A 57,671-nucleotide genomic window follows, 5' to 3' on the forward strand; every position below is an offset into this window, starting at 1 on the left:
ATAAAGCGGTTAATCAAAGCCTGACTAAAAGAGCAACACGCTCTACATTCTATTAAGAAATCATTAAATACTCCAGTGAAAAAGTAATTCAATATATAAACGTTTATTTTTAAGAAAATAACCAACCCATTTAAGTATGTACTTGCAAACCTCCATGCGGGTCTTATTTACTTTTTTTCTGGTAAGCTGTCTTTCTATAGCTCAATCACAGCAAGTTCATAAAGAAAACCCTCAATGGATAATCAAGTTCAGGGGCAAGAAATCGTTTGATTTAGTATTAAAAGAACTATCTGTAAAAGGCAGGAAACACACAACCTCGACAATGCATAATATATCACGTCATAGGATGAGCGACCACCCTGCCAATTATACTTACCTGTTGAAATCAAATAATGAATACAAAGAAGCCATTGGTTCACCTGAAGTTTTTTTTAAAACCCCCGGATTGCAACAACATATTGAATACATAGAAAAAGACCACAGAGGTCATGCATCAGGAACAGTCCAGATGAAGAATATTCCCAATGATCCTATTTTTGAAAAACAGTGGTACCTTGAAAATACGGGTGAACTTTCTTTTTTTTCCATCCAATCAATGAAAGATGCTGACATTAACATTATAGATGCATGGAATATTACTACGGGGAGCCCCGAAATCACTGTGGCTATTCTGGATACAGGAATTAATCCTGACTTAATCGAGTTTGATGGTCGTCTATGGAATAATAAAGGTGAAATACCTGGTAATGGCCTGGATGACGACAACAATGGGTTCATAGATGACATTTATGGATGGGATTTCGTTAATGAAGATGCTCATCCTGTAGATGATCGCGGACATGGCAACGCTATAGCGGGAGTAATTGGCGCCAATGCAAACAATACTTATGCTATAGCAGGTATAGATCAGCAATGTAAGCTTATGATATGCAAGGTGCTGGACCAGGATCAAACTGGTTTTTTCAGTGACTGGGCAGCAGGCATCTACTATGCCGTGGACAACGGGGCCAACATCATAAATATGTCCATGACCGGTGATAAAGATTTGAATGTACTGTCTGATGCTATCCGATATGCTGCACAAAGAAATGTACTTGTCGTATGTAGTATGGGAAATCTGAATGTCGATGATCTTTTTTATCCGGCGGCCTACCCTTCTACAATGGCAGTGGGGTCTACTGACCCGGATGATAAACGTAGCATAGCTTTTAGCGGCTCTTCCACAGCTGGAAGTAATTTCGGAGACCATATTAATTTAGCAGCTCCCGGTAACGCTATTTACAGTCTTGGCCTATCAAACAGTACTACTATTTGGAGTGGCACCTCAATGTCAACGGCAGTAGTTAGTGGAGTAGCCGCACTCCTGCTTTCCACAAACCACAGGCTTAATGCTGACCAGGTCAAAACAATACTGTACAAAACTGCAGCGGATAATATTGGCGATGATGAAGACACAAAAGGATGGGACAGATTTTATGGATTCGGACGCATTGACGCATTCAAAGCAATTTCATACACTGTAGAAAATCCGGTCATCCAAAACCCATTTAACCTCTCTTTATTCCCTAACCCGGTCGGTTCATATCAACTAAACGCCTCTATTTTACTAACCTCCCTGGCACCAGTAAGAGTACAAATGATCAACATGCAGGGTGTAATCAGTTATGATCAGTCTTTTCTACCTACATCTCAGTCTACTACGTTGGAGTTCGACCTTGAAGGACATGGCATAGGGTTATATCTGTTGATTATGGAACAAGAAGGAAATAAATCCAGTCGCCGCTTCATGATAACAAAGCCTTGAAAAGATTTTATGCTTTCAAGCACGAATAGCAATCACCGGATCCAACCTGGCTGCCAAGGCTGCCGGAATAATTCCTGATAAGGTGCCAATAATAGAAGAAACCCCCAGACCGATGGCAACATTTTTAACTGTAAGAGTAACCACCAGAGACCCTAACGGGAGGTATGTAATAAAATAGACCAGCACCAATCCTGCCAGTCCGCCAATTACACTCAGGAAAATAGCTTCAAAAAGGAACTGAAAAAGTATAAAGTAATTTTTTGCTCCGAGTGACTTTTGAATGCCTATAATATTGGTTCGCTCTTTTACTGAAACAAACATAATGTTAGCAATACCAAAGCCCCCTATCAAAATAGAAAAACCACCAATGATAGTTCCTGCTATACTTAAAATATCGAACACCTGACCAATCTCATTGGCGATGGCTTCAGGCCGGTTGATGGAAAAAGTATCTTCTTCTTTTGGTTTCAGTCCGCGTCTGGTCCTTAATATCCCTGTAATCTCACCTTCTAATTCCAACAAACCCAGATCTTCTTCCCCACCTTTGACAATAATGGTGGCTCCTACTTCATTGGACCTTCCTGTACCTGTGGTGAAAAACTTGCGATAACTACCAAAAGGCATAATGGCGTTACCATCTTTGCTGCTAAAGCCCAGAAAGCTCTCTCCTTCTCTCTTCAATACTCCGATAACCAGGAATTTACTGTTACGTATTTTTATCTCTTTACCTATCGCGCTTTCGTTGTTCGGGAAAAGAGCCTTTTTCACCTCATCACCAATAATCACTACATTCCTGCTGGAAAAAATATCGCTTCTGGAGAAATACCTGCCTTTAATAATATCAAGTTCGCTTACATCTTTGTATCCGAAACTTACGCCAATTAACTGGGTTTCATTAAAACTATTATTCTCCCTGGTGGCTATTCCATTTGCACTGGATGATATACAAAGGCCCGTATTTTGGGTTAGTCTCTTTTGTAGCGTCTCAAATTCTGAAAAACTTGGATTGGGCCTGTTGCGATAGGACAACCATTCTTCCCTGGATTTAATGATGAATGGCATTTTGGAGATATAAAGAATATCAGACCCTAAAAAATTAAAACTGTCCTTAATATTTTTTTCCAATGAATCTACCAGCGTGAAAACCGAAATAATGGCAAAGATACCTATCGTTACTCCGAGCAGTGAAAGTACTGTTCGGAGTAAATTCATCTTTAAAGCGTTCCAGGCAAACCCGAAACTTTCTAAAATCAATTTAAATACTAACAAGACTATACATCAAGGATAAACTAAATGATTAAATAATCAGGGAATGTAAGTTAAATAGCTATCTTTGCAAGCTTATTCAATAACGCACTTCGTAGTTATTTAATACCGTAATATTAAATATGAAATTATCAGAATTCAAGTTTGATCTACCAACCGGATTGGTAGCCTTATATCCGGCTGAAAATAGGGATGAATCACGACTAATGGTATTACACCGTGACAGTGGTGAAATAGAACACAAGGTTTTCAAAGATATTGTTAATTATTTCGACGAGGGAGATGTGATGGTTTCTAACGACACCATGGTATTTCCGGCAAGGCTGTATGGTAACAAAGAAAAAACAGGAGCCAAAATCGAAGTTTTCTTGTTGAGGGAGTTAAATGAGGAAATGCATCTTTGGGATGTACTAGTAGACCCCGCCCGAAAAATAAGGGTTGGAAATAAGTTGTATTTCGGAGATGGCGACCTGGTAGCAGAGGTAATTGACAATACCACGTCAAGAGGTCGAACCATTCGTTTTTTGTTTGATGGGACAGACGAAGAGTTTTATAAGACAATCGAAAATCTAGGGGAAACACCTCTCCCGAAATATATTAAAAGAGATACTGAACCGGAAGATAAAGATAGATTCCAAACAATTTATGCCAAAAATAAAGGTGCAGTAGCAGCTCCAACGGCAGGTTTACACTTTACCAGACAACTCTTAAAAAGATTAGAGATAAAAGGTGTGGAAATGGATCATATCACCTTACACATAGGTTTAGGTACTTTCCGACCTGTTGATGTGGAGGATTTAACCAAACATAAAATGGACTCCGAGAATTTTAATGTAGGAGATCATACTGTTGAAAAAGTAAATCTGGCATTAGATAGTAAGAAGAAAGTTTGTGCTGTAGGCACCACTACTATGAGGGCGCTTGAGTCTTCCGTTTCTGCAAATAACAGATTGAAACCCAGAACAGGCTGGACAGATAAATTTATTTTCCCTCAATATGATTTCAAGATCTGCAGCGCCATGGTTACAAACTTTCATATGCCAGAGTCAACATTACTCATGATGGCAGCAGCCTTTGGAGGTTATGAGTTGGTGATGGAGGCTTACCAGGTGGCCATGAAAGAAAAGTATAGATTCTTGACTTATGGTGATGCCATGCTCATCGTATAATGTGATCTGACCTTACGAATAATAGTAACAAATAGTACTAAGAGCTGTCACAATATGACGGCTCTTTTTTATTCCTTTCAAGCCAGCTCGATATGAAGAAAAACGAATACGCAATCATAGTGGCCGGAGGTAAGGGAACCCGCATGAAAAGCACCGTCCCAAAACAGTTCATGCTATTAAATGGGTTACCCGTTCTCATACGCACACTTAATACCTTTTTCTCCTACTCGAAGGATCTCAATGTGATATTAGTTCTACCTGACAACGATCTGATTACCTGGCAAAACCAATGTGAGCAATATGGTTTTGACAAGCCGGTAATATTAGCGCCAGGTGGTGATACAAGGTTTCAATCTGTGAAAAATGGCCTGGATAAGATCAAAGACCCGGAAGGCATTGTAGCCATACATGATGGGGTAAGACCATTGGTAAGCCAGGATATCATAGGAGCGTCTTTCCATCTGGCAGCAGTACATGGTAGTGCCGTTGCTGCCGTTCGCTTAAAAGAGTCTATACGCAAAACAGACCAACATAAGACTAAAGCTGTGGATAGATCAGAATATCGCCTGATACAGACACCTCAGACATTCGACTTGAAAATCATCAAGCCTGCCTATCAAATAAAAGAAGAACCTAGCTTAACGGACGATGCCAGTGTAGTTGAAAAATCAGGACATGAGATCTCTTTGTTCGAAGGCAGCTACAATAATTTAAAGATCACTACACCGGAAGATATAGTAATTGCCGAAGCACTTTTGAAAAGTTGAAGGCAATGGGTCTTGATTAGCACATAAAACAAAAGCCGATAATGATCATTATCGGCTTTCCATATTCACTTATTTATTGTAAATATTTTATTGTCAATATTCATCTTCATTAAAGAAGAAATCTTCTTTTGTCGGATAGTCTGGCCATATTTCCTCAATATTTTCATAAGGTTGACCATCATCTTCCAATTCCTGAAGATTTTCTACCACCTCCAAAGGGGCTCCAGTACGAATGGAATAATCTATCAATTCATCCTTAGTAGCAGGCCAGGGAGCGTCTTCAAGATATGACGCGAGTTCTAATGTCCAATACATAGCTTAAGTACCTCCTATGTTTAAAAACCGTAATTTTGGTGCAAAAATAAAATTAATTAAATGAAATCAAACTTTAGCATGATTTATTTACCAACAACTTATTGATGCTTTTATCAATCTATTAGGGCTCAAACGCGCTAAGTTTTATAAAAGTTTAAAATGAGTTGATTTTTTAACAAAAAAAGAGGTGTTACAATACACTTTGAAAGTAGAAAAGATAAATTTGTTTGCATATAACTATCCCTGAATTCATGAGCGACGAAAAGATTATTTTCTCTATGGCAGGCGTAAACAAAGTTTACCCGCCTAATAAACATGTATTAAAAGATATTTACTTGTCTTTTTTCTACGGAGCCAAAATTGGCGTGCTTGGTTTAAATGGTTCAGGAAAATCTTCGCTTTTAAGGATCATAGCCGGAGTAGATAAGGAATATAGAGGGGAAGTAGTATTTGATGGGACATATACCATTGGACTGTTGGAGCAGGAACCGCAACTCGACAAATCAAAGACTGTAAAAGAAGTAGTTGAAGAAGGCGCACATGACACAATAGCTTTACTTAAAGAGTTTGAGGATATCAATCTCAAATTTGCCGACCCCGAAGTATTAGATAATCCGGATGCCATGGACAAGCTTATCCAGCGGCAAGGTGAAGTACAGGAAAAGTTAGACCAACTGAATGCATGGGAATTAGACAGTAAGCTCGAAAGAGCAATGGATGCCTTGAGAACACCCCCCGGAGATGCCGTGATAGAGAATCTTTCCGGTGGTGAAAAAAGACGAGTGGCGCTTTGCCGGCTACTCCTTAGAGAGCCGGATATTCTTTTATTAGATGAACCTACCAACCACCTCGACGCCGAATCTGTACACTGGCTGGAACAACATTTAAAGCAATATCAAGGTACGGTAATAGCTGTTACTCATGACAGATATTTCCTGGATAACATTGCCGGATGGATATTAGAACTTGACCGTGGTGAAGGTATACCCTGGAAGGGAAATTATTCGTCCTGGCTTGAACAAAAGCAAAAAAGACTGGCCCAGGAAGAAAAAACGGAATCCAAAAGACAAAAAACATTATCTCGTGAATTGGAATGGGCCAAAATGACGCCGACAGGCCGGCATGCCAAAGCCAAGGCCCGTCTAAATGCCTATGACAAATTGTTAAACCAAGAGACCAATGAACGAGAACAAAAACTAGAATTGTTCATTCCCCCAGGACCAAGACTTGGCGATAAGGTGATAGAGGCACAAGGTGTATCAAAAGCATTTGGCCACAAATTACTTTATGAAAATCTAGAATTCTCCCTCCCTAAGGCTGGCATAGTGGGTATTATAGGGCCTAATGGTGCTGGTAAAACAACATTGTTCAAACTGATCACAGGGCAATCAGAGCCTGATGCCGGTACTTTTGAAGTGGGGCCTACGGTAGAAATAGCCTATGTAGATCAAGAACATGATGACCTGAATCCGGAACATTCTGTATGGGAAGCCATAACTGAAGGAAATGAACTTATAACATTAGGTGGTCAACAGATCAATAGTCGTGCTTATGTAAGTAAATTTAACTTCAGCGGCTCAGATCAGCAGAAGAAAGTGAAAGAACTGTCCGGAGGCATGCGCAACAGAGTACACCTGGCGATAGCGCTAAAACAGGGAGCCAATTTATTATTACTCGATGAGCCTACGAATGATCTGGATGTCAATACCCTTAGAGCATTAGAAGAAGCATTGGAAAATTTCGGTGGTTGCGCAGTAATTATTTCTCACGATCGCTGGTTTCTGGATAGAGTGTGCACTCACATATTAGCGTTTGAAGGAGATTCTCAAGTAACCTGGTTTGATGGAAACTTCACCGAGTATGAAGAGAACCGCAAGCAACGTCTGGGAGATGCTGCTCCAAAAAGAATCCGGTACAAAAAACTGGTATAACAGCTTTTGTCTAGTCTTTTTCAGGGTAAGTATATGTTTGTTTGGCAGGATTGAATTTGATGTTTATGCCAATTTTATGCATCGCATGGAAATAATTATACACCTGTCTTTTCGATATACCCAGGGCTTTCGCTAAATCATCAGCATTGCCTGATTCCTGATTGGTAATTAACTGGTCTAATTCAATGTAACGTTGTATTATTTTATCTAAAGCCACTTTTATAAACGTTTTAATACTTAATAGGAGTTACAACGCCCAACTATACGATTTGGGAGTATTAATTCTTATATTTTCAAACCAAAATCTGGCTAAAATTCTATGTGTTTTGCTCTTTATCAGTATTGTATTTGATGAGACAAAAATGTTTAAGCACTTTTTCCCATTCTGTTCGTTATAGTGCTCTTCAATAAGCTCATAGGCCATCCAGCACAATTGGCAATTTTTAATAAGGTCATAGAGGATATGAATGTCATCGTCATATTCTGACGAATGCAAAATTTCAAGAAACGGATAATCCATAGACATAGTTTTCCCTCAAAATTTTGAATCTTCTGAGCTTATTTGTTATTTCGATGAACTGGGAGTGCAATCTGCATCTCGATTTCTAACAAGACAAATAAAGTCAAGTGATTTGAAATAGTCAAGAAATTTGACTAAAAATAATGCTTTTATGGATTTTGCCAAAAGACTTAAGGAACTAAGAAATAAAAGGGAACTCAGTCAGGAAGACCTTGCCTCCATGATCAAGAAAAGGATCACCGGAGATATCAGAAGAAACACGATATCTAACTACGAAAATAAAAAGTCGACTCCGGATTTAGAGACGCTGGAAGCCTTAGGGCATATCCTGGGAACTGACATGAATGATCTCCTTGGTTTTCAACCTGAAAATTCAGACGTTATTAAATCTTTAGCCCTTGAAGCTGATCCTCCTTACAAAGCCAAAGAATTCCTTAAGCCTTTTGAAAATAAAGTAGAGGAAATAAAAAAGGTACTGGTAAGTATGGATGATATCAGTAAAAAAGAATTACTGAAGTATTTAAGAAGTGCCGTCAAAATGATTGAAGACCTGATCAGAAAGGCGTATGAACTTTATGAAAAGAATGATAAAGCCAACAGTTTTATAAGAAGAGAGTTAGACCCTAGCTAAAATCCAATTTAGTTGCCGAGAAGTTTATTCTAATTTTCACTTTACATTAAAACATGAAAACGCTCTACCTGGTAAGGCATGCTAAGTCAAGTTGGAACTTCCCTGAGCTTCCGGATGATAAAAGGCCTCTAAACAAACGTGGGAAGCGTAGTGCTCCTGTTATGGGCGAACGATTATTAAAGCGACAGGTTTTGCCAGACCTCTTACTCTCCAGCCCGGCAAAAAGAGCATTGGATACCTCCATCATTATAGCCGATGTAATAGGTTACCCCGAAAAAAGAATTCAAACAGATTCCGGTATTTACCACGCTGCTTCTCACCTGTTACTCAACATAGTTCGTAAAACAAATGACTCAATCAATAGTTTGATGATGTTTGGTCATAACCCTGGCTTTACCGATTTCGCAAATCGCCTGGCAAACACTGACATATGGAATATCCCGACGTGTGGTGTTTTTGCTTGTGTTTTCCATACAGAACATTGGAGCAATGTTGATTTTGGCAAAGGTGAAGTACTCTTCTATGATTACCCCAAGCGTAAAAGTGATACTCCTTAGCAATAACATTCTGGATCTAAGGCCGAATCACACATAAAAAAATACAGTATTCCAACTACAGGCATTTATTGTAGAAAGTATAAAATAGCTGAAAAATTAATCTTTGGTGATTACATTCACTGATAGTTATAACTTTTGGTGAATACAATCACCAAAAAACATTACTTTTGGTGATTGTATTCACCAAAAAACATTACTTTTGGTGATTATGATTAAAAGGCAACTTTACAATACCCTTAAAGAAAGACTGAATGGGGACAAAGCCATTATACTGATCGGCCCAAGGCAAACCGGAAAAACAACATTAATAAAAGCCTTATTAAAAGAGGAAAAAGAACATCTGTTCCTAAATGGCGATGACCCTGTTGTACGAGATGAATTAGCTGCTGCAAATACAGAAAAACTCAAGCAAATTATTGGTAATCATAGCATTATATTTATTGACGAAGCGCAACGTGTTAAAAATATCGGTCTCACCTTAAAAATGATCACAGATCAATTCTCCTCTGTTCGATTGCTCGTAAGTGGTTCTTCGGCGCTTGAAATAAACCAGGAGATCACTGAACCGCTTACCGGTAGAAAGTGGGAATATCAACTCTACCCTGTTTCATGGTCCGAACTATTAACGCATTTAGGCTACATTGTCACTCAGCAGCAGTTGGAAATCAGGCTAGTCTATGGTATGTACCCGGAGGTGATCACCGCTCATGCCCGTGGCGAAGGAAAAGAAGTGCTGCAACAACTCACCTCCAGCTATTTGTATCAGGATGTACTGTCTGTCGCAGGTATAAGAAAACCGGAAATCATTGAAAAGCTTTTGCAAGCATTGGCTTACCAGGTAGGTAGCGAAGTTTCATACAATGAACTGGCAAATACGCTTGGTATAGACAAGAACACTGTAAGTCATTACCTGAATATTCTGGAGAAAACTTTCGTGATTTTCAGATTACAGCCTTACAGTCGTAATCTGCGCAATGAAATAAGTAGTACAAGAAAAATCTATTTTTATGATAATGGCATTCGCAATAGTCTTATCTCAAATTACGCCCCCTTAGAATTCAGACAAGACAAGGGAGCTTTATGGGAGAATTTTATCATAGCAGAACGTATAAAACAAAACCATTATCAAAAAAGATTTACGAATACCTATTTCTGGCGTACCCGGCAACAACAAGAAGTAGATTACCTGGAAGAAAAAGACGGTGATTTATACGCCTTTGAGTTTAAATTATCCAATCAGAAAAAGGCTAAATTCCCACTTACCTTCACAAGAGCTTACCCGGACGCCAAGCAACAATCCATCACTCCGGAAAATTTTCTGGAATTTGTTATGTAGGTCACAAAATGCTTTTGGTAAGTATTCCCTTTTCTAAAAATCTGTAGCCTATAAAGAACTTAATATTACCTGATGAACCTATAACATTAAGGTTGTCAATAGCATAATTAACACTCTGGCTGACTAAACTAATTCCTCCAAAGAATGTATCACTGTTATAACCTGCTGCGGCTCTGACATTGAAAATAGCCCGGATAGCAATATCATCTTGTTCAAGATTTTCCGTGGTATACCGCGTCCACAAATGTGCCGGTCCCAGAGATAGTGAAAGGTTGAGGTATAACTGTTCATGGATAAAGTTATGCGTATATCCAGGCAATAGACCTAGCACCGTGGCCCGCCCTGCTCTGAGCGTGGCATTTTCTTCTAACATCGAACGGCTTTCGAATGGCATTAATGACGAATCCGCTGAAAAGCGAAAGCTGGAAGCACTTATACCCAGTAGAAAAGAGCCTGCCTTCTTTAGCTGCATATCTGCCTGATTAAAAGCAGATCGGTAAGAAAATTTCTCATGATTAAAAATATAAAAAGTGTTGAATTGAAGGTTCCTCATTTCTAAGTCTGAACGTTGCGGAAAGGGGTCTCCACTTTGCCATTGACTAAAATGACTTTCAGGGTCCTCAAAATAAAACCCGCTATAATTCTGGACAGCAACATCAGCTCCCCATTTGTTGAGATAAATATTGGCCTGTACATCAAACGCTTTGGTACGTCCATAGGTCAATTCATCCTGACTATCGTTAGGCACCTGAAAGGATAATTCAAACCCAACGTCAAACAGATAAAAGCCAAAACCAAGGTATGTATTTATAGAGGGGGTATACTCGATGTCCCTAAATCTGTTATTTTCTTCTTCAAAGGTAAGGCTCAGGCTACGAGCTGTAAGCAACGGTTTAATGTAGAACTTATCTTCGAAACTACGAATGTAAGTGGCTCGTTTTGGCTTTATATACGATGAGTCCTGCGTCTGACCTAAAACAGCAACATGTAATGGTGAGATGAATAAGAGTAGTATTAGCGCGTATCGTTTTTGCAAAATTGGTCTATAAAATAAACTCGCTCAAGTCTTTATTCTTGACCAACCCTGACAGTTTTTCTCTGACCAGATCTGAAGTTATTATGATCTTCGCATTTGGTCCAATTTTATCCGGTACGTCAAACATAAATTCGTTGAACAGCCGGCTCATGACAGTATGCAACCTACGCGCACCGATATTCTCCACTTCCAAATTAATTCGAAAGGCCGTTTCCGCAATCTCTTCTAGTGCTCCTTCTTCGAAAGTAAGCATCACCTCTTCTGCATTCAGGAGAGCTTCATATTGCTTGGTAAGTGCATTTTTTGGCTCTTTTAAAATATGAAAGAAGTCATCTTTGGTGAGATTATCTAACTCCACTCGAATTGGAAACCTTCCTTGCAATTCCGGAATTAAATCAGATGGCTTAGAAACGTGAAAAGCACCAGCAGCTACAAACAATATATGATCGGTTTTGATATGTCCGTATTTAGTGTTGACAGTGCTTCCTTCCACTATAGGTAAAAGGTCTCGCTGCACCCCTTCTCTACTGACATCAGGACCACCTTTTTTAGAAGCTCCAGTGGCAATTTTATCGATCTCATCAATAAAGATCACACCGGTATTTTCAGCTTTTTGTATGGCAAGTTCCTTAACTTCATCCATATCAATAAGTTTTGTGGTTTCTTCTTCTATTAACAGCCTTCGAGCTTCTGCAATCGTTACTTTTCGCTTTTTATTCTTTTTCGGCATCATCCCACTGATCATTTCCTGAAGGTTGATCATGGATGACTCATCCATCATACCTCCGCCTATCATGCCTACTCCACCATTCCCTGGCTGCTTTATAGTAATATCTATTTTTCGATCTTCCAGTTCTCCGTTTCTGATCTTTTCTCTGAATCGTTGCCTGGTTTTCTCATTAAGTTCTTGCTCAGATGAAGGTAATTCGTCATCAAAAGACTGCAGATCAATACTCTTTTCAGTAGGTGAAACATTCTTTAACGGGGGTATCAAAGCATCAAGTATAATATCTTCCACGAGCGTTTCTGCCTTCTTTTTGACTTCTTCTTTCTTTTCAGATTTCACCAGATTCACCGAATGTTCAACCAGATCCCTTACCATACTTTCAACGTCTCTTCCCACATATCCGACTTCTGTAAATTTGGAAGCCTCCACTTTTGTAAAAGGGGCATTGGCTATTTTTGCCAACCTACGTGCTATTTCTGTCTTTCCTACTCCTGTAGCACCGATCATAAGGATGTTATTGGGAATGATCTCACCCTGCATTTCAGATTTTACATTCATTCTTCTCCACCTATTCCTGAGTGCGATAGCCACGTTGCGCTTAGCATCCTTCTGACCAATTATGTATTTATCCAGCTCCTCTACAATCTGCTTAGGGGTTAGATATTTTTTATCATTTAACATATTAAAAGTTTCTTCTTTTTAAAAATAAGTTGGTGTTAGCCGTTACTGAAAAGCTGTTAGACCCTCCCGCCGCATGATATCCTCCCCTGCTGTAAGCAAATTCAAAGGCTTTTATCCTGAACATCAATCCAAAAGACAATCCGGCTCCAGCAGCTTTATCTTCTAATTTTAACTCCTGCCGTATTAAATGGTTATACCCCAATCTGAAGTTAACGTTTTTAGAGAGTAAAAGCTCAGTGGCCACAACAAAGTGCCTCATCACTTTATCAAAGGTACCAGGCTCCTCTTCCTGATCTGCGCTATTGGGGTCAAAAAAAGCGATATCTCCTTTGTATAAATTATAAGCAGTAAATGTAAATCTAAAAGGCATGTGTTTTGGCTTCAAACTTGCCCCCAATTGAACATCAAATGGTAATTGACTGTTTTGACTTTCGCTGTAATCAGATAAAACGAATCCGATGTTCTTGAATACCAACCCTGCCGTAAAATTACCCTTTGGGTGTATAAAAGCCCCACCTAAGTCCATAGCCAGAGCAGTACTGTTAAAACCTGCAATGCTTGAATTTATCAACTTCAAACTTGCTCCCAGGGAGAAATTATCCAATTGATGACCTCGCCCCACTGTAACAAAGGTTTCTCCCGCATCAAATTCACCCAGCGAAATACCCGTATCATCAAAGCTCTCAAAATTTCCATAAGACACATGATTGACCCCCATAAACCAATGTCCCGATTTGCCAAGATCATGCTGATATACGGTAGAGAGTACATTTATATCAGCAAGGTATGACAGGTAATTAAAAGAGACCATCCCTGACAGCGAATCGGAGGACAGTGCCGGATTGGATATCACAAGATTAACATCTTCATAGGGTGTTGAAACATTCAGCCCTCCCATTCCTACAACACGTGGGTTGTAGGGAATATTCATAAACTCATACGACCGTTGCCCTCCAACCTGACCAAAAGTCACGCTAACATGAAATATACATAGAATGATCAGGCTGACCCTTTGCATAAAGATGTTTATAAGATTAACTCTTCTCCGCCTGATCTACAAATTCAAATGACATCGGGACTTTCACTTTTTGTGAAAGTAATGCCAATTCAATTACCTCATCTACATTATCTACATAATGTATATTTATGTCTTTGAGATATTGAGTGTCGATCTCTTCGATATCCCGTTGATTTCTTTGGCTTAAAATTATGTCCTTCACACCCGCACGTCTGGCAGCCAATATTTTTTCTTTAATACCGCCTACTGGCAGTACTTTCCCTCTGAGTGTTATCTCTCCAGTCATGGCCAACTTACCCCGAACTTTCCTTTGAGTATAAATAGAGGCTATTGAAGTGAGCATGGTAATACCGGCAGACGGGCCATCTTTAGGAACGGCACCTGCCGGAACATGAATATGCAAATCATAGGTATCAAAAAGGCGATAATCCACATCCAGTTTATCCGCATTGGCCTTTAAGTAAGAAATGGCTGCCATAGCCGATTCCTTCATCACATCACCAAGCTGACCGGAAAGCACTAATTTACCTTTGCCCTTACTCAGGCTGGATTCAATAAAAAGTATTTCCCCTCCTACCTGGGTCCAGGCAAGGCCGGTAACAACACCTGCCATGTCATTTCCCTGATACAGCTCTTTATCAAATATTTTAGCCCCAAGCACATCTTTCACTTCCTTTTCCGTAATGGTTTTACTGAACTCCTCTTCCGTAGCTATGGATTTAGCCACATTACGTACCACGGAGCCAATTCGTCGCTCTAAATTTCTGACACCGGATTCTCTTGTATATCCATCAATTATATTGGATAATGCTTTTTTATGAAAAGTCACATCACCCGGCTTCAATCCGTGCTCTTCCTTCTGCTTAGGCACCAAATGTTTTCTGGCTATTTCTATTTTTTCTTCATGTGTATACCCATTGATCTCTATGATCTCCATACGATCTCTTAAGGCCGGGTGTATGGTATCCAAGGAATTCGCTGTGGCAATAAAAAGTATCTTTGATAAGTCATATTCGAGCTCCAGGTAGTTATCCATAAAAGTACTGTTCTGCTCCGGGTCAAGTACTTCAAGCAAGGCCGAAGAGGGATCACCTCTGAAATCCGAGCTGACTTTATCTATTTCATCAAGGATGAAAACCGGATTAGATGATTTAGCCTTCTTAATGTTTTGAATGATCTTACCAGGCATAGCACCGATGTAAGTTTTTCGATGGCCTCTTATTTCAGCTTCATCATGGACACCTCCTAATGACATTCTGACATATTGTCGTTTCAAGGCTTTGGCAATGGACCTTCCAAGTGATGTCTTGCCCACTCCGGGAGGGCCATACAAGCATAGAATGGGGCCTTTCAGGTCACCTTTTAGTTTTAATACGGCCAGATATTCCAGGATACGGTCCTTAACTTTTTCCATGCCAAAGTGATCCTTATCCAATACCTTTCTTGCCCTTTTCAAGTCGAAATTATCTTGAGAGTAATTCTCCCATGGTAAGTCCAGAAGCAACTCAATATAGTTCATAGCTACCGGATATTCCGCTGCCGCAGGATTCATACGACTTACCTTATCCAGTTCCTTAAGAAAGTGCTTTTTCACTTCCTCTGACCACTTCATCTTATCACCTTTAGACCTCAACACTTCGATCTCCTGGTCTGGTCCGTCAAAACCCAATTCATCTTGCATTACCCTGATCTGTTGCCTGAGGTAATAATCACGCTGCTGTTGATCAATATCCGTATGCACCTTTTTCTGAATATCATGCTTCAGTTCCAGAAGTTGTACCTCTTTAAGCATCATTTCGAGTAACAGGGTGGCACGATCAAGCCCCTTATTCGTCTCAAGAAGTTTCTGCTTTTGTCCTACCTCCGTATTCAGATTGGACGACAAAAAGTGTGTAAGGAAACCCAGATCATGTATATTATCCAACGCCATTTGAGCTTCTTGCGGTATTTCCGGATTCAGTTGCAGGATCTTACCTGCTGCATCCTTTAATGATTGCATCAAAGCCTTTACTTCCTTAGTGCTTCGTTTGGGGAAAGAGTGATCTAAAAGCTCAAAATTAGCCGTAATGAATGGATCTTCGCCCAGGATATGTCCTATCTTAAACCTGTTTTTGCCTTGAATAATAATAGTAGTATTTCCATCCGGCAATACCAGCATCTTAATAATCTTCGCTACAGTACCGACACTGTAGATGTCCTCCACTCCGGGATCTTCAGTATTGATGTTCTTTTGGGCAACCACTCCAATAAGCCGGTCGCCTTTATAGGCTTTTTTGACCAGCCTGATAGATTTCTTGCGTCCAACAGTAATTGGGATCACCACTCCGGGAAACAAGACCGTATTTCTAATGGGTAAAATACCTATTTCTGCCGGGAGGTCTTCCGAATTCAGGTCTGAATGGTCTTCAGGATTTATCAACTGGATCAACTCTTCCGTATCTTCCTGTACCAAATCAGAGAAAAAAGTTTCATTAAACATGTAGTTCCTTATTTTTTATGCCAATATGGCACGCTATTTACCTTCTCTAAGCATTATTATTTGAGGACTTATAGTCTTTCAAGAGCTGTGCCAAAAAAACTCTATATTTGATCTTCTTGATAAAAAAACATTTTTGTAACAACTTTAACACCAGCACAGCAGAGGAGGACTTTGAAAAAAACACTAAAAATTGGGCTTATATGCTGTTTGTTAGTAACAGTTGTTTATGACTCCGCCAGAAGCCAAAGAAAGAAAAAAGCAAACAAGTCCGGGGGGAAAATTACCCTTCAAGACAGTGTTTCTACCTTCAGTCACTCTGATCTATTTAATTTTCCTAATGTAAATAAAATCCCTATCTATAGTGATCCTAAAACACTAAAAAAAATCAGGCAACTCGATGAGCAGGGTAAGTGGGAAGAGCTTTATCCAATTTTACGAAACTATATTAAAAAATTTGGTATCGTTAACTTCTACCGTGAAACATACTGGCTTTGGAAACTCGCCAAGCTCACCGAAACATATGGTAATCTCGATGAAGCAAAATTGCTCTATAAACTGGTTTTAAAGCATCATAGAGAGGATATTGATATAAGAACAATTGAACTTTACTACGAGGAATTAACTCAAAACGATAAAAATTACTACGTCCCTTTAGAGTACTACTATGAATTGGTGGATTACCGAAAAGAAGTAGATACACTACGCCCTCCAAGAAGCGTATTACTCAATATGGGAACTGTGATCAACTCCGATAAAGCTGACTATGCTCCTACACTGAATGAAGACGACCACATGTTAATTTTCACCTCTAAGCGTGGGTCCCACAACAGGGGGATAGATCCTGTAAAAGATGAAGACCTGTTTTATGCTGTGCTTCAAGACGGGTATTGGTCAACGGCAGAAGCTTTTACCGCAGTGAATAGCAAGTACAATGAGGGTTCTGCATGCCTAAGCAAAAATGGACAAAACCTGTATTTCGCACGCTGTAATTCACCTGATGGTTATGGCGATTGTGATATTTACAGCGCTACTATGAGCCCTGACAGTACCTGGGGAGATATAAAAAACCTAGGACTTGGTGTAAACAGTATCGGCTGGGATAGCCATCCCAGTCTTTCGCATACGGAAGATACCCTTTATTTCGCATCAGACCGTATTGGAGGATATGGCCTTTCTGACCTTTACTACACCATAAAAACAGCCGAAGGTAAATGGTCAAAGGCATTAAACATGGGACCTATTATCAACACTCGAAATTCTGAAGTAAGCCCATTTTATCATCATGTGTTTGACGTATTGTACTTTAGTTCGAATGGACAAAGTTTAAATTTTGGTGAGTTCGATATTTACAAGTCATACCATGATGGGAATAATTGGGGCGAGCCCAAAAACATAGGGCCACTGGTAAATGGACCGGGTAGTGAATACTATTTCACCATTGATTCTAAGTCTGAAGACCTCTACTACGCCCGCTCTGCTGAAGACAACCTCAGCAATATGGACCTCTATTCTTTTCCACTCCCTATGGAAGCACAACCAGGAGCGAATATTACGCTAACAGGGTCCTTATTAAATCAAGAAACCGGGGAACCTTTCAAAGGTATTGTTTCTATTATAGATCTGGATAATGGGATAGAAGTGGCCCCTAAATTCCTGCGCCCGGACGGCACATTTGAATTTCAACTGATCAATAATAATAATTACCTTCTCATCATCCAGGGTGAAGAATTTTTTAGAATTGAAGAGTTATTTTTCCTGGAAGAAGATATGCAGCTTAATCGGTTCACCGAACCAATATCCAGCAAGCTGAAGTTTTCATCCCTGGAGTTTGAAGAAGGTAAGGCCGAATTAACAACTCCCATGTATGGTGATCTGGATAAGTTATCGGATTTTTTGTTGGATAATCCTGATTTTAAATTGCGAATATCAGGCCATACCGACTCCGATGGACGTGAAGACTTTAACTTAAAGCTTTCACAGGAACGCGCAGATATCATTAAAGAGTACCTCGTTTATTTTGGAAACATAGAGGATTCGAGAATAGATGCAAAGGGTTTTGGTAGTAGTAAGCCTATTGTTAATGAAGAAAGCGAAGAAGACAAAAGCCTCAATCGTAGAGTAGAATTCGAGATTTATAAAGAATAATCAGTCCGATTTTGAACCTTATGATTATCCTGACGTCCTGCTTACGTCAATCATATTTTAAATGGGGACAGATAGAACTTTTAGCACGCTACTAATTTTAAGATGCCAGGAAGGAGACCGGCAAGCATTTGAGTTACTTGTAAAGCGATGGCACAGAAAATTTCTTGGATTTGCCTTCAAGCTACTCAAGGACCAATCTATTGCAGCTGACATTACCCAAGACAGTTGGACAACCATTCTCAAACGGCTAAACTCTCTCAAAGACCCTGAAAAATTCGATTCCTGGGCGTATCGAATTTTGCATAACAATGCCATGGATTGGCTAAGGAAAAACAAAAAAGAACGCGACTCCATAAAAGGTTTGGCTGAAGAGCCTCAGGACAATGACGAAAATTCAACACCGGTTAAGATAGTAAGGCAATTACTTAAGAAATTACCAGAAAAAGAGCGTTTAATTCTCTCTCTTTTTTACCTGGAAGGACACAAAATACACGAGATTTCAACCATTCTAAATATTCCTCCGGGTACAGTTAAGTCAAGAATATTTTACGCCAGAGAACATTTAAAGAAAAAATATAAGGAGGTGAACTATGAAAACATCAAATGAAGAAATCGATCAAATTATTCACGACGCTTTGAGTGAAGAAGAAGCAGCGTTCTACGACCAGCTTGGGGAGCAATCGTTAATAGAAAGTACTTTTATGGTATACAAAGGCCGCAATAAATGGATTTCAGTAATTGTAACCATTTTTGGCGTACTATTCTTTGTAGCGTTTGTATATGCTACTGTTATATTCTTTCAATCCGATGATATCAAAACCATGTTACGCTGGATGGCTATTGGTTTTGCCAGTTTGGGCGCTAACCAAATCATAAAGTTATGGCATTGGTTACAGGTAGATAAGAATGTGATACTGCGCGAAATGAAACGACTGGAGTTCCAGATATCAGTGCTGGCCACTGCGATAAACAAAAAATCCGGGAAGGACTGATCTCCCCGGATTCGTTACTTAGTTTAATCCGAAAAGGTCCTTTATGAACTCTATTTTGAATATATCATTGAAGATGATGAACACCATCAGCAGGAGTAAAAACACCATACCTACTTTTTGAGCAGATTCCAGGAAACCGTCAGAAGGTTTTTTACCTGAAATGATCTCATAAGATAAAAACATCACATGGCCGCCATCCAGCGCAGGTATAGGCAGTAAATTCATAAATGCTAATACCATAGAAAGTAATCCGGTCATTCTCCAAAAGCGCTGCCAATCCCAGGTCCCTCCGTAGGCCTTGGCAATACCTATAGGCCCTGAAAGTGATTTTGTTACCGATAATTCTCCACTGAACATCTTACCAAATGCCTTAATTTGAAGAAAGACAATACCAAATGCTCTTTGTGTTCCTATGGTAATAGATTGACCCAGATCATAGTTAATCGTACTTTCATCAAAGTCCAGTGCCGGAATGTAACCTATTATAGTATCATTTTTAAAATACTCATTGAATGTTAGTATTTCATCACCTCGCTGAACTTTCAGATGAATAGAGTCCTGGTCATATCCCTTGAGTTTTTTAATAACTTCATCCTGGAAGGCCACTTTTGTACCCGATATCTCCAGGATCCGGTCACCTTCGGTAATACCAACTCTTTCTGCCAATGTATTTTCTCCTACCTTACCAACTACTGATGCAAAACGAGGAAATATAAACCTGGCCATAGCATCTTCGTCATTCAGGTTCTCTATGAAGTTCCCTGGTATCTGGACATCCACCAGCTTACCATCCCGCTCTACTGTGTAGTATGCGTCATCCGCCAGAAACACCTTCCCATCAATCAGATCCTGAAAATCATCAAATTCCTGCCCGTTGATCTTCACTATCTTATCACCGGTTTTTAAACCAATTTCCTCCGCCAGTTCATAGGCTACAATACCACCTTTAGCATTAACGGCATCTTTTGAAATATAAGTGTCTCCAAAAATGTAGGTCAGGGAAATGAAGATAATTACGCCTGTGATCACATTAACAATGATACCTCCAAGCATCACAATAAGACGCTGCCATGCTGGCTTAGCCCGGAATTCATATTCTTTTGGTGGCTCTTTCATGGCTTCCGTATCCAGTGATTCATCAATCATTCCAGAGATCTTCACAAACCCTCCTAAAGGAATGGCGCTCAAAGCGTACTCTGTTTCTCCCCACTTAAAACTGAATAGTTTGGGTGGGAATCCAATGCTAAATTGCTCCACACGCATTCCGAAGGCCTTGGCAGCTAATAGGTGCCCCCCTTCATGCAGTCCCACTAAAATTGATAAGCTCAGTATGATCTGAGCCGTCATAACTAGTCCTTCCATTTATTTTATTAATTCTAATGCTTTTATCCTTGTCTCTTTATTTGTATTCACGTAGTCTTCGTAAGAAGGTTCTTTTATAAAATCAATTTTTGCCATGCATTGTTCCACTAAATCAGACATTTCAAGAAACCCTAATTTGTCCTTCAGAAATGCCGCTACGGCTATCTCATTGGCAGCATTTAATATACATGGCACGTTACCCGCCTTTCTAAGTGCTTCAAACGAAAGTGCAAGGTTACGAAAAGTTTTGGTATCTGGCGGTTCAAATGTTAATGACGGATAGGCCATGAAGTCGAATCTTTCAAAATCTGACTTAAACCGGTATGGATAGGTCATAGCATACTGGATGGGCAGTTTCATATCCGGGAGCCCCATCTGGGCTTTAATGGCCCCGTCTTCAAACTGTACCATAGAATGAATGATGGACTGTGGGTGAACAACAACATCAATCTGTTTCTCACTTAACCCGAACAGCCATTTTGCTTCTATCACTTCCAGCCCCTTATTCATCAATGAGGCGGAGTCAATGGTGATTTTAGCTCCCATGTCCCAGTTCGGGTGTTTCAGAGCTTGAGCTTTCGTTACTTTTTCCAGGTCTTTTCTCAACTTGCCACGAAAAGGGCCGCCTGAAGCCGTTAGAATTATTTTCTCCAGTGGATTTTGAAACTCCCCTACTATGCATTGATATATAGCAGAATGTTCAGAATCTACCGGGAGGATATTCACGTTCTTTTCTCCGGCGAGTTGAGTAATTAATTCCCCCGCTACCACCAATGTCTCTTTATTCGCCAGGGCAATGTTCTTTCCACTTTCTATCGCCCGGATCGTTGGTTTTAATCCACTGTAACCGACAAGCGCCGTTAAGACCAGATCAATGGTATCCATTTCTACCACAGAAGCTATGGCTTCTTCACCACTGTAAACTTTAATACCATGAGGATCCAGTGCATTGAATACCTGATCGTAGAGACTTTCATTACCAATCACAACTACATTAGGCTTACATGCAATGGCTTGCTGGATGAGCAGATCAGCATTATTGCCCGCTGTTAGTACCTCTACTTCAAAATGATCTGAATGTGCATGGATTACTTCCAGCGCTTGTGTACCAATGGAACCGGTAGATCCCAGAATTGCTATTCTTTTTTTTAACGTCAATCTTCTACACTTTTTAGTTTTTCATAGTAGTCCATGACCTGAATAAGCCCTTCAATCGTATTGGTCTTAATTGCATATTCCGAGATGTAGCTCTTAATGTCGTAATAGTTAGATCCTGTTAGCATTGAAATAGCTTTTTTATTCAAAACTTTATAACGCTTACGTTCTTTTTCTGTTTGACTCTCCTTGAATTTATCTTTGTCGTTGTATTTATAATATGTCTGTTCAGTAGCTCCCTGATACCTGGTCGAGTAAAAGTATTCTCTGGAAACTGATTTTTTTCCTTCCATGTAGAGAATAATTCCATGGCCCGGATTAGCTATATAAATTTTCTCATAAACCTTTTCAACCAAGTTCTCATTCCAAAACAAGTCTTCATTCAAAATACTACTATTCGTCGGATGCATATTAGCTTTTTTTAACGATGGCACTAAAGTATTTCTAGTTTCGGTTTTCATATAGTGCAACGATAAAATTACAACTGACCCCTTTTCAAAAAGTACCTTAAAAAAACCGCACCTTGACGTCCTGTCCCGTGTATATCATAGGGTAAAGAATAAAAAGTGGCCAGAGTAGCACCTAATGTATCTTTAAATTTAAAATATTGTACTTCTTCAGGATTATATGTTTCTAAGGAATCATTTTTCAAAGTAACTATATTCATTATGAAATTATAATTCAATTGACCATACCGCATATCTCCATTCGAAAGTTGTACCTCCCCATCATGCCAAATTGCCGCTTCAGTATTAAAGTTTTTATACTGACAAAAAGTACTGCTAGTGATGGAACACACAGCTAAAAAGGTAATCAATACCTTCAAGTTAATCATATCACAAACCTTAATAGTTTTTCGGCTATCCTCCTGTCATTCGCCAGGCGCGGGACCTTATTTTGTCCACCGAGCTTCCCCTGTGATTTCATATATTCAACAAATGCATTTCTTCTGAGCGGGACAACTTTAAGACATCTCAATACGCTGCCTGATATAAGATCATCGTAATAGACATTTAATCGTCTGAGCTGCAAATCTAACTCTTTTTCAAATGCCTTCAAATCATTGGGAGGCTGTGCAAATTCCACATACCATTCATGCAACGGAAGTCCGTCTCGCGGGGTCACATTTGGGGCCACAGAAAATTCAGTAAGCTCTACTTCTGAATGTTTGTCAGAAGCATACTTCATAGCTCTCTCCACCTCTTCTCCTATTACATGTTCACCAAACGCCGATATGAAGTGCTTTATCCTCCCTGTAACCAATAAACGATAGGGGTCTTTCGAAACGAATTTGACAGTATCTCCAATAGAATATCCCCATAAACCAGCATTGCTATTGATGATCAAAGCATAATTAATATCCAATTCCACTTCTTCAATAGTCAATCGGACCGGATTCTCTTCGAAATATTCACTAACCGGTATGAATTCGAAAAATATGCCGGAATTCAACAGCATTAACAAACCCTCCTCAGTCTGTGTATCCTGGTAGGCAATGAATCCTTCTGAAGCCGGATAAGTTTCTATAGCATCTATTTTTTTACCAATTGATTCATAGAGCCTGGCCCGGTAGGGTTCAAAATTCACTCCGCCATATACGAATAATGAAAAATTCGGAAAAACATCCATTATTTTTTTATTCACCCGCTCGGTAATGTGGTCAAAATACATTTGTACCCAAGGTGGGATACCGGAAATAAGCGTCATATCCTGTGGCAGTGTTTCATCTATGACCTTCTCAAGTTTCTCCTCCCAGTCGTCTATACAGTTTGTGACATAGCTGGGCATTTGATTGCCTCTCAGGTATCTCGGAACATGATGATTAACAATACCGGAAAGACGGCCGGTTTTAATACCCGCTGTATCGGTAAGTTCCGGGCTTCCGGACAGAAATATGAGTTTACCGTCCAGAAATTTGGCATTTCCTGTTTCGTGGATGTAGCTAAGCAGGGCATTACGAGCACTGTTGATATGATTAGGTATTGATTCTTTGGTAACAGGAATGTATTTAATACCGGAGGTAGTCCCTGAAGTCTTGGAAAAATACGCCGGTATGCCCGGCCATAAGACATCAGCTTTTCCTTCAAGAAGTTGTTTTATCCATGGTTTAAGACCTTCATAATCACGAATAGGTACATTTCTTTTAAAATCATCGTAATTTTGTATTGAAGAAAAATTATGCTCTCTGCCAAAAACCGTATTACGCGCTTTTTTAACCAGATGCTGAAATGTAAGTTGTTGATATTTTACGGACTGCAAGGACCATTTTCTGGTATCATTGGCTATGTAGGAAGCAAACGGCTTACCTAGTACTGATCGAAATCCCATAAGAACAAAAATATAAAATCATTGAGCGGAATTCAGGAATTAAGAAACTCCTTTTTGTAATCATCGTTGTATAATTTTGAAAATAAACAAAGAGGCAGATATATGAGAAGGACGATTCAAGTTATAGTCATTGGTTTTCTATCCGGGCTGGCCGGTTCTTACACTTTTCAAAAGTTAAGCGATAAACCTTCGAAAGAAGTATCAAACAATGATTCTACACTATTAGTCAAAAACAACTACAAACCATCCGATCATACTTCAGTTGACTATTCAAGTAATCTACCAGGTCGAGCATCTAAGGCCAATGACCTTCTTGAAGTAGATTTTGTCAATGCATCCGAAGTGAGTACCAAAAGTGTGGTATTTATCAAAAATATTTCCGAGCGTTATTATCGAAGAAGTTATCTGGACTGGTTCTTTGATGTAAATCCCGGAGGTCAGACCCAGGTAAGTACAGGGTCGGGGGTTATTTTCTCCAAAGACGGCTATATTGTTACCAATAATCATGTGGTGCAGGACGCCGAACGTATAGAAGTAGATTATAATCGGCAAACCTACGAAGCCACGCTCATAGGCACTGACCCTTCTACAGACCTGGCTGTTCTGAAAATTGAAGTTGATGGTCTCCCTTCCATTCCGATCGGAAGTAGTAAAAATCTCTCCATTGGTGAATGGGTCATTGCGGTAGGTAACCCGTTCAACCTTACTTCTACAGTGACGGCTGGAATTGTAAGTGCCAAAGGTCGGGAAATCAATATCCTTCAGGGTAAATTTCCCATTGAATCATTTATTCAAACCGATGCCGCTATTAATCCAGGCAATAGTGGTGGAGCGCTTGTAAATAGAAAAGGTGAGCTAGTAGGTATTAATACAGCCATATTATCCAAAACAGGCTCTTATGCCGGCTATGGTTTCGCTGTACCTGTAGATATCGTTAAAAAAATAGTAGGCGATCTAATTGAATATGGCGAGGTTCAAAAAGCGTTTTTTGGTGGAGAAGTTTCTGACTATAATGCTTCTATTGCAGAAAGGTTAGACCTGAAACTTGATAGTGATAATATACGTGGTGTATTACTTTCCTACGTTCAGACAGATGGAGCAGCCGCTAAAGCCGGAATGGAAGAAGGTGATATCATAGTGAGCATAGAAAATGAGTTGATCAACAGTCGCAGTCAATTTGAAGAAGAATTGAGTTACCATTCACCAGGGGATAAAATAAGTGTCTCTTATCAAAGGAATGGCAAGAATTATACCTCTCAAATAGTACTTACCAACCGGGAAGGTACAACAGGTATTTTAAAGCGTGAGATCTTTACATCAGAATCTCTTGGCGCTAAATTCGAAATCGTACCAAAGGTAGAACGGGACATTCTTAAAATTGACTATGGCGTGCGTGTGTTCAACATTGAAAACGGCCTGATAAAAAGGATTGGGATCAATGAAGACTTTGTAATAACCGATATTAATAGAAATGCGATCAAAGACCCTCAAAAATTAGTGGAAATCCTGGAAAGAATACGCGGTAGGGTGATTATAGAAGGGGTGAACAGCAAGGGCCGTGAAGGGTATTACTCATTTTATTTAAGATAGTTCAGATGACGCAGCACTTTAAATACTTAAGGACCATTCGAGCAAATTTGTTAAAGGCAAGCGATAACCTTAGCCTGGAGGAACTCAATAAAATACCTCAGGGGTTTAACAATAACATGATATGGAACCTGGGGCATATCGTTTCTACCTATAACAACTTAATCTATAAACTGTCAGGTTTACCAGGACATGTAGACCCAAGTTTCGTGCAACGCTATCAAAAAGGGTCGGCTCCTGACCCAAAAACACCTGTCGGCCAGGCGGATGTTGACTACATAAAAAACAGCATAACACAATTTGTTGACCTTACAGAAGACGATTACGAATCAGGCGCCTTTGATTCTTTCAAAGAATATCAAACCAGTTTTGGCGTTATTCTTCAATCAGTGGAAGATGCCATAATTTTTAACAATGTGCATGAAGGCTTACATCTTGGCTATACCATGGCCTTAAAAAAGGCTGTCCGCGCTTAAAGTTTATCTGATTTGATCCGGAGGTTCCCTAAAAAAAAAGCTATTTCAGTGACCATTCTTATGGTCAGTATTTTTTGTTATGTAGGAGTCAAAGTTCCTCCTGAGCTATTTTGGCCTGCTTCTGTATTAGGATATATCATTCCTTTGGTTATCGCCTTGAATCTAATTTTTCTTGCGCTTTATGTCCTTTTAAAAAAGAAATTATTTTGGTATCACATCATTGCGCTTATCTTTTTATCTCCTTTCATTTTAATGTCGTACCGCATTGGCAATACGAGCCAGCCAGAGGTTAAGGAAAGCTTCAAAGTACTGAGTCTGAACGCCAAATTATTTCGAAAGCCAGGTTCATATGAAGAGTTTTCAAGTGAAATGATTGACTGGTTTATGGACGAAAGTTCAGATATAAAGTGTATCCAGGAATTTAGTTACAACCCAGGTTATCAGCGGATCAGTATAATTAGCAAAATGCAGGAAAAGGGATATCATCATTTCAACTATGAGCTTAATTTGATCAACCGTCCCGGCTTGGCCATATTTAGTCGCCACCCTATATTGTACGCAGGTGTAATTGATGATCGTGATAGTACAAATGTTAACAAATGCATTTATGCTGATATCAACATTAACGCTGATACTGTAAGGATCTATAATGTGCATCTACGTTCAATGCACATAGATCTTTCCGATTACAGCGAAATGCGAAGCCTGGGTAGAAAAGCTTTCCTGCTTACCAAGAAGCTGGGACGTGGCGCACGGAAAAGAAGTAAGCAAATAGACGACCTGATCACTCACGCCAATGCCTCACCTTACCCTGTGATCATATGCGGTGATTTTAATGAAATACCTTATTCATACAATTATTTTGAAATGCGCAGCTTCTATCAAAATGCTTTTGAAGAAAAAGGGGAAGGCTTCGGATTTACCTTTAATTCTGATATTTTACCTATAAGGATCGATCATCAATTTTATGGGAGTGGAATTAATCTTATGAGCTTTCGTACAAATAGAAATATCACCTGGTCAGACCATTTTCCATTACAGGGGGTTTATTCTTTAGAAGGACCTCTCCATTTATAATTTGATCGTATCAACAGTTTATTGAAACTGTCTGCAATGTAATCCTGATCATCTGATCATTCCATGAATACAGTAGTTGGAATTATTAAATTTGTCAGCTACTATGACCGTTCTCAGAACCTTTATCAAAAGCAGAGACTATCAATTTGTTCAAACGCTGTGTTGGGCTTCCATTATTTTAGTGACCATTGGCTATTACTTCATTGCTCATGACGGGTATAGTTATAATCAATTGATTTATGACCCGGTAGCCTACTATATTGTTTTGTGGAGCCTGAGCTGGTCCATTCCTTACTTGTTTATTTCTTCTATTCATAGTAGCCTCAGGTACTCCATTACTTTTCACAGTTTGATGGCTTTGCTTTTTGGTATGTTACATTTTTTACTAACAGGTACAATTATCCTACTGCTTGAACGGTTACTCAACCTACCCGAACATTTCACCTTTCATAGCCTTATCGTACATTGGCAAACAGAATGGCACCTAATTGTTCATGGGTCTATTTGGTACACAGTGTACCTTATATTGCTGTATGCGCTTTATTTTTATAAGTTATACGATGCTGAGGTGAGGAAAAACAACGAACTCACTCAATCACTTTCTTCTGCACATGTTCAAACCTTATCTACTCAGCTAAATCCTCATTTTTTATTCAATGCATTGAATACGGTCTCTATGATGATACGCAAAGAACAAGGCACAAAAGCCGTGGACATGTTAGCATCTTTAGGGGAAATGCTAAGGGCAGTGTTGTCAAAAAATCAGGAGTTACTGATTACTATTTCAGATGAAGTTACTCTCTTAAAGAAATACATTTCTATTGAATCTATCCGCTTCGGTGATCGTGTAGAAACAGAATTAGACATTAATAAGGAAATCTTGAAATACAAAGTACCTCGGCTACTTCTTCAACCGGTGGTAGAAAACGCCTATAAACACGGTATGAGAACAAATGAGATTAAAGCAAAAGTAAAAATAACCGGAAAAAAGGATGACCAAAAAATTATGTTCCGGGTGTTTAACAATGGGTCATACGATTTTGGATGGAGTCCTGATCAGGCTGAAGGTATAGGACTGTCCAATACAGTAAATCGGCTGAGAGAGCTATACGGCACAGCTTTCACTTTTCAAATAAGAGAAAAAAATGACGGCGTATCCGTTGACATATCACTACCCGCTGAGTTATGAAAATAAATGCAGTAGTAGTAGATGATGAAAAAGAAGCCAGGGAAGGGGTGTCACTTCTTTTACAACAAGACTCTGCCATCAAAATTGCTGCCATATGTGGCGATGGCGTTTCGGCCATAGAACAGATCAATACCTTTGAACCTCAGCTATTGCTGTTAGATATTCAAATGCCCGATATTAATGGCTTTGAAGTGCTTAACAGTATTAAAAAAATGCCTGAGGCTGTCATTTTTGTCACCGCGTATGACCAATTTGCCTTGAAAGCTTTTGAAGTACATGCACTGGATTATCTCCTCAAACCTTTCAGCGACAGCCGTTTCTTCGAAGCGCTGGATCTGGCAAAGAAAAGAATTGCTCAAAAACGGCTATCTGACTTCAAGCACCTTCTTAAGACTGTAGACACCAGCGGATCCACTGTATTGGATAGGAATGATCAATTAATAGTAAAATCTGACGGAAAGATACATCTACTTCCACATGCAGAGATACTATGGATAGAGGCATATGATTACTACGTCAAGATCCATACGAAAGGTCGTTTTTATCTGGCGAGAGAAAGTATGAAACGCATGGAGGAAAAACTACCTTCTCACCTATTCCTGCGAATCCACAAATCCTCTATCGTTAATTTGAAATGCGTCAAACGCGCTACCCCAAAGCCTAACAGTGAATACGATCTGATACTTAATAATGAAGTACAATTAAAAGTTTCCCGTAACTACAGTGCTCCATTTACCAAATATCTAAGTACAGGCGGCTAATATAACCGGTCACTGCACCATAGACCCGGGTTACTGCATAAATTCAACATACCACATGACATAACCGTAAATTAGGCAAATCATTATTACATGAATATGTTTAAAAATCATCTCGTTTTTGCCGTTAGGTTATTCCTTAAGGACAAGTTTTATTCTCTTCTTAATATCCTCGGCCTGGCTTTAGGCATATGTTGTGGGGTACTCGTTTTACTTTATTTACAACACGACCTTACTTATGATCTTCACCATAAGAATCACAGAAATATCTATCGGCTCACAAATCATTTACAGGCTACCGGAGCTGACTTTAACACCGCGAGGACTGCTTTAGAACTAGGTCCGCTGTTGCTGGAGGAGTACCCGGAAATTCAATCGTTCGTACGTTTTGAAGATTTCTACAACCCTGCATTGACATATAAACGAGATGGAATGGAGCCTATTCAAATATACGTAGATAAGGCTTTTCGTACGGACTCATCTATATTTTCAGTGTTTACACATGAGTTCATAAAAGGTGACCCTCATACCGCCCTTACAGGCCTTGACAAGATGGTGATCACTGAAAAAATAGAAAAGCAGTTATTCGGCGATGAAGATGGGATAGGTAAGCTGATAGAATTTGATGACAGAAATACTTATGAGGTAACAGGTGTGATCAAAGAACTCCCTCAAAACACGCACCTTAATTATGATGTTCTGCTTTCAGGCCTTCCATTGATACGTGAATGGGTTGAAGGAGGAGATGAGATAAGGTGGTCTGAGGGTTTTTGGAACCCTGATTCGTATACCTACCTTGTTTTTAATAAAGGATACAACCCAAAAGACTTTGACCAAAATTTCCCACGTATTTTTGAAAAATACTTTAGCGGTTTTGCAGCTCAGATCAATGGCAAAGCCACTTTCGAATTACAGGCTTTGTCAGACATTCATTTTCAATCCAAGAAAGGGAGGGACGAACCTCAGGGAAACATTAACTATACCTATACCTTCGCTTCTATTGGGCTCTTTATCATTTTGCTGGCATGTATCAATTACGTAAACATAGCCACTGCAAGAGCCACCAACCGTGCCAGTGAAATGGGTGTACGAAAAGTATTGGGGTTTGATAAGCGTAAGCTTTTTGCATCCATTCTCACAGAAGCACTTGTCTTAACTGTATTGGCTTTGCTCCTGGCTATTTTACTATGTGTATGCATCATCTACCTTACCCCATTCAATGATTGGATCAATAAAGATCTTCAGTTGGATTTCTTAGAAAACACTATTCTGCTTCCAGGGGCCATACTACTCACAATACTCATTACCCTGTTATCGGGTATCTATCCGGCGTTATACCTCCCTTCTATCCCGGTGGTAAGTGCGTTGAAAGGAGCATTCAAATCAAATACTTCAGGCATTTTATTGCGCAAAGCGTTAATAGTGGTGCAATTCGTCATTTCCATTTTCGTTATTGTTTGCACTTCCATTATGGGAGATCAGATCGATTTTTTAAGAAATAAAGAGCTTGGATTCAATAAAGATAATATCGTCCTGCTTGCTATCCAGGATACACTGGTCAGGAATCAGCTACCTGTCATCAAACAAACCTTTTTACAAAACCCCAAAATAACCGCAGCCACCTTGGCATATGGTGTTCCAGGTTTGTATACGGGCGGTTCGGTTTTTCGTGTAGAAACTCATCAAGGTGACATGACCCAGCAGGAGTTTAACACCATCTTTGTGGGAGAGGATTACTTGAATACTATGGAAATTCAACTTATCAGCGGGCGTGATTTTTATAAAGACTCCCAGGCAGATAAGGAGTTACGTGTACTTGTAAATGAAGCGGCCACAAAGATGATGGGGTGGGAAGACGATGCATTGGGAAAAAAAATAAAATTCTACCACGGTGAAACTGAAGGTGAGGTTATAGGAGTGGTAAAAGACTTCAATTTCAACTCTTTGCATAACAAAATTGAACCATTGGTGATAGGCCTGGCAGATACACCGGGAGGGCACCTGCATCTAAGAGTAAAGTCTGAAGATCTACAGGAAACCATGTCCTTTATTGAATCCCAATGGAAACAGTTTGATCCTAATCACGCGTATGAATTTTCATTTCTCGATGCCGACTTCAACGAACAGTACCAGGCGGATGAAACACAACATCGCCTCATTCGAATGCTCTCGTACATATGCATCTTTATTTCATTACTAGGACTTATTGGCCTGGCATCTTTCACTGCAGGACAGAAAACAAAGGAAATTGGAGTTAGAAAGGCCCTGGGAGGTTCTTCTTTCAATATCATTGGCCTGTTTTCAAAGGGATATATGAAGTTGATAGTAATAGCGCTCATCATAGCAATACCCATTGCCAATTATATCATTTCCGAATGGCTACAAGGGTTTGCTTATCAAGTCGATTTGAATTGGTATAATTTTGCCATACCAGGAACAATTGTGATGGCTGTGGCATTGTTAACCGTAATATTACAGACTATGAAGGCGGCAGCAGCAAATCCGGTAGATGCACTTAGAAATGAATAAGCTCCGAACTATCCCTATTGCCAAGTAGAGCAGGGCTATTAAACCATTAACCTGTGTTTATCAATGTATTCGGTCTCAAAGTCTATCAGTTTATCAGATAAGGCTTTTGTAATTCTGCCAGGTATACCTTCTCCATAGGTTTTATCTTCTACTTGTACTACGGGTACTATCCTCTTAATGGTACTTGTAATAAATACTTCACGAGCCTTATCCAAATCCTCTAACGTAACATCAGCTAGTTGTATATCATATTGGTTTTTAGCAATTTCGAGTACATTTTTTCTTGTTACTCCGGCCAGCACATTGTTTCCAGGTGTCACTACCACTCCATCTGCACGGACTACAAATATACTGCTCCTTGAAAGCTCTGCTACCAGTCCTTTGGAACAATAGATCACATCCATTGCACCGGCTTTTGCTATTTGATTTTGGAGCCAGATACTGGTGAGATAGCCCGTAGTCTTTACCTGGGGAAGTTCCCGTTCAAACTCATGTTTAATAAGTTTCACCCCAGCCTTATAAACTGAATCATCCGGCCGTTTTACTAATTCCTGGGTGATGATCAGGTTAGGTTTTCCGGGTGTATATCCATCCTTTGCCTCTCCACCGGTAAGCAACAAACGCACACCGGAAAATTTTAGTCGATTCAATAAAACAATCTCCAGAATATGTTCTTTAAGCTTTGCTTTTGTGAAAGGTATTTTGAGGCGTAAAACTTCTGCAGAAGAATAAAACCGATCAATGTGATCATCAATAAAGAGCGGCACATTATCTTCTACTCTAAAAAAATCAAATACCCCGTAACCTCTTAGCAACGCCAAATCACTGATGCTAATATGTGCATCATCTGTACCCAGGATGTTTCCATTAATTGAACAGACCATATCCAAATGTACTAAATCCTGTGAAGCATCGCAGCAAAATCCCACCATCAAACTCCGGGAATATCAGAAGTCGTTTTATCTTACGATCATCAAATTAACCTGCCGTAATCATTCATTTCGAAGAGTATCTGCCGGGTTAACCAAGGTGGCCTTAACAGATTGATAGCTGGTGGTAATGAGCGCTACTACCAGCGCCAACAGTCCGGCTACAATAAAAACACCTACCTGTATGCTTACCTTAAAAGTAAAATTGCTCAGCCAGGCATCCATCGTCCACCAGGAAACGGGTATCGCGATCAGTGTAGAAATTATGACTTGTACGATAAAGGTGCGTGACAATAGCAAGAAGAGTTGACCAACAGAAGCACCTAATACTTTTCGTATACTTACTTCCTTAACACGTTTCCGGACCATAAAAGAAGCCAGTCCAAACAATCCGAGGCAAGCGATAAGAATAGTGAGTACGGCGCCGGCAAGAAATACCTTTCCGGTTCGCTCTTCCGTTTTGTAGAACAGGTCCAGTTGATCATCCAGAAAGTGGTATTCCATGGAGGTAAAATTGTCAAAACTTTCGTGCACTTTTTTGGCTGATTCAACCATTTGGGGCAAATCGGTTCGCGGCTCAATTTTGAGAGAAAAGTAGTCTATAACATTGATAGGATTATGCCAAAAACCAAAGGTAAGTGGTGCTACCTCCGCATGTAAAGATTGAAAGTTAAAATCTTTGACAATCCCGATAATTTTAAACGGCTGCGTCTCATTATCGAGAAAAAATTCTCTGCCGATAGCATCTATCCCACCAAATTGTGCAGCAGCTGTCTCATTCAGAATAAGGGCTGTAGAGTCTTCTGAAAGGATACCGGAGAAGTTTCTGCCTGCCAGTAACTCTAGGCTATAGGTGTCCAGCATGTCCGAATCAAGACACATAAAAAAGGACTGTAAAGAGTCCATGCTTTCCGAAGACCTCGGCCGGATGAATAGTTCAGTGATCCCTTTCCACTCACCGGGTACCCTTGAAGAACAGGCCACAGACTTAACTCCGGGGATCTTACTGAATTCTATTTTCATCGTTTCGAAATCTCTTCGGACATTACCATCATTGATGTCTATGACCAATATCCTTTCTTTATCAAACCCAAGGTCTTTATTTTTTATAAAATCCATTTGCATACTGACTACCAGTGTAGCTACAATCATGGTAATAGACAATGTAAACTGTACAATAACCAGAATTTTACGTAGTACAGCCCCTTTAATACCCGCTCCTGATCCTGCTTTTAAACTTTCTGAAGGCCGCAGATGCGCCAAATAAAGTGCAGGATAACTGCCGGATACCAAACCAATGAATAACGCCAGTCCTAACAAGCCAATAATAACGGAAAAAGAAAATGTCTCCAGTGTAAGTGTCACACCGGCCAGGTCGTTAAAACCGGGAAGCAACACATCCAGGAGTCCCACAGAAAACAGGAATGCCATCAATGAAATCAAAACAGCCTCACTCAAAAACTGGTAAACCAACTGGCTTTTAGCAGCTCCAACTACTTTTCGTATACCTATCTCCAGGGCACGCTCCATAGAACGTGACGTGGCCAGGTTAATGTAATTAATTCCAGCGATCATCAGTATAAAAGCAGCGATTGCCGAGAAGAGGTAAATGGTGAACCAATTCCCATGCTGATCAATAGGGTCAAAATCAATGCCTGCTGAATTTAGGTAGACCTCTTTCAGGGGTTGTAAATAAAAGGAATCAGACTGGTCGTCAGCATCTCTATACTTCTTAATAAAGCCAGGAACTTTCTCCTTTATAGAAGACATATTGTATTCATTCACCAACTCTACATAGGTAAGAGTTGTACGACGTTCCCAGGAGTTATATACCCTGTCCCACCACGATATTTCTGAAAACGAGGAATTATAAGTGATCAAAAAATCAAATTGCAATTGAGAGTTTAGGGGCACATCTTCAATAATACCGGTCACTTTCATAGGTTCAAGTCGTAGAAATTCGATCATCTTACCTAATGCAGCTTCATCACCAAAGTATTTTCTGGCGGTCGTCTCGGTCAGTACAATGGAATTATTTTGGTGCAGTGCCGTTGCCCGGTCACCTTCTATGAAGTCAAAGTCAAAAACTTTGAAAAAGGAACTATCTACTACGGCCCAGTTCCTTTCATGAAAACGTTCTCCCTTCCAATAAATATCAATATGTCCAAAAGGTTGTTTAAGACTGGTTTGATTGATTACTTCCGAAAACTCCTCGACCAGCTGTGGCCCCATTAAAGCAGAAGTTCGTCCATAGTGTTTTTCCTCTTCGGGGTTTCGTTCTATATCCACAACCCGCGCTATTCTATCTGACTTCTCATGAAATGTGTCATAAGAAAGTTCGTTCTGAAGATAGAGTATCAGCAAAGATGAACTGGTGAGACCTATGGTAAGTCCAAAAATATTAATGAAGGAATAAGCCCGATGGCGCAACAGGTTTCTTATCGCAATTTTCAGATAATTTTTGATCATGTTGTTTTACTATTTTGAGTTTGGATGATCCTATTCGTCCCTTAGAGAATCAATAGGATTTAGATGTATCGCTTTATATAGTTGTGAACCCAATGATCAGAACACAACCAAAACCAAGAGTGATGATACCAAACCCAAAATCAATGCGTCTGGTATAATAGGAAAGCCACAAATTATTGGTAAAATAGGCAAGGACACCACCAATAACATATGCAAGCACCAGAAGAATGAAGAAGCCCCTCCCTATCGTTAAAAATATGCTTCTCCCAGAAGCTCCCATTACTTTGCGAACTCCTATTTCCTTGCTTTTATTCTGTATGTGAAAGATAACTATCCCCAACAGTCCGAGACAGGCAATAGATATCACTATAACAGAAACATAGCCCAGAATACCTACAAGTATTGTGAACTGTCCATAAGAAGAACGCAGGTCCTGTTCATACAGTACATAGTCAAAAGGACGGTTGGAGAGTTGTCGCCACTCGGCTTCTATTGTTTTCAAGGCACTTGCATGCGCACTGGTAGCCACCACTATATAACGTAAACGGGACGGGGCTTTTCTAAATCCAAGACTCCTTAAAGGCCGATTCAAACGTAAATAGTGATGGTCACTTACTACACCGATCACCTCCAGATCGTTTTTTTCGTAGGATATGGTCTTACCAATAGCCTCTAGCGGACTTTCCCATCCTATTTTTTGCACAGCAGTTTCATTAAGGATAATGTGCTGTTCCACCCGGGAGGTATCTGTAGCACTTTCCGGAAAATCCCTGCCGGCTACCAGTGGAATATTCATGGTGGCAAAGTAATCCTCCTCCACAGCAAAATAATCCATGGCTATTTTTTCCTGTCGCCCTTCTGTACGCACCTCCATAGTGAGGTTTGACCCTAAAGCCGGCAAATGCGAAACGGCCGTAATATTTCTAATGTCACTATACTGAGATAACCGTTGCTTTAAAAGTTCATAATCAATCCCCTGAATGGTCATTTTTACAATATTTTCAATGTTGAAACTATGGCCTTCCCTCATCACATAATTCATCTGCTTATAGAGGGTAAAAACTGTGATAATGAAAAATACTGATAGGGCGAACTGAATGACTACAAGTACTTTACTGAGGCTAAAGCGCTTGGCATTCATTCCCCTGGTCAGCCCATGAACATCAATTGATTTTTTCAACGCTACAAGCACATTTGTTTTAGACAGAAGAAAAGAGGGGAAAAATCCGGCTAAACATCCTGTAAGGAGGCTGAAAATAATAAAGGCCCAATAAATACCTGGTGTAGCATCTATACGAAAGGGAGCACCCAAACCACCCAGGTAAGTGTTTAAAACGGGGAGCAAGTATTGAGCTGCAAGGTCAGCAAAAATGAAGGCTATGATAGAAATCACCACTGATTCTGTTACAAACTGCGTTGTAATCTGCCATTTGCGAGCGCCTACCACTTTTCTTACGCCTATCTCCCTCGCCCGGTTTACCGCTCTTGCCAGGGTAAGGTTAGTATAGTTAAAGCATGCTGACATCAAAACTATAAGCGCCAGGCCTGCCAGGAAGTAAATTACATATATGGGCAGGCTAAATCCAATCATATTACTAAGCAAAGGCCCTGGAGTGATCTCTTTTAAAGACTGCACCAGGAATTGGTAGTCATATTTTGAGCCGGCCGGATAATTACTTTTGGCACTGGTAAGAAGTGGCACCAGGTCCTCATCACTTGCCCCCTGCTTCAAAAGGAAATAGATATAATTACTGTAGATACCTCCCCAATTATCTCTGGAAATTTTGGTCTCCCTGTTCTTTTCCAAGGCATAAACAAAATCCAGCGAAGCAAGGGCATCAAACTCCATATGGCTTTTTCCGGGTAGCTTCTCCAGCACTGCTGTGACCACAAACACCCCCATATCCGCCACTTCCAGGGTCTGGTTTAAAGGTTCTTCATCACCAAAGAGTTTTTGGGCCAATTGAGTGGTAAGTACTATACTATTGGGTGTAGTAAATACTTCTTCCACATCACCACTTTTCAATGGGAAATCAAAGATTTGAAAAAAAATATTGTCTGTATAAAGTCCTTCAAAGGGTATATCAACAGATTTAGCTTTTGCCAATCCTTTGAACCTTTTTTTGATGCGGGTAACTTTTTCTATGCTCTCATGGCTTTCCAATAGCTCCGCTAATGGCAAAGGAGCTGTACAGGTCCTCCATTCATCCTCACCAGGCGCATTACGATAAGTAATTACACGATGTATTCTATCCCCCCTGGTATGAAAGTTATCATAGGCCAATTGATCCATAATGATCATGATCAATAGCAAGCAAACAGACATACTCACCGCCAAGCCAAAAATGTTGATGAAGGAAATCGTTTTATATTTCCAGATATTTCTAAATGCTATTAGTATATAGTTTTTAACCATGAGGTATTCGTTAGTTTGTATTTCAGGCAGTATACTTTCTCAATAAAATGGCTCTATAGATTTGCATCACTCATTTCTTAAAATAGTAGCAGGATTCATTAAACCGGCACGTAATGTATGAATGCTTACAGTCATAACGGAGGCCAGAAGCGTCACAAATAAAGTGATCATAAAGATGGATGGGTCCACATCCTCATGATAAGCGAAACGGTTAAGCCATTCGTTCCCAAAATACCACACCAATGGAATAACAATCGCATTGGCAATCAAAATAAGTACAATAAATTCCTTGGTAAGTAAACCTGCAATACTTGCAATACCAGCCCCAAGTACCTTGCGAATACCTATTTCCTTTGTACGGAAAAGCACCATAAATGACACCAGGCCAAGCAAACCAATCCCGGAAATCAACAAACTAAGCAAGGAGAAAATCGTAAGGATTTGAGTCAGTCTTTCTTCTGCCCTGTACTGTTTCTCAAAATTTTCGTCAAGGAAAAAATACTCAAAGTCATAGTCACCAAGATCCTTTTTCCAAAGTGCTTCTACATCGTTTAAGAATGCTGAAATTTGGTTTGACGAAAACCGGACAGCATAATACCTGCCATGCCACACACTGGTATAGCCCATGGCCTTTGGCCATATACTCTCTTGCAGACCTACTCCATGATAGTCTTTAACGACTCCAATTACCGTACCTTCCGGACTGCCTGATGGTGACACTATCTTTTTGCCGATGGCATTTTCAGGAGTACCCCACCCCATATCTCTGACGGTGGTTTCATTAATGATAAGGCCTTCATTCAGCCAACGGAGATGTGCCGGATCAAAGTTATTACCAGCTAATAGCTCCAGCTCCAATGTGGGTAAGTAGTTTTCATCGATGGCCATATACTCCGTTACCACCTGCGTACCTTCGGAAATGCGTTCAGGATAGGCCCACTGTCCCTGCCAACCCGGACTTCCGGGGAGTGCATTCGTAAAAGTTACATCGTCTACACCACTAAGCGTTTGAAGGCTATTCTTAAAAACCTGGTCAGCCGCTGACCTGGGGACACGGATAGCATCTAATACCAACACCTGTTCTTTTTGAAAACCCAGGTTTTTGTGCTTCATATAAGCCATCTGGTCCAGCACAATGATTGTAGCCAGTAACAGTCCGGCAGAAATGAAAAATTGAAAAATGACCAGCACTCGTCTTAGGTTTGAGCCGGTAAGACCAGCTCTAACCTGTCCTTTCAGTACATTTACCGGGTTCATCCCTGATAGTACCATAGCCGGATAAAAACCAGCCATAAAAGTCACTGTTGTAATAACAATAATTGAACCCGCCAGTGTGCGGAAGTTGAGCAATGAATAAAGGGTATAAAACTTACCCATTAATGCATTGAAAAATGGAAGTGAAAAGTCAATAAAAAGAATTACTATAAAAAACGAAGCCAAAGTAAGTAACAAAGTTTCAGTCATAAACAGCCAAAACATAGAGGTACGTGAGGCGCCCAATGACTTTCGCAACCCTACTTCCTTAGCACGATAAATGGAACGTGCGGTGGTTAAGTTGATAAAATTGATACATGCTAACACCAATACAAAAGCGGCAATAACAGACACCATATATATTCTATTCAAACTACCTTTCGGGCCAAACGAATTGGCTATATCCGATACGAGATAGATCTCATTCAATGGAATAAACGACAGGTACATTGATGATCCTATTTCTTTAAACCATTCACCGTTATTTTCCATATAAAGGTCTGAGGCCTTTGATCGGATACTTTCCAGAGATGCACCTTCTTCCAGCAAGAGATAATTTATCACGTTAAAATTTCCCCACCCCTGGCTATAGCTAAAATCACGCTTTAATCGTTCGAAGGTTGAAAAAGAAAGGAGCATATCAAACTGGATATGTGACTGGGTTGGTAAATCTCTGAGTACACCGGTAACCGTGAATACAAGAGAATCGCGAAGTGTCAGTGTTTGACCTATGGCTTGTTTATCTCCAAAATAACGATGTTTAATCTCTTCGGTGATCACGATGGAAAAGGGATCTTTTAAGGCTTTTTCGGATTCCCCTTTCATAAAATCAAAAGAGAAGATATGGAAGAAATCCTCACCCGCATAGAACACGTCGTGCGTGTAGCGCTTACCGTCTGCATTCAGTGTCATGGCTCTGCCAGCCCTACGGGCGTAAACAACAGATTCCACTTCGGGATAGGTTGTTTTCAATATGTGGGCTGCAGGCCACGAATTATGTTCCAGAAATTCACCTCTTTGGTTTCTGCTCACCACTTTATAGATACGATCTGACTTCTTATGAAATCGGTCATACTCCATTTCGTCAATGACAAATAGCATGATCAAAACTGTAAGTGTCAGCCCTGCAGTTAAGCCTAAAAGGTTAATGAATGAATAGGTTTTAAACCTCATTAAATTTCTAAGCGCTGTTTTGAAGTGATTCTTAATCATGATTGAATATAAATAACTGGTAAAGCATAAAACAACTGACCGTTTTCCTCCTCTCCTTTATTCAAATGCAATGCCATTTACACAAAAGTCTAATAATCAAATATTTAAACAACAATTGAATGAAGTATAAACCTTAAAGTGCCCACCAGTAAAACAGCTAAGTGTCCACAGATGGACAGAACATATGGAAATGAGGCCCGATATTTTTAGGTTTACGCCATTGCTGTAAACGGTATCCTTTGAGAACGCTATGAAAAAAAAGGGAAGTATACTTATTGTAGATGATGATGAATATATACTCATCAGTTTAAAGATGTTACTTGAAGAGTACTTTGAAGAGGTCCACAGTGTCAACAAAACCTCTGATATAGAAAAGCTATTCGATTCAAATTCTTTTCAAGTGGTACTTCTTGATATGAACTTTAAACAGGGAGAAACATCAGGCAGGGAAGGGTTAGAATGTCTAGGTAGAATTAAAATTCTTGACAGCAACGTCAGCGTGATTATGATGACAGCCTATGGTGAGTTGAATCTTGCCGTAAACGCCATGAAACAAGGTGCGATGGATTTTATTGTAAAACCCTGGGAAAACGAACGTCTTCTGGCCATTGTCAACAATGCGTTTCAATTATCTCTTCAAAGCAGCGAGATCGCTCAGCTAAAATCAAGGCAGCATGTGATATCAAATGTATCCAACAGCTCCGGTGAGCTTATCGGAAATTCTCAGACCATGCAGCATGTACATAAGTTCATTGAAAAAGTAGCCCCTACTGATGCAAACATTCTGCTATTAGGTGAAAATGGCACGGGGAAAGAAGTGGCCGCAAGAGCAATCCATAAAAGATCATTGCGGGCCGACGAGGTATTCATTTCCGTAGACCTTGGCGCTATTTCAGAAAATGTATTTGAAAGTGAACTTTTCGGTCATACAAAAGGCGCTTTTACGGACGCCAAAGCAGACAGGATGGGCCGGTTTGAGGCAGCATCAGGAGGCACCATATTCCTGGATGAAATAGGTAATCTCCCACTGTCACTACAATCGAAATTACTAACAGTTATACAACGCAGAGAAGTAACGAAAATTGGCGCTAATACAGCTTCGAAAGTGGACGTGAGAATTATAGCTGCTACCAATGGTGACCTGACTATGTTGGTGAAAAACGGTGTATTCCGTGAAGATCTTTACTATCGCATCAATACGATGGAAATAACGTTGCCTCCACTTCGCGACAGGGCCGGAGATCTACGAATACTTTTTGATTCATTCTTACGTACCTACTCAAAAAAATATCAAAAACCATTTACTGAGGTTTCCGAAAAGACATTGAAAGTATTGGAAAAGTACTCATGGCCAGGTAATGTGCGTGAACTTCAGCACGCCGTAGAGCGTGCGGTTATCATGAGTGACGGACTGGAATTAACTGTGTCTGATTTCAACCTATCTCATCACCGGGAACAACAGCCAGATGAGTTCGATACTTTTAACCTGGAAAATATCGAGGCATGGGCAGTAAAAAAGGCACTGGCTAAGCACAGTGGAAATGTAAGTCATGCCGCCAGGGAGCTCGGTCTGTCCAGGGGAGCTATGTACCGCAGAATGGAAAAGTATAGCCTGCAATGAAAAAGTTCCGACTTAATATTGTCATTCGTATCATCGTCATCGCTCTACTCCTGACGTCAGTAATATACTACCTTATTGTTTTGGAATATTACTTGCGAAGTTGCTACCTGATCGTCTTTGTACTATTAGCTTTGATCGAGTTTGTCTGGTTTGTTGAACGGACCAACCGTGATTTCAAAGTGTTTCTAATGGGTATCCTTCAAGATGATTTCACTACCACTTTCTCTGAAAAAGCGAAAGGAAATTCATTCGATCAATTATATGGTGTGATGAATCGCATTACTCGAAAGTTTGATGAGATAAGTGCGGCAAAAGAGGCACAATACCTTTACCTGGAAGCGTTAGTGGCTCATTTAAGGGTAGGGATCATAAGCTATGATGAGAAAGAGAAAGTCCACCTGATGAATGAAGCTGCGAAAGGACTGCTTGAGCTTCCACAAATGTCAAACCTCAAGGTACTTGAAAAAGTAAACCCTTCGGTACTTTCTGTAATACGTAATATTAGCCCCGGACAAAACAGGTTATTGAAAATTGTTGTCAATAATGAAATGCAGCAACTCAATATACATGCTTCTGCATTCAAGCTACAAGGTGAACAATACAGGCTGGTCTCTATCCAAAACATAAAAAGTGAGTTAGATACCAACGAGATGGCTGCATGGCAACGACTTATCAGGGTACTGACCCATGAGATCATGAACTCAGTAACACCGATCCATTCACTGTCCTCAACATTAAAGCTATTGATAGAAAAGAACAGGCATAATGACCAGCTCATGTCTGATGAAATAAAGGAAAAGTTATGGACAGGTCTGGATGCCGTTGAGAATAGAAGTAAAGGGCTGCAATCTTTTACCAAAGCCTATAGAAAATTAACCCACGTACCTACACCTTCTTTTAAAAAGATAGAACTGAACCGGCAGCTTCACCGATTGATTGAATTGCTAAAAAACGAACTGAAAGAGGTGAAAGTCACACTCCACCTGGAAAAAACACTGGAAGTTAATGCAGACCCTGATCTATTGGACCAGGCATTGATCAATTTATTAAAGAATGCCATTGAGGCCATGTCCGATACAGAGGCTCCTGAGTTAGTTATTACCACGAGCCAACCTGCAAAGGTCATTATCACCGATAATGGCACTGGCATTGAAAAAGATCAACTGGACCAGATATTCATCCCTTTTTTTACTACAAAAAAAGAGGGTTCGGGCATTGGACTGGCCATCACCCGCCAAATTATCAAACTACATCACGGAAACATTAATGTTACAACCCAGCCGGGCAAAGGGACAAGTTTTACTATAACATTTTGACTTACCACGGTCACCTAATTTTGGGTTGATTTCATTTCAGGACTATTACAACTAAAAATTTTAAAAAAAATAAAAGTCAAAACTTGCTGATAGAAGTTACTGATAGAGAGCTGTTTCAATTCAAAATTTAGAAAGGATTTCGGTTTGCTTTTTATTGATTAATAATATGTTAGATTGACTCAATTAAATAATTACTTATATTACATATCCGTTTTGGCTATTGTTGGCGGTATTTTTTTGTCTAATTTTTTTATTCGAATGAAGGGGCTTGTTAAAGTTGCTCAAAGTACAGACGTACGTATAGTAGTCGTGGCCATTCTTTATTATGTATCCGCACAGCTAGGATTGTGGTTGTCATTTCCGGTATCTAAAGCCGCACCACTCTGGCCACCGGCAGGTATTGCTCTGGCGTTAATCATCCTAACGGGATACAGAACATGGCCGGCAGTTACTATTGGCTCTCTAGTGGCCAATTCGTTAGTGTTTCTCAATCTGAATCTGAATTTTAGCCTGGAGCTTGTTTCATCATTGGTTGTGATTGCAATTGGTAATACGATTGAAGCGCTTTTTGGATATTACCTGATACTGAAGTTCATCAGGACTAAAAACCCATTTCTAAAGACCATACATGTATTCATATTTTTGCTTGTTGCACTGGTCATGTGCCTGATCGGCTCCGGTGTGGGTAGTATTGGGTTAGTGATCAACGGAATCATTGCCCAAAACGATTTCCTGGGAAGTATGAGCACCTGGTGGATCAGTAATGTAGTAAGTATACTTATTATTACCCCCTTTGTTATTTCATGGTCCAACGAGTTTAAGTTTAAATGGAATACTCATGCCGCCGTGGAGTGGGGAGTATTTATTTCAGCATTACTTGTCATTATCCTCATTCTAAATTTCAACCCAATTTCAGAAACTATTCAACGATCATTACCCTTCCTGATCGTACCCTTCCTGCTATGGCTTGGCTTTAGATTTAACTTACAAATCACTGCATCGGGCATTTTACTGGTGAGTTTTCTGGCCATATTTTTTACTATAAAGAATCAGGGACCATTTATACTGGAAGCAGAAGAAAGCTCATTACTGTTACTCCAAATATTCATAGGCATTATCAGTATTTCTTCTATTATCATTTACGCCACGGTGCACGAAAGGACGGTGGCTCAGCGGGCCATGGTTGAATTCAATGAAAACCTGGAAACCAAGGTCAAAGAGAGAACAAAAGAGCTGCATGAAGAAATTCAAATGCGCAAAAAGACGGAAGAAAAAATCAAAGTATCCAACAGGAAACTCCGCAAAGCTAATGTGGAACTCGACAATTTCGTTTACAGCGTTTCCCACGATCTGAGGGCTCCCATTGCCTCAGTACTCGGACTGGTGAATTTGGCAAAGCAGGAAGAAGACATTGAAATGATGCGTAAGTATCTGTCCATGGTAGCTCAAAGTGCCGAACAGCAGGATAATTTTATCAAAGACATTCTGGACCTTTCCAGAAACTCCCGGCTGGAAGTAGATCATGAAGAGATCTCTTTTGAATGTATGATCAACGAGATCTTCGATCAATTAAAATACAGTTCAAAAGACAGTAATGTCATCAAGGAAATAGAGATTGATCAGAATCAGATATTTAAATCTGACCAAAAACGTCTGAAAGTGGTATTCAATAACCTTATATCTAACGCCATACGTTACAGTAACGGACAAAACCCGCATATTAAAATCAGTGTCAGCGTAGATGACACCACAGCAAAAGTACTGATAAATGATAACGGAGTGGGTATTGCCAAGAAGCACTTGAAGAATGTATTCAAAATGTTTTACAGAGCCACGGAAGACAATGCCGGTTCAGGCCTCGGACTGTATATAGTGAAAGAAACCGTTGAAAAACTAAGAGGCAACATCATGCTCGATTCTGAAGAGAATAAAGGGACCACTGTCAGCCTGGAGATACCAAATCTTAATTAGGACAAAGCGCGTAGGGCAGAGGGCATGGCGCATAGAGGAAAGATGTCCGTCCCTAAATAAGGTTGTCCGATTACACTAACTATTCATTATCGAAAAATCATGAACCAGAGATCTTGCTCTTGATTCAAACCGAACGTTTTTCCTATGATTTTGATCTTCAAAGAAGGCTTAATCAGGCTTAAAGACCGGATGGCAAGTTCGCCTCCAGGTAATTGTAATGAATTTCTAATTCGCGCACTTTTTTCTTATATCCGATCATTTCAGTGAAAAAAAAGAACGAATCTACAGAATCTCCCATAGGATCATGAACGCGAAACCTGCTCACCGCGTCACCTTTATACCATATCAGCTCATAGTCTGTCAAATCATCATTTAGTTTACCCTGGATCTTGTTATATACTGTCCGTGTCCTGAGAAGTTGCTTACTTTTATCATCCAAAGGTTTGAATTTTGAAAGCCCCAGAGAATCTAACAACTGATTGGAAATATTTCCTGCCATGTCATAGCGTAACCGCACAAGAGTTGAGTCAATAAAGTAAAGTAATAGTTTATTCACCCGACTTCCGCAAATGACAAGATCAGGGTGATCGATCTTATAAAACCTCAATCGATGGTCGAAAAATTCACCTATATTCTGCGTCCCGGCAAGCTGTATTTCTGTCAAATGCTGGCTTAATTCTATAGAATCAACGGATGCATAGGTTAATCGCTCATTTTTAACCGTATTATCAAAAAATTCCTGGTCATGCGAGGTTCGTATTTCCGGCGAGAACTGACATGCTACCGTTGTCAGCAGTAACAGGATTTTTTTCATCTGCGGTCTTGTTTTCTGAACACAAACTTCAGTCCGGACCATGTCTTATCTACCGCACATACTTTTACATCTACAAGACCGTTGTCTAACCCGGTACGTCTTACGAGGTTACCATCAACATCGGTCTCTACCTGTGAAGTTTTTTTTGGCCAGGACACCCAAAGCAACCCTTCAATATCCATCATTTCTTTTAATCTTGGAAAGTATCTTATCAATTCACTACTTTCCTTGCAGAAAAAATGAATAAAATTGATGTCAGATCCCTTTTCTGATACTACTTCGATATCCGGCATCTTTTCGAAAAGATCAAAATAATAATCGGGTATGTTAATAAAACAAACTTTGTGTCCGTCTTTAATGCCTAATTTTTTAACCAGTGGGGTTCCTGAATATCCTGCGGGCATAGGAATAAATATAACTCATTTTTATAAACATACTTTCGAAAAGGATTAAGTATTGACCGGTGTCACGGTACAATCATCTATTTTCTCCTGGAATTTTGCTTTCTTTGAGACTCATGATCATTGCCAAACCAAAAATAGGTACACTTTTCTCTATAGGTATTTTCGTCGCTTTTTGTTTGGGTATATCATTGTACATTTTTTTGATCCTGGAGGACCGTCCCGCTCAATGGTACCATTATCTTATCATCGTCACTTTAAGTCCCCTGGCCCTGGGATTATTAACCAAAACAGTCTTAGGCTATAAAAAAATAGCCATAGGCAAAGAGCGTATTACCATTAACTACCCCATACGATTCTCACAGCGAGTATATAATTTAAAAGATATTGAAAGTTGGACAGAACAAAAAGTAAAAACAGCAACAGGTACCTTTAAAGAGCTTACCGTTCTTTTCAAAAATGGTAAACGCCTTAATATGAGTTTTCAAGAGCATAGTAATTATATTGAGAGCGTTAAGTATCTCCGTAAAAAATGTGGCAAAAAGTATAGAGACACGAACTAAATGAAACAGGTATTACTCGTAGGCCTTGGGGGATTTCTTGGTAGTACGTTACGCTATCTTACATACTTATGGGTAGATCAGCGTTACGAAAAGGCTTTCCCTCTCAGCACTTTTACTGTCAATATTATCGGAAGTCTTTTCCTGGGATTACTTTATGGTTTCCTCGCCAAATCTCAAACTACTACAGGGCCGGAAATAAGACTTTTTCTTGGAGTAGGCCTATGCGGTAGTTACACTACCTTCTCTACGTTCGCGTTTGAAAATTTCAACCTGTTACAGCAGAAAGACTTTGCCACTACCTTTACTTACATTTTGGCCAGCCTCGTATTAGGACTACTTGCTGCTTACGGCGGATACTCCATCTTTAAGTAAAATTTCAGTCATACGCACGAAAAATCGACTATCAGTCAAATAACTCTATCTGGACAGGCAATAACCGGAATGACATACGATGGTGTGGAGTTACACCGTATATGCGAATGGCTTCACGATGGGATATGGTAGGGTATCCTGCATTTTTATGCCATTCATATTCCGAATACTGTTCCCCTATCTTTACCATGAACTCATCGCGATAGGTTTTGGCCAATATAGAAGCTGCCGCAATAGAAAGATATTTACCGTCCCCTTTAATGATGCACTCATAAGGAATATCATTGTGAGGTTTGTAACGATTCCCATCAATGAGCAGTAATTCAGGCTGTTGCTTAAGTTGGTCTACGGAACGCTGCATGGCCAGGTAACTTGCATTAAGGATATTCACTTCGTCAATCTCCTTATTATCAACAAATGAGACCGCCCAATGCAGTGCATCCTTTTCAATATCCTTTCTCAGTAAGTCTCTCTTTTTCCTGGAAAGCTGCTTACTGTCGTTCAACTCCTGGTTCTTGTAGTCAGGGGGTAGAATAACTGCAGCCGCGACTACCGGACCGGCCAGACAGCCTCTACCGGCTTCATCACAACCGGCTTCTATTTTGTCTTTCGTAAAAGAAGATAACAGCATGAAACAAAACTACTTTTTCGAAGGCCAATATCAAACCTGGTTTTAATACATCAATAAACGCCTTGATTTTAGTACTCAAACTGAACACACGCCTCTTTACACGTTAATTAAAGATTCATATATATGTAATTCAATCAAGGTAAAAAGAATCCTATAAACCCCTAGATTTGCTCCCATGAAAACATCTGAAAGCCCTTGGACCACCTTATCCGCTGAAGAAAAGTATGACAACAATTGGATCAATGTTACTGAGTATGAGGTGCTGAATCCTGGTGGAGGCCAGGGAATATATGGAAAAGTGTCTTTCAAGAATAAGGCCATTGGTATCATTCCTCTGGACGATACCAACCATACCTGGCTGGTAGGTCAACACCGCTACACATTGAATGAATATTCATGGGAGATCCCTGAAGGCGGAGCCCCATTGGCAGAAGATATCTTTTCGGCTGCCAAACGTGAATTAAAAGAAGAAACAGGTATAATGGCCAGGCGTTGGGAGAAGATCATGCGATTTCACACCTCCAATTCGGTAACTGATGAAGAAGCCTTCGTATTCTTAGCTACGGAACTCAGCTTTGGCCCTTCAGAATTAGAAGAAACAGAGTCTGACCTGGTGGTGAAAAAGCTGCATCTCACTGAAGCTCTCAATATGGTAATGCAATCACAAATCACGGATAGCATGAGCGTAGCCGGTCTTTTAAAAGTGGCAAGAATGAAAGGGGTCCATTGACCATATCGTCTCAATTATTTATTTCATAAAACAACTATCTGAAGAGACCTTCAGGTGAAGGCGCTTTTCTGTGGTGAAGCAATGCAAGACTACAAAGCACATTTAAAAAAGAATTTTCTCCTGGCGTATCCTGTTATGATCAGTCAGATGGGACATATGCTGGTGAATGTAGCTGATAGCGTAATGGTTGGTCAGCTCGGCGCTTCACCACTTGCCGGAGCTTCACTTGCCAACGTGATCTTTCATATGCTCTTGACCTTTGGCATTGGCGTTTCATATGCTATAACTCCACTAGTGGCAGCGGCAGACGGCGAAGAGAATATTGAAAGGTCCGCTTCGGTACTCAAACATGGTTTATTGATCAATCCTATCGCCGGTGTAGTCCTGTTCCTGGGTGTGCTTGTGGGCACTCCTGCACTACAATACTTGAACCAACCGCCAGAAGTAGTAAAGCAAGCTATTCCCTATCTGAATATTGTCACCTTTTCGCTTATTCCACTCATGGTTTTCCAAACCTTCCGGCAGTTTGCGGAGGGTCTGTCATTTACAAAACAAGCCATGGTTATTGTGATAACGGCTAACATCGCTAACATAGGTCTTAATTATATATTGATCTATGGTAAGCTAGGATTTGAGCCTATGGGTCTTGTGGGAGCCGGGTGGGCATCATTGATAGCCCGTATATTATTGGCCTTGCTAATGTTTGCGTATATCTACTTTCACAAAAGCTTCGGCAAATATAAAAAAGGTTTTTCCATAGGCGCTTACAGCCGGTCCCTGATACGAAAAATGCTGGGCATTGGCATACCGGCAGGCCTGCAATTCATTTTCGAGGTGGGCGCCTTTGGTTTTGCGGTGATCATGATCGGCTGGATTGGTACCAAACCGTTGGCAGCACATCAAATAGCTCTTAACCTGGCGGCTATCAGCTACATGGCAGCGTCCGGTCTTTCTGCAGCGGCTACTATCAGAGTAGGGAATCAATTGGGCAAAAAAGATATACCTACATTACGGGCAGCGGCATTTACACTTTATGGTATGGTAGTTACATTCATGATAGTATGTGCTTTTATCTTCATTGCAGGTCGTCATTTTCTACCGGCGCTGTACATAGCAGATCAGGAAGTGATCACTATTGCCTCTTCACTTGTCATAATAGCGGGACTTTTCCAGGTATCCGACGGCGTACAGGTAGTTAGCCTTGGCGCTTTACGCGGCCTGGAAGATGTAAAAACCCCTACTATACTGACTTTTATAGCCTATTGGTTACTCGCCCTACCGGCAGGTTACATACTGGCTTTTCCTATGGGAATGGGAGTCGAGGGAGTCTGGTATGGGCTGTTAATTGGTTTGACCGTAGTAGCCGTAGTGATGTTCATGCGTTTTAACATTCTAACAAAGCAGTTGAATACCGACAGATTTTAGGGATTAACACTTACCTTTGCAGCATCAGCCATAATCAGACCATAGCACTGTATCAACCCATGCTCCATTCCATTGCTTTAAAAATGGTGGGATCTTTGCACGATGCCGAAGACATTGTTCAGGAGACATTTCTCAAATGGCTTACCATAGAAAAGGAAAAAATAATCAATACCAAAGCTTACCTGATCAGATCTGTAACCAATAATTGCATTAATCATCTGGAAGCTTTGAAGCGCAAAAAAGACCAGTGCCTGGATAGTCTGAACCCTACTGAACTGCTGGATTGGAGCAAAGTAGCTGATTTCAGTCATTTTGACCTGGAACAGGAAGTATCTAATGCACTAGGTACACTTCATAAAAAGCTGGAACCACTGGAAAAAGGCATTTTTCTGTTAAGAGAAGTTTTCAACTTCGAATACGATGAACTGCAACACATCTTCGATAAGAAAAAAGAAAACTGCCGTCAGCTTTTTTGCCGAGCTAAAAACAAACTAGCTAGCAATACAACACCTGCGCTACCGGAACTATCCAGCCCCGGTCAACTGTTAAATACATTCAAAAGAGCTTGTGACTGGGGACATTTAAGTGACCTGGTGCATGAGATCAGCCAGGACATCGCAGCAAAGCTTAAAAAAACTTAAAGTTTATTGAGTTTTTTGTCACAACTGAACATTGTTCCTGTCTTAATGTTGTTAGACTGATTTAAAACAAGAGAATTAAAAAAATATAATGGCCGTCATTTTCACATTTTTCATAGCACACTGGTACCTTTCCCTGTTCTTTCAAACCTTTTTTCTTCATCGTTATGCATCACACGGTGCATTTACTATGAGCAAAACCTGGGAAAAAGTTTTCTTTATTCTCACCTGGTTTTTCCAGGGCTCCAACTACCTGAGTGCCTACGGTTATGGCGTTATGCATCGTATGCATCACGCTTTTGCTGATACTCCAGATGATCCGCATTCACCTAAATACGACGAAAGCCTCTTTAAAATGATGTGGAAAACAAAAACTATTTATTCAGCTATCACGAGTAAAACGATGAAAGTAGATGCACGCTTTACCGAAGGTGTACCTGAATGGACGGCTTTTGACAAGTTCGCTCGTTCCTGGGTATCTCGTTTACTCTGGGGGGCTGCCTACACAATGGTGTACGTCACTTTTGCAACAGAATGGTGGTTATGGTTATTGTTACCCGTTCAATTCTTATTATCGCCCGTACATGGTGCTATTATCAACTGGTTTGCTCATAAATACGGTTACAGAAATTTTGAAGTAGGGGACACTTCCAGAAACTTTTTACCCTTCGACTTTCTAATGATGGGTGAAAGCTATCATAACAACCATCATAAGTATGGCAACAGGGCTAATTTTGGTGGCGTCCGATGGCATGAAATAGACCCTACTTATCTAATGATCAGGCTACTGAACCGATTAGGCATCATTCAAATGGCTAAAGAAAAGCAGATCCTACCTGTAGAAATAAAAAGGGCTGCTTAAAAAGCAGCCCCTTACTCATCTTAAAACAACTCACTGACAAACGCCAGTTACTTTATTAATGGAACATTGTTTACTGTACCATTAAATGTTCCTTGTGTTAACGTATGTAAATTAGTCACCGTGTGAAAGGCATTATATTCAGTTCTTGGCTGAATAGACAGGGCACTTGACATCATTTCCAGTGTATCCTGATTAAGAATGGAATAAAGGATTTTATTCTGACTTTCATCCGCATCAGAGTGGTAGTTAAAATCCCGGGTCTCTCTTAGAATCACAAAAGTGAGTGAATCATATGTGGTGAAGTATAACTTAAAAAAGTACTGATTATCTATACATTGCTGTATATAAGTTGAATCCACCTGGAAAGCTATCAAAGCTCCGGTGTTCTGATTCATAATTTCCCCTACCCCGTCTTCGGCACGTGTCTTGTCAGACATTATTACTCCCCAGTCATCAAAAGATATACGTTCAGAATCTTTGCTACAGGCCATCAGGCATCCTAATAGCAGTAAACCAATCGTGCCGGACTTCATCATTTCTATTTATTTTAAAGATGGAAATATAGAGAGTAATTGACTATTACATTGCTTAATTTCCGATATTCGGTTACTATTCTCTTCTAATTGAATTATGATCCAGCCATTACATTAATATACAAACCATATGGAAGCCCGCACATCTCATTCAGGCAAAAAAGCAGCCGATTCACAAACCACTATCACAGAGCTTATGATTCCTTCCTACGCCAACTTCGGTGGTAAAATACACGGAGGGATTTTGTTGTCACTGATCGACAAGGTAGCCTATGCCTGTGCCAGCAAACATGCCGGCGCTTATTGTGTCACCGTTTCGGTAGATAATGTAGAGTTTCTTCAGCCCGTAGAAGTGGGTGAGTTAGTATCACTACATGCCACCGTTAATCATGTTGGAAATACCTCACTGGTAGTGGGTATAAAAGTAATTGCTGAAAATGTAAAAGAAGGTAGCGTCAAGCATACCAATACAAGTTATGTAACCATGGTAGCAAAGGGTGAAGATGATAAACCCGTATCAGTACCTCCACTGATATTGACATCTCATACTGATGTAAGACGTTATGCAGAAGCCATAAAACGTAAAGAGTTGAAACGTGTTTCTCATGAAACAATGGATGAAACCAAAAATAGCTGGGAGTTGAATGAGGCATTGAAGATTTTGAAAGGTCAGAGGTGTATTGTTAATTTAGATGAGAACTGAACCATTAGGTCACTCAATGCTTATCCGGATCAATCCTTAAAACAATGAAGAAAATACTCTTACTCTTTATCGCAGGCTGTCTTTTTGGGAATGCAAGTGCACAATCGTCTTACCCGGCTATACTTTCCATGCAAAAAAGAGCGGAGACAGTGGACCGGCTTTTAGAAGATAAGATCCAAACCGTACTACCCTCATTGATGCGTCGAACCGGCATTGATATGTGGATAGTGATCTCCAGGGAGTATAATGAGGACCCGGTCATTGAAACCTTGTTACCTGCTACATGGCTGGCCGCCCGAAGAAGGACCATATTGGTCATGTATGACCGGGGTGAAAAGGACGGAATAGAGTGCCTGGCGGTAGCCCGTTACAACGTGGGAAGCACTTTTGAAAAAGCCTGGGACAAGGAAAGAGAGCCTGATCAATGGAAAAGGCTGGCACAGATCATTGAAAAAAGGGACCCCAAACAGATCGGTATTAATAAATCCGAGGCATTTGGTCTGGCAGACGGCATAGTGGCTACTGACCTGGAAGAATTTAATCAAATATTGCCACATAAGTACAAAAACCGTATCGTCTCTGCCGAAAAGCTGGCACTAGGCTGGCTGGAAACACGTACTCCTGCTGAAATGATGATCTATCCGCAAATTTGCCGAATAGCTCATGAGATCATAGACGAAGCATTTTCTGAAAAGGTCATCCAACCCGGGGTCACCTCTACGGAAGATGTAGTGTGGTGGATGCGAGAAAAAATAAGGGACTTAAAATTAACCACCTGGTTCCACCCTACCGTCTCAATACAACGGGATGACCCGCAATCCTTCGACCATCTAAGGTCATTCTCCAAGAGACCGGAAAAGAACATCATACTTCCGGGAGACCTGATCCATGTAGATTTTGGGATCACTTACCTACGTTTAAATACAGATACTCAACAACACGCCTATGTATTACGCCGGGGAGAAACAGAAGCTCCACATTACCTGAAAACAGCATTTGCACGTGGCAATCGATTACAGGATATTTTTACAAAGAATTTTAAGGAAGGTAAAACCGGCAACGAGGTGCTGAGGGAATCACGCGAACAAGCCATTGCTGAAGGAATCAAACCTTCTATCTATACCCACCCTATTGGATACCATGGACACGCAGCAGGAACTACGTTAGGTATGTGGGACCAACAAGGCGGCGTGCCTGTAACCGGTGATTACCCACTACATCTAAACACAGCCTACTCCATCGAGCTTAACGCTGCCACCTATATCAAAGAATGGAATAAAGAGATACGGATAATGCTGGAAGAGGAAGCCTTCTTTGACGAAACAGGAGTAAACTACATTGATGGAAGACAAACTGAGCTTCTACTAATTCCAAGACCTTCCAAGAACAAGTAATTGATAGGCTGATCATAACAGGAGACGGAACTGTAGCTATGAAATTCTTAAGAATACTGCACGCTATCTATGCCATTACTATATTCATTCTTTCATTTATATTATTTTTTCCATTATTACTGATCCCCGTTTTTTTCTCAAAACATCATCACCTGGTAGGTATATTTAATCGTTGGTGGTCAAAGATTTTTTTTGCTTTATGTATGTTCCCTAGAAAAATAGAAGTCCATTCTGCATTGGATAAGAAGGCACAATACATTTTCTGCCCTAACCACTTTTCTTACCTTGACATTCCTACCATGGGTTTAAACCCCGTCAACTCCATTTTTGTAGGAAAAAATGACATGGAAAAAATACCACTTTTTGGCTACATGTACCGTAAGTTGCACATCACTGTGGATCGGGGTAGTCTCAAAAGCAGGTATACTACTTTGCTACGTTCAGCCGAAGCAATAGATAATGGAAAAAGCCTCGTAATATTCCCGGAAGGCGGGATAGTATCACAAAAAATGCCTCAGATGGCAAAGTTCAAGGACGGCGCATTCAGAATTGCAATAGATAAACAAATTCCTGTTATTCCTGTCACCATTCCCCATAATTGGATAATTTTACCTGATTCGACAATTCTGCCCAAATGGGGTACTACTAAGGTCATCTTCCATGAGCCTATTAGTACGTTGGGTATGGATTCGACAGAAATTGAAGCACTCAAGAAAAAGACATATGATGTCATTGATGCTGAATTAAAGCGTCATCACGATGAAAATCGATAGAGAACATTTACACAAAATTGCCCACCTTGCGCGACTCGAATTTGACGAACGCACCGCCGATAATATGATGCAGGAGATGTCCCAGATCATCACTTGGGTAGAAAAACTCAATGAAGTAGACACGGAAGGGGTAGAGCCGCTTACTACAATGTCTCATGAAATAAATGTGTTACGGGAAGATGAAGTAAAGAACCATTTAAGTCATGAAAAGGCACTGAAAAATGCACCTAAAAAGGATGCAGACTATTTCAAGGTGCCGAAAGTAATTGAGTAACTATGCAATCTAAATTATTCTGGATGCAATGGACGCATCCGTTCAAGGGACTGTATTCAGCCCTTTTCCTATTATTTTTCGCCGCGCTAATATGGCTGGCAGTAAGCTTTTTCTCAGCCTATGACATTTACCTGGACTGGAACATTCAGGGACAGGCTGAAACAACTGAAACAACTATTGAAACCGTTAAAATTGGCCCTTTTAACATCACCAGTACTGCTGAAAATACGGCTTACACACAAAGATATACTAGTTCTCCCCCCAATATCAACTCGCTTTCATACAATGTTTTTTTGATCATAACAGTGTTATGTGCCAGTGTGCTCATAACGGTTATCAGCACGCTTCCCAGGTTCTCTTTTTACATTGGGGCCGGATTTATAGTGCTGTTCTTTATGAACCTGAAACTTGAGCTACTGTATCTTTTTAACAGCGAAGAAAAAATCGGGATGATCATAGCCCTGGTTTTGTTTTTACCCACGGTTTTTTACTTCAACAGGATAAAAAGCACCATAGCTTTCTTCCCTCGCTTCCTGGTATTCCTGGGATTATTCCTGGTATTGGCACTTATCATTTATTTTAGCTCACGAGTTGACAATCCTTTTTTTTATATCGCAGCAGCCGGCATATTAAATCCATTGATCATATCACTTGTCTTCGTATTGATGGTAGGTCATGAGATAATAGCCGGCTTCATTTATATTCTTACGCACTCTAACTCTCCTTCATCAAAGCATACGCTAACTCATTTTTCTGTAATTACGACCATCTACCTGATAAACATTGTATTGGTTTACCTGCATGAAACAAGAGTGATTGACTGGGATATTTTTTATATCAACCCTTACTTACTGCTGGCGGTATCGGCTATACTCGGTCTATGGGGTTATGCTAATCGGGAGTCACAATATGGGTATTTATTCAGGTTTTCCCCGGTAGGAGGTGTTTTTTACATTACCATGGGGATTATATGCTTTACCACACTGTCACACTTCATGACCACGGGCAATGACCCGGCCCTTGAAATTTTCAGAGATTTTACTATTTACGGCCACCTGGGTTATGGCTTGATTTTCGTGCTCTACATCATCTCTAATTTTATCACTCCATTAAAAAATAATTTGAAGGTGTACAAGGTACTTTACTCACCGAACAGTATGCCCTATTTTACATTTCGGCTGGCAGGACTGATCGCACTCATTGCATTACTGCTCAAATCAAATTGGGAGGTGCCTGTAAATCAAGGAATATCAGCTTATTACAATGGGTTTGGAGACCTTCATATTGAAAGCAGTGAACCTCTGCTCGCCACCAGTTATTACGAGGAAGGCGCCATTTATGGGTATAATAATCATAAGTCTAACTTTGCACTGGCCTGCTTATACACGAGTCAAAAAGAGCAAATTAAAGCAGAATTGTACTATGAGAACGCATTGAAGAAATGGCCTTCGCCAAATGCTTATATCAACCTAAGTAATCTTTACCTGGATGATAATCGTTTTTTTGAAGCACTTTTTGTGTTAAAAGATGGACTCAAAACATTTCCGGATAATGGTCCTATCCATAATAATGCAGGGCTATTGTATGGTAAAACAAACATTCTTGACAGCGCAATTATCCACCTGGACAAGGCTTATCAAAGTAATTCCTCTAAAAATACGGCCGCCAGTAATATCCTGGCACTGGTGTCAAAAAGTGACCTTGGCATAAAAGCTGATTCCGTCCTTCAAGCGTATAGCATTCAAAATGACAGGATTGCTTTAAATAATAATTATGTGCTTTTTAACAAAAGCCGAACTGCTCTAAAACAAAATTATGAGGTCAGTGATTCAGTGCTGGATTTCCTTGATGCCACGATACTTTACAACCAGGCATTCAACCGGCTTTTCGATGAGGATTCATTACATGCCCGGGCACTGATCAACCTGGTGAATAAATCGGTGAATGTTAATGTACGAGAGCCGTTAAAGTTTGCCGCATGCCTCAACTTATATAAGGATCACAATGTAAACGAGGCCTTTCGTGAACTTAACTGGTTGGCAAATTCGAGTATTGCCAACAGCGGTCAGTATTTTAATCAAATAGGTATCTGGGCTTTAGAGCAGGAAGCTCCGGAAGTAGCCAAAGAATATTTCAGCTGGGCTGCTAACAAGGAATGGGAAGAAGCAAGGTTTAACCTCGCCATAGCCTTGTCGGAAGGAGGCCAGAAAACTGAGGCCATTGAGGCATGGAAAAGCATTGAAAACAGCGCGGATGTTGAAGCACAACAAATAGCCGGCACGATGCTGGCCATACTTGAAGGTAAAACAAACGATGTGTCAAAACTTCCGGACTACCAGAAGTATCTGATAACACGCTATACATTAGATCTGGACGATACCTTACAGTTCATCGAGTTGGTAAAAGATATAAAGGACCATAATTATAAGGCGCAAGCATATCTTGACATATGTAAGGACTTTTGGAACCAGGGTTATGAGGCTAAAGCTACTGCCATATATGGTAAAATAGCCGGGCTGAAAATTACAGACGAGC

50 protein-coding genes (1 of these 50 cut by a window edge) are annotated in these 57,671 nt (G+C 40.2%); 30 read left to right on the top strand and 20 right to left on the bottom strand.

All coding sequences use genetic code 11. From position 1 onward, the window contains the following. Positions 1 to 322: 322 nt before the first annotated feature. The gene (locus FNH22_RS16495) at positions 323 to 1,804 is read left to right on the top strand and encodes a S8 family serine peptidase (protein WP_185154259.1); all 1,482 of its coding nucleotides are present in this window, start codon (positions 323 to 325) and stop codon (positions 1,802 to 1,804) included. Between the two features lie 15 nt (positions 1,805 to 1,819). Here the strand turns inward: FNH22_RS16495 and FNH22_RS16500 are convergent, their stop codons facing one another. Further along, complete coding sequence (locus FNH22_RS16500) at positions 1,820 to 3,016, bottom strand: ABC transporter permease (protein ID WP_255518077.1); 1,197 nt, start codon at positions 3,014 to 3,016, stop codon at positions 1,820 to 1,822. A 176-nt stretch (positions 3,017 to 3,192) separates the two neighbouring features. Here FNH22_RS16500 and queA point away from each other — a divergent pair, with 176 nt between their 5' ends. Both queA and FNH22_RS16510 read left to right on the top strand, forming a co-directional pair. After that, positions 3,193 to 4,239 carry a tRNA preQ1(34) S-adenosylmethionine ribosyltransferase-isomerase QueA gene (gene queA / locus FNH22_RS16505; protein ID WP_143399515.1) on the top strand — a complete coding sequence of 349 codons (1,047 nt, stop codon included), beginning with the start codon at positions 3,193 to 3,195 and terminating at the stop codon, positions 4,237 to 4,239. 92 nt (positions 4,240 to 4,331) lie between these two features. Beyond that, positions 4,332 to 5,006, top strand: coding sequence for a 2-C-methyl-D-erythritol 4-phosphate cytidylyltransferase (locus FNH22_RS16510; protein WP_143399516.1), 675 nt, complete (start codon positions 4,332 to 4,334; stop codon positions 5,004 to 5,006). Positions 5,007 to 5,099: 93 nt separating this feature from the next. On the opposite strand, the gene FNH22_RS16515 is transcribed toward FNH22_RS16510, so the two are convergent. Next, a complete protein-coding gene (locus tag FNH22_RS16515; RefSeq protein ID WP_009578808.1) occupies positions 5,100 to 5,321 on the bottom strand; it encodes a DUF2795 domain-containing protein in 222 nt (73 codons plus the stop codon). Between the two features lie 251 nt (positions 5,322 to 5,572). Here FNH22_RS16515 and ettA point away from each other — a divergent pair, with 251 nt between their 5' ends. After that, positions 5,573 to 7,252: an energy-dependent translational throttle protein EttA gene (ettA, locus tag FNH22_RS16520; RefSeq protein ID WP_143399517.1), complete on the top strand. Its 1,680-nt coding sequence runs from the start codon at positions 5,573 to 5,575 to the stop codon at positions 7,250 to 7,252. Between the two features lie 10 nt (positions 7,253 to 7,262). Here the strand turns inward: ettA and FNH22_RS16525 are convergent, their stop codons facing one another. Beyond that, positions 7,263 to 7,469, bottom strand: a complete 207-nt coding sequence (locus FNH22_RS16525; protein WP_185154260.1) for an HTH domain-containing protein — start codon at positions 7,467 to 7,469, stop codon at positions 7,263 to 7,265. 454 nt (positions 7,470 to 7,923) lie between these two features. Here FNH22_RS16525 and FNH22_RS16530 point away from each other — a divergent pair, with 454 nt between their 5' ends. The 3 genes from FNH22_RS16530 to FNH22_RS16540 all read left to right on the top strand — a co-directional run bounded on the left by FNH22_RS16530 (position 7,924) and on the right by FNH22_RS16540 (position 10,296). Further along, positions 7,924 to 8,403 (top strand): helix-turn-helix domain-containing protein, encoded by a 480-nt coding sequence (locus FNH22_RS16530; protein ID WP_143399519.1) that lies wholly within the window; start codon positions 7,924 to 7,926, stop codon positions 8,401 to 8,403. 53 nt (positions 8,404 to 8,456) lie between these two features. Next, positions 8,457 to 8,960: a histidine phosphatase family protein gene (locus FNH22_RS16535; protein ID WP_143399520.1), complete on the top strand. Its 504-nt coding sequence runs from the start codon at positions 8,457 to 8,459 to the stop codon at positions 8,958 to 8,960. 208 nt (positions 8,961 to 9,168) lie between these two features. Continuing rightward, complete coding sequence (locus tag FNH22_RS16540; protein ID WP_143399521.1) at positions 9,169 to 10,296, top strand: ATP-binding protein; 1,128 nt, start codon at positions 9,169 to 9,171, stop codon at positions 10,294 to 10,296. Between the two features lies 1 nt (position 10,297). Here FNH22_RS16540 and FNH22_RS16545 read toward each other — a convergent pair whose 3' ends face one another. The 4 genes from FNH22_RS16545 to lon are packed head-to-tail and all read right to left on the bottom strand — an operon-like array spanning position 10,298 to position 16,237. Further along, positions 10,298 to 11,332: a DUF4421 family protein gene (locus tag FNH22_RS16545; protein WP_185154261.1), complete on the bottom strand. Its 1,035-nt coding sequence runs from the start codon at positions 11,330 to 11,332 to the stop codon at positions 10,298 to 10,300. 7 nt (positions 11,333 to 11,339) lie between these two features. Further along, the gene (hslU, locus tag FNH22_RS16550) at positions 11,340 to 12,740 is read right to left on the bottom strand and encodes an ATP-dependent protease ATPase subunit HslU (protein WP_143399523.1); all 1,401 of its coding nucleotides are present in this window, start codon (positions 12,738 to 12,740) and stop codon (positions 11,340 to 11,342) included. Between the two features lies 1 nt (position 12,741). Next, positions 12,742 to 13,758: a type IX secretion system protein PorQ gene (gene porQ, locus FNH22_RS16555; protein ID WP_143399524.1), complete on the bottom strand. Its 1,017-nt coding sequence runs from the start codon at positions 13,756 to 13,758 to the stop codon at positions 12,742 to 12,744. Between the two features lie 16 nt (positions 13,759 to 13,774). Further along, a complete protein-coding gene (gene lon / locus FNH22_RS16560; RefSeq protein ID WP_143399525.1) occupies positions 13,775 to 16,237 on the bottom strand; it encodes an endopeptidase La in 2,463 nt (820 codons plus the stop codon). A gap of 171 nt (positions 16,238 to 16,408) precedes the next feature. On the opposite strand from lon, the gene FNH22_RS16565 reads away from it, so the two are divergent. The 3 genes from FNH22_RS16565 to FNH22_RS16575 all read left to right on the top strand — a co-directional run bounded on the left by FNH22_RS16565 (position 16,409) and on the right by FNH22_RS16575 (position 19,374). After that, a complete protein-coding gene (locus FNH22_RS16565; RefSeq protein WP_143399526.1) occupies positions 16,409 to 18,382 on the top strand; it encodes an OmpA family protein in 1,974 nt (657 codons plus the stop codon). Positions 18,383 to 18,443: 61 nt separating this feature from the next. Continuing rightward, positions 18,444 to 18,989: an RNA polymerase sigma factor gene (locus tag FNH22_RS16570; protein WP_143399527.1), complete on the top strand. Its 546-nt coding sequence runs from the start codon at positions 18,444 to 18,446 to the stop codon at positions 18,987 to 18,989. Beyond that, a complete protein-coding gene (locus FNH22_RS16575; RefSeq protein WP_143399528.1) occupies positions 18,973 to 19,374 on the top strand; it encodes a DUF6768 family protein in 402 nt (133 codons plus the stop codon). The genes FNH22_RS16570 and FNH22_RS16575 overlap by 17 nt, the downstream gene beginning before the upstream one ends. Before the next feature lie 18 nt (positions 19,375 to 19,392). Here FNH22_RS16575 and rseP read toward each other — a convergent pair whose 3' ends face one another. Genes rseP through FNH22_RS16600 form a run of 5 tightly spaced genes read right to left on the bottom strand, consistent with a single transcriptional unit; the run spans position 19,393 to position 24,219 of the window. Then, the gene (gene rseP, locus FNH22_RS16580) at positions 19,393 to 20,736 is read right to left on the bottom strand and encodes an RIP metalloprotease RseP (RefSeq protein ID WP_143399529.1); all 1,344 of its coding nucleotides are present in this window, start codon (positions 20,734 to 20,736) and stop codon (positions 19,393 to 19,395) included. Further along, complete coding sequence (locus FNH22_RS16585; protein WP_143399530.1) at positions 20,737 to 21,894, bottom strand: 1-deoxy-D-xylulose-5-phosphate reductoisomerase; 1,158 nt, start codon at positions 21,892 to 21,894, stop codon at positions 20,737 to 20,739. Beyond that, the gene (locus FNH22_RS16590) at positions 21,891 to 22,352 is read right to left on the bottom strand and encodes a hypothetical protein (protein ID WP_143399531.1); all 462 of its coding nucleotides are present in this window, start codon (positions 22,350 to 22,352) and stop codon (positions 21,891 to 21,893) included. The genes FNH22_RS16585 and FNH22_RS16590 overlap by 4 nt, the downstream gene beginning before the upstream one ends. Before the next feature lie 17 nt (positions 22,353 to 22,369). Further along, positions 22,370 to 22,708 (bottom strand): hypothetical protein, encoded by a 339-nt coding sequence (locus FNH22_RS16595; protein ID WP_185154262.1) that lies wholly within the window; start codon positions 22,706 to 22,708, stop codon positions 22,370 to 22,372. A gap of 14 nt (positions 22,709 to 22,722) precedes the next feature. Further along, positions 22,723 to 24,219, bottom strand: a complete 1,497-nt coding sequence (locus tag FNH22_RS16600; protein WP_143399533.1) for a GH3 auxin-responsive promoter family protein — start codon at positions 24,217 to 24,219, stop codon at positions 22,723 to 22,725. A gap of 102 nt (positions 24,220 to 24,321) precedes the next feature. Between FNH22_RS16600 and FNH22_RS16605 the strand changes: the two genes are divergently transcribed. From FNH22_RS16605 to FNH22_RS16630, 6 genes are all read left to right on the top strand, one after another. After that, on the top strand, positions 24,322 to 25,809 hold the full coding sequence (locus tag FNH22_RS16605; protein ID WP_143399534.1) for a S1C family serine protease: 1,488 nt from the start codon (positions 24,322 to 24,324) through the stop codon (positions 25,807 to 25,809). A gap of 5 nt (positions 25,810 to 25,814) precedes the next feature. After that, positions 25,815 to 26,282 (top strand): DinB family protein, encoded by a 468-nt coding sequence (locus FNH22_RS16610; protein ID WP_143399535.1) that lies wholly within the window; start codon positions 25,815 to 25,817, stop codon positions 26,280 to 26,282. Positions 26,283 to 26,294: 12 nt separating this feature from the next. Next, positions 26,295 to 27,359 carry an endonuclease/exonuclease/phosphatase family protein gene (locus FNH22_RS16615; RefSeq protein WP_143399536.1) on the top strand — a complete coding sequence of 355 codons (1,065 nt, stop codon included), beginning with the start codon at positions 26,295 to 26,297 and terminating at the stop codon, positions 27,357 to 27,359. 103 nt (positions 27,360 to 27,462) lie between these two features. Further along, positions 27,463 to 28,548: a sensor histidine kinase gene (locus tag FNH22_RS16620; protein ID WP_143399537.1), complete on the top strand. Its 1,086-nt coding sequence runs from the start codon at positions 27,463 to 27,465 to the stop codon at positions 28,546 to 28,548. Beyond that, complete coding sequence (locus FNH22_RS16625; protein WP_143399538.1) at positions 28,545 to 29,309, top strand: LytTR family DNA-binding domain-containing protein; 765 nt, start codon at positions 28,545 to 28,547, stop codon at positions 29,307 to 29,309. The genes FNH22_RS16620 and FNH22_RS16625 overlap by 4 nt, the downstream gene beginning before the upstream one ends. 90 nt (positions 29,310 to 29,399) lie before the next feature. Next, positions 29,400 to 31,835: an ABC transporter permease gene (locus FNH22_RS16630; protein ID WP_143399539.1), complete on the top strand. Its 2,436-nt coding sequence runs from the start codon at positions 29,400 to 29,402 to the stop codon at positions 31,833 to 31,835. Between the two features lie 38 nt (positions 31,836 to 31,873). Here FNH22_RS16630 and FNH22_RS16635 read toward each other — a convergent pair whose 3' ends face one another. The 4 genes from FNH22_RS16635 to FNH22_RS16650 all read right to left on the bottom strand — a co-directional run bounded on the left by FNH22_RS16635 (position 31,874) and on the right by FNH22_RS16650 (position 40,115). Further along, positions 31,874 to 32,719 carry an aminotransferase class IV gene (locus FNH22_RS16635; protein WP_185154263.1) on the bottom strand — a complete coding sequence of 282 codons (846 nt, stop codon included), beginning with the start codon at positions 32,717 to 32,719 and terminating at the stop codon, positions 31,874 to 31,876. 108 nt (positions 32,720 to 32,827) lie between these two features. Beyond that, positions 32,828 to 35,233: an ABC transporter permease gene (locus FNH22_RS16640; protein WP_143399542.1), complete on the bottom strand. Its 2,406-nt coding sequence runs from the start codon at positions 35,231 to 35,233 to the stop codon at positions 32,828 to 32,830. A gap of 73 nt (positions 35,234 to 35,306) precedes the next feature. Beyond that, positions 35,307 to 37,649 (bottom strand): ABC transporter permease, encoded by a 2,343-nt coding sequence (locus tag FNH22_RS16645; RefSeq protein WP_143399543.1) that lies wholly within the window; start codon positions 37,647 to 37,649, stop codon positions 35,307 to 35,309. A 66-nt stretch (positions 37,650 to 37,715) separates the two neighbouring features. Beyond that, complete coding sequence (locus FNH22_RS16650) at positions 37,716 to 40,115, bottom strand: ABC transporter permease (protein ID WP_143399544.1); 2,400 nt, start codon at positions 40,113 to 40,115, stop codon at positions 37,716 to 37,718. Between the two features lie 250 nt (positions 40,116 to 40,365). Here FNH22_RS16650 and FNH22_RS16655 point away from each other — a divergent pair, with 250 nt between their 5' ends. From FNH22_RS16655 to FNH22_RS16665, 3 genes are all read left to right on the top strand, one after another. Next, positions 40,366 to 41,736 (top strand): sigma-54 dependent transcriptional regulator, encoded by a 1,371-nt coding sequence (locus FNH22_RS16655; RefSeq protein ID WP_143399545.1) that lies wholly within the window; start codon positions 40,366 to 40,368, stop codon positions 41,734 to 41,736. Beyond that, positions 41,733 to 43,052, top strand: a complete 1,320-nt coding sequence (locus FNH22_RS16660) for a PAS domain-containing sensor histidine kinase (protein WP_143399546.1) — start codon at positions 41,733 to 41,735, stop codon at positions 43,050 to 43,052. The genes FNH22_RS16655 and FNH22_RS16660 overlap by 4 nt, the downstream gene beginning before the upstream one ends. Before the next feature lie 258 nt (positions 43,053 to 43,310). Continuing rightward, positions 43,311 to 45,023, top strand: a complete 1,713-nt coding sequence (locus FNH22_RS16665; RefSeq protein ID WP_143399547.1) for an MASE1 domain-containing protein — start codon at positions 43,311 to 43,313, stop codon at positions 45,021 to 45,023. 178 nt (positions 45,024 to 45,201) lie between these two features. Here FNH22_RS16665 and FNH22_RS16670 read toward each other — a convergent pair whose 3' ends face one another. Together FNH22_RS16670 and FNH22_RS16675 are read right to left on the bottom strand one after the other, a co-directional pair. Continuing rightward, positions 45,202 to 45,837 (bottom strand): hypothetical protein, encoded by a 636-nt coding sequence (locus FNH22_RS16670; RefSeq protein ID WP_143399549.1) that lies wholly within the window; start codon positions 45,835 to 45,837, stop codon positions 45,202 to 45,204. Next, complete coding sequence (locus tag FNH22_RS16675) at positions 45,834 to 46,241, bottom strand: DUF3052 domain-containing protein (RefSeq protein ID WP_143399550.1); 408 nt, start codon at positions 46,239 to 46,241, stop codon at positions 45,834 to 45,836. The genes FNH22_RS16670 and FNH22_RS16675 overlap by 4 nt, the downstream gene beginning before the upstream one ends. A gap of 113 nt (positions 46,242 to 46,354) precedes the next feature. Between FNH22_RS16675 and FNH22_RS16680 the strand changes: the two genes are divergently transcribed. Next, positions 46,355 to 46,801, top strand: a complete 447-nt coding sequence (locus tag FNH22_RS16680; RefSeq protein WP_143399552.1) for a hypothetical protein — start codon at positions 46,355 to 46,357, stop codon at positions 46,799 to 46,801. Then, complete coding sequence (gene crcB, locus FNH22_RS16685) at positions 46,802 to 47,173, top strand: fluoride efflux transporter CrcB (RefSeq protein WP_143399553.1); 372 nt, start codon at positions 46,802 to 46,804, stop codon at positions 47,171 to 47,173. A gap of 31 nt (positions 47,174 to 47,204) precedes the next feature. On the opposite strand, the gene FNH22_RS16690 is transcribed toward crcB, so the two are convergent. Continuing rightward, on the bottom strand, positions 47,205 to 47,804 hold the full coding sequence (locus tag FNH22_RS16690; RefSeq protein ID WP_143399555.1) for a ribonuclease HII: 600 nt from the start codon (positions 47,802 to 47,804) through the stop codon (positions 47,205 to 47,207). A gap of 175 nt (positions 47,805 to 47,979) precedes the next feature. Between FNH22_RS16690 and FNH22_RS16695 the strand changes: the two genes are divergently transcribed. From FNH22_RS16695 to FNH22_RS16710, 4 genes are all read left to right on the top strand, one after another. Then, positions 47,980 to 48,534, top strand: coding sequence for an NUDIX hydrolase (locus tag FNH22_RS16695; protein WP_143399557.1), 555 nt, complete (start codon positions 47,980 to 47,982; stop codon positions 48,532 to 48,534). 81 nt (positions 48,535 to 48,615) lie between these two features. Further along, positions 48,616 to 49,959: an MATE family efflux transporter gene (locus tag FNH22_RS16700; RefSeq protein ID WP_143399592.1), complete on the top strand. Its 1,344-nt coding sequence runs from the start codon at positions 48,616 to 48,618 to the stop codon at positions 49,957 to 49,959. Between the two features lie 41 nt (positions 49,960 to 50,000). Next, the gene (locus tag FNH22_RS16705) at positions 50,001 to 50,600 is read left to right on the top strand and encodes a sigma-70 family RNA polymerase sigma factor (RefSeq protein WP_255518078.1); all 600 of its coding nucleotides are present in this window, start codon (positions 50,001 to 50,003) and stop codon (positions 50,598 to 50,600) included. Between the two features lie 88 nt (positions 50,601 to 50,688). Continuing rightward, positions 50,689 to 51,459, top strand: coding sequence for an acyl-CoA desaturase (locus FNH22_RS16710; protein WP_143399561.1), 771 nt, complete (start codon positions 50,689 to 50,691; stop codon positions 51,457 to 51,459). 47 nt (positions 51,460 to 51,506) lie between these two features. Here FNH22_RS16710 and FNH22_RS16715 read toward each other — a convergent pair whose 3' ends face one another. After that, positions 51,507 to 51,995: a hypothetical protein gene (locus FNH22_RS16715; protein WP_143399562.1), complete on the bottom strand. Its 489-nt coding sequence runs from the start codon at positions 51,993 to 51,995 to the stop codon at positions 51,507 to 51,509. A gap of 127 nt (positions 51,996 to 52,122) precedes the next feature. Between FNH22_RS16715 and FNH22_RS16720 the strand changes: the two genes are divergently transcribed. The 5 genes in view from FNH22_RS16720 to FNH22_RS16740 are tightly spaced (at most 44 nt apart) and all read left to right on the top strand, a layout consistent with a single transcriptional unit that may run on beyond the window. Beyond that, a complete protein-coding gene (locus FNH22_RS16720) occupies positions 52,123 to 52,695 on the top strand; it encodes an acyl-CoA thioesterase (protein WP_143399563.1) in 573 nt (190 codons plus the stop codon). Positions 52,696 to 52,739: 44 nt separating this feature from the next. Further along, positions 52,740 to 54,089: a M24 family metallopeptidase gene (locus FNH22_RS16725; RefSeq protein ID WP_143399564.1), complete on the top strand. Its 1,350-nt coding sequence runs from the start codon at positions 52,740 to 52,742 to the stop codon at positions 54,087 to 54,089. 38 nt (positions 54,090 to 54,127) lie between these two features. Continuing rightward, positions 54,128 to 54,862, top strand: coding sequence for a 1-acyl-sn-glycerol-3-phosphate acyltransferase (locus tag FNH22_RS16730; RefSeq protein ID WP_143399565.1), 735 nt, complete (start codon positions 54,128 to 54,130; stop codon positions 54,860 to 54,862). Beyond that, positions 54,849 to 55,136 (top strand): Asp-tRNA(Asn)/Glu-tRNA(Gln) amidotransferase subunit GatC, encoded by a 288-nt coding sequence (gatC, locus tag FNH22_RS16735; protein WP_143399566.1) that lies wholly within the window; start codon positions 54,849 to 54,851, stop codon positions 55,134 to 55,136. Before FNH22_RS16730 ends, gatC begins: the two co-directional genes overlap by 14 nt. 2 nt (positions 55,137 to 55,138) lie before the next feature. Continuing rightward, positions 55,139 to 57,671: the 5' portion of a hypothetical protein gene (locus FNH22_RS16740; protein ID WP_143399567.1), read on the top strand. Its footprint extends 488 nt past the window's final position; only the first 2,533 of its 3,021 coding nucleotides appear in the window; the start codon lies at positions 55,139 to 55,141; its stop codon lies beyond the right edge, outside the window.

Origin of the sequence: Fulvivirga sp. M361, assembly GCF_007097395.1 — a bacterium.
Classification (GTDB): domain Bacteria; phylum Bacteroidota; class Bacteroidia; order Cytophagales; family Cyclobacteriaceae; genus Fulvivirga.

Bases quoted from the DNA above. Each gene is read 5' to 3' on its own strand.
- FNH22_RS16495 (WP_185154259.1), top strand. From the start codon at position 323: ATGCATAATATATCACGTCATAGGATGAGCGACCACCCTGCCAATTAT.
- FNH22_RS16500 (WP_255518077.1), bottom strand. From the start codon at position 3,016: ATGAATTTACTCCGAACAGTACTTTCACTGCTCGGAGTAACGATAGGT.
- queA (WP_143399515.1), top strand. From the start codon at position 3,193: ATGAAATTATCAGAATTCAAGTTTGATCTACCAACCGGATTGGTAGCC.
- FNH22_RS16510 (WP_143399516.1), top strand. From the start codon at position 4,332: ATGAAGAAAAACGAATACGCAATCATAGTGGCCGGAGGTAAGGGAACC.
- FNH22_RS16515 (WP_009578808.1), bottom strand. From the start codon at position 5,321: ATGTATTGGACATTAGAACTCGCGTCATATCTTGAAGACGCTCCCTGG.
- ettA (WP_143399517.1), top strand. From the start codon at position 5,573: ATGAGCGACGAAAAGATTATTTTCTCTATGGCAGGCGTAAACAAAGTT.
- FNH22_RS16530 (WP_143399519.1), top strand. From the start codon at position 7,924: ATGGATTTTGCCAAAAGACTTAAGGAACTAAGAAATAAAAGGGAACTC.
- FNH22_RS16535 (WP_143399520.1), top strand. From the start codon at position 8,457: ATGAAAACGCTCTACCTGGTAAGGCATGCTAAGTCAAGTTGGAACTTC.
- FNH22_RS16540 (WP_143399521.1), top strand. From the start codon at position 9,169: ATGATTAAAAGGCAACTTTACAATACCCTTAAAGAAAGACTGAATGGG.
- hslU (WP_143399523.1), bottom strand. From the start codon at position 12,740: ATGTTAAATGATAAAAAATATCTAACCCCTAAGCAGATTGTAGAGGAG.
- porQ (WP_143399524.1), bottom strand. From the start codon at position 13,758: ATGCAAAGGGTCAGCCTGATCATTCTATGTATATTTCATGTTAGCGTG.
- lon (WP_143399525.1), bottom strand. From the start codon at position 16,237: ATGTTTAATGAAACTTTTTTCTCTGATTTGGTACAGGAAGATACGGAA.
- FNH22_RS16570 (WP_143399527.1), top strand. From the start codon at position 18,444: ATGGGGACAGATAGAACTTTTAGCACGCTACTAATTTTAAGATGCCAG.
- FNH22_RS16575 (WP_143399528.1), top strand. From the start codon at position 18,973: ATGAAAACATCAAATGAAGAAATCGATCAAATTATTCACGACGCTTTG.
- rseP (WP_143399529.1), bottom strand. From the start codon at position 20,736: ATGGAAGGACTAGTTATGACGGCTCAGATCATACTGAGCTTATCAATT.
- FNH22_RS16590 (WP_143399531.1), bottom strand. From the start codon at position 22,352: ATGAAAACCGAAACTAGAAATACTTTAGTGCCATCGTTAAAAAAAGCT.
- FNH22_RS16600 (WP_143399533.1), bottom strand. From the start codon at position 24,219: ATGGGATTTCGATCAGTACTAGGTAAGCCGTTTGCTTCCTACATAGCC.
- FNH22_RS16605 (WP_143399534.1), top strand. From the start codon at position 24,322: ATGAGAAGGACGATTCAAGTTATAGTCATTGGTTTTCTATCCGGGCTG.
- FNH22_RS16610 (WP_143399535.1), top strand. From the start codon at position 25,815: ATGACGCAGCACTTTAAATACTTAAGGACCATTCGAGCAAATTTGTTA.
- FNH22_RS16620 (WP_143399537.1), top strand. From the start codon at position 27,463: ATGACCGTTCTCAGAACCTTTATCAAAAGCAGAGACTATCAATTTGTT.
- FNH22_RS16625 (WP_143399538.1), top strand. From the start codon at position 28,545: ATGAAAATAAATGCAGTAGTAGTAGATGATGAAAAAGAAGCCAGGGAA.
- FNH22_RS16630 (WP_143399539.1), top strand. From the start codon at position 29,400: ATGAATATGTTTAAAAATCATCTCGTTTTTGCCGTTAGGTTATTCCTT.
- FNH22_RS16635 (WP_185154263.1), bottom strand. From the start codon at position 32,719: ATGGTCTGTTCAATTAATGGAAACATCCTGGGTACAGATGATGCACAT.
- FNH22_RS16640 (WP_143399542.1), bottom strand. From the start codon at position 35,233: ATGATCAAAAATTATCTGAAAATTGCGATAAGAAACCTGTTGCGCCAT.
- FNH22_RS16645 (WP_143399543.1), bottom strand. From the start codon at position 37,649: ATGGTTAAAAACTATATACTAATAGCATTTAGAAATATCTGGAAATAT.
- FNH22_RS16650 (WP_143399544.1), bottom strand. From the start codon at position 40,115: ATGATTAAGAATCACTTCAAAACAGCGCTTAGAAATTTAATGAGGTTT.
- FNH22_RS16655 (WP_143399545.1), top strand. From the start codon at position 40,366: ATGAAAAAAAAGGGAAGTATACTTATTGTAGATGATGATGAATATATA.
- FNH22_RS16660 (WP_143399546.1), top strand. From the start codon at position 41,733: ATGAAAAAGTTCCGACTTAATATTGTCATTCGTATCATCGTCATCGCT.
- FNH22_RS16665 (WP_143399547.1), top strand. From the start codon at position 43,311: ATGAAGGGGCTTGTTAAAGTTGCTCAAAGTACAGACGTACGTATAGTA.
- FNH22_RS16670 (WP_143399549.1), bottom strand. From the start codon at position 45,837: ATGAAAAAAATCCTGTTACTGCTGACAACGGTAGCATGTCAGTTCTCG.
- FNH22_RS16675 (WP_143399550.1), bottom strand. From the start codon at position 46,241: ATGCCCGCAGGATATTCAGGAACCCCACTGGTTAAAAAATTAGGCATT.
- FNH22_RS16680 (WP_143399552.1), top strand. From the start codon at position 46,355: ATGATCATTGCCAAACCAAAAATAGGTACACTTTTCTCTATAGGTATT.
- crcB (WP_143399553.1), top strand. From the start codon at position 46,802: ATGAAACAGGTATTACTCGTAGGCCTTGGGGGATTTCTTGGTAGTACG.
- FNH22_RS16690 (WP_143399555.1), bottom strand. From the start codon at position 47,804: ATGCTGTTATCTTCTTTTACGAAAGACAAAATAGAAGCCGGTTGTGAT.
- FNH22_RS16695 (WP_143399557.1), top strand. From the start codon at position 47,980: ATGAAAACATCTGAAAGCCCTTGGACCACCTTATCCGCTGAAGAAAAG.
- FNH22_RS16700 (WP_143399592.1), top strand. From the start codon at position 48,616: ATGCAAGACTACAAAGCACATTTAAAAAAGAATTTTCTCCTGGCGTAT.
- FNH22_RS16710 (WP_143399561.1), top strand. From the start codon at position 50,689: ATGGCCGTCATTTTCACATTTTTCATAGCACACTGGTACCTTTCCCTG.
- FNH22_RS16715 (WP_143399562.1), bottom strand. From the start codon at position 51,995: ATGATGAAGTCCGGCACGATTGGTTTACTGCTATTAGGATGCCTGATG.
- FNH22_RS16720 (WP_143399563.1), top strand. From the start codon at position 52,123: ATGGAAGCCCGCACATCTCATTCAGGCAAAAAAGCAGCCGATTCACAA.
- FNH22_RS16725 (WP_143399564.1), top strand. From the start codon at position 52,740: ATGAAGAAAATACTCTTACTCTTTATCGCAGGCTGTCTTTTTGGGAAT.
- FNH22_RS16730 (WP_143399565.1), top strand. From the start codon at position 54,128: ATGAAATTCTTAAGAATACTGCACGCTATCTATGCCATTACTATATTC.
- gatC (WP_143399566.1), top strand. From the start codon at position 54,849: ATGAAAATCGATAGAGAACATTTACACAAAATTGCCCACCTTGCGCGA.